41 protein-coding genes, 3 tRNA genes, 3 rRNA genes and 1 riboswitch (2 of these 48 running past the window's edge) are annotated in these 57,671 nt (G+C 56.9%); of the genes, 39 read left to right on the top strand and 8 right to left on the bottom strand.

Annotated features, from left to right (window positions below; translation table 11 throughout):
• The 3 genes from JC200_RS13815 to guaA form a co-directional block, all read left to right on the top strand.
• Positions 1 to 700, top strand: the 3' end of a protein-coding gene (locus JC200_RS13815; RefSeq protein ID WP_274432276.1) for a DUF4129 domain-containing transglutaminase family protein. Its footprint begins 1,517 nt before the window's first position; only the last 700 of its 2,217 coding nucleotides appear in the window; its start codon lies off the left edge, out of view; it ends in the stop codon at positions 698 to 700.
• Between the two features lie 258 nt (positions 701 to 958).
• Positions 959 to 2,767 carry a M3 family metallopeptidase gene (locus JC200_RS13820; protein WP_274436550.1) on the top strand — a complete coding sequence of 603 codons (1,809 nt, stop codon included), beginning with the start codon at positions 959 to 961 and terminating at the stop codon, positions 2,765 to 2,767.
• A 112-nt stretch (positions 2,768 to 2,879) separates the two neighbouring features.
• Positions 2,880 to 2,979, top strand: a riboswitch (purine riboswitch).
• 112 nt (positions 2,980 to 3,091) lie between these two features.
• Positions 3,092 to 4,699, top strand: coding sequence for a glutamine-hydrolyzing GMP synthase (guaA, locus tag JC200_RS13825; protein ID WP_274432277.1), 1,608 nt, complete (start codon positions 3,092 to 3,094; stop codon positions 4,697 to 4,699).
• Between the two features lie 84 nt (positions 4,700 to 4,783).
• Here the strand turns inward: guaA and JC200_RS13830 are convergent, their stop codons facing one another.
• Positions 4,784 to 5,854: a hypothetical protein gene (locus tag JC200_RS13830; protein ID WP_274432278.1), complete on the bottom strand. Its 1,071-nt coding sequence runs from the start codon at positions 5,852 to 5,854 to the stop codon at positions 4,784 to 4,786.
• Between the two features lie 510 nt (positions 5,855 to 6,364).
• On the opposite strand from JC200_RS13830, the gene purE reads away from it, so the two are divergent.
• The 18 genes from purE to JC200_RS13920 all read left to right on the top strand — a co-directional run bounded on the left by purE (position 6,365) and on the right by JC200_RS13920 (position 27,970).
• On the top strand, positions 6,365 to 6,826 hold the full coding sequence (gene purE / locus JC200_RS13835) for a 5-(carboxyamino)imidazole ribonucleotide mutase (protein WP_274436551.1): 462 nt from the start codon (positions 6,365 to 6,367) through the stop codon (positions 6,824 to 6,826).
• Position 6,827: 1 nt separating this feature from the next.
• Positions 6,828 to 8,036 carry a 5-(carboxyamino)imidazole ribonucleotide synthase gene (purK, locus tag JC200_RS13840; RefSeq protein ID WP_274436552.1) on the top strand — a complete coding sequence of 403 codons (1,209 nt, stop codon included), beginning with the start codon at positions 6,828 to 6,830 and terminating at the stop codon, positions 8,034 to 8,036.
• A gap of 83 nt (positions 8,037 to 8,119) precedes the next feature.
• On the top strand, positions 8,120 to 9,412 hold the full coding sequence (purB, locus tag JC200_RS13845; protein WP_274432279.1) for an adenylosuccinate lyase: 1,293 nt from the start codon (positions 8,120 to 8,122) through the stop codon (positions 9,410 to 9,412).
• A gap of 74 nt (positions 9,413 to 9,486) precedes the next feature.
• A complete protein-coding gene (gene purC, locus JC200_RS13850) occupies positions 9,487 to 10,197 on the top strand; it encodes a phosphoribosylaminoimidazolesuccinocarboxamide synthase (RefSeq protein WP_274436553.1) in 711 nt (236 codons plus the stop codon).
• A 5-nt stretch (positions 10,198 to 10,202) separates the two neighbouring features.
• A complete protein-coding gene (gene purS / locus JC200_RS13855) occupies positions 10,203 to 10,517 on the top strand; it encodes a phosphoribosylformylglycinamidine synthase subunit PurS (RefSeq protein WP_274432280.1) in 315 nt (104 codons plus the stop codon).
• Positions 10,514 to 11,254, top strand: coding sequence for a phosphoribosylformylglycinamidine synthase subunit PurQ (purQ, locus tag JC200_RS13860; protein WP_274432281.1), 741 nt, complete (start codon positions 10,514 to 10,516; stop codon positions 11,252 to 11,254). Before purS ends, purQ begins: the two co-directional genes overlap by 4 nt.
• Positions 11,235 to 13,511 (top strand): phosphoribosylformylglycinamidine synthase subunit PurL, encoded by a 2,277-nt coding sequence (gene purL, locus JC200_RS13865; protein ID WP_443111912.1) that lies wholly within the window; start codon positions 11,235 to 11,237, stop codon positions 13,509 to 13,511. The genes purQ and purL overlap by 20 nt, the downstream gene beginning before the upstream one ends.
• A gap of 161 nt (positions 13,512 to 13,672) precedes the next feature.
• Positions 13,673 to 15,124, top strand: a complete 1,452-nt coding sequence (purF, locus tag JC200_RS13870; protein ID WP_274436554.1) for an amidophosphoribosyltransferase — start codon at positions 13,673 to 13,675, stop codon at positions 15,122 to 15,124.
• 4 nt (positions 15,125 to 15,128) lie between these two features.
• Entirely contained in the window at positions 15,129 to 16,187 is a 1,059-nt protein-coding gene (purM, locus tag JC200_RS13875; RefSeq protein WP_274432283.1) for a phosphoribosylformylglycinamidine cyclo-ligase, read from the top strand.
• A gap of 83 nt (positions 16,188 to 16,270) precedes the next feature.
• Entirely contained in the window at positions 16,271 to 16,834 is a 564-nt protein-coding gene (gene purN, locus JC200_RS13880; RefSeq protein WP_274436555.1) for a phosphoribosylglycinamide formyltransferase, read from the top strand.
• A 1,156-nt stretch (positions 16,835 to 17,990) separates the two neighbouring features.
• Entirely contained in the window at positions 17,991 to 19,658 is a 1,668-nt protein-coding gene (purH, locus tag JC200_RS13885) for a bifunctional phosphoribosylaminoimidazolecarboxamide formyltransferase/IMP cyclohydrolase (protein WP_274432284.1), read from the top strand.
• A gap of 14 nt (positions 19,659 to 19,672) precedes the next feature.
• Complete coding sequence (purD, locus tag JC200_RS13890) at positions 19,673 to 20,977, top strand: phosphoribosylamine--glycine ligase (protein WP_274432285.1); 1,305 nt, start codon at positions 19,673 to 19,675, stop codon at positions 20,975 to 20,977.
• A gap of 422 nt (positions 20,978 to 21,399) precedes the next feature.
• A 16S ribosomal RNA gene (locus JC200_RS13895) occupies positions 21,400 to 22,933 on the top strand.
• Positions 22,934 to 23,188: 255 nt separating this feature from the next.
• Positions 23,189 to 26,141 (top strand): 23S ribosomal RNA (locus JC200_RS13900).
• A gap of 100 nt (positions 26,142 to 26,241) precedes the next feature.
• Positions 26,242 to 26,358: ribosomal RNA gene (gene rrf / locus JC200_RS13905) — 5S ribosomal RNA — on the top strand.
• The 16S, 23S and 5S rRNA genes sit together here, the layout of an rRNA operon.
• A 1,336-nt stretch (positions 26,359 to 27,694) precedes the next feature.
• Positions 27,695 to 27,769 (top strand) — tRNA-Gly (locus JC200_RS13910).
• A 38-nt stretch (positions 27,770 to 27,807) separates the two neighbouring features.
• Positions 27,808 to 27,884, top strand: a tRNA-Ile gene (locus JC200_RS13915).
• A gap of 12 nt (positions 27,885 to 27,896) precedes the next feature.
• Positions 27,897 to 27,970 (top strand) — tRNA-Gly (locus tag JC200_RS13920).
• Between the two features lie 413 nt (positions 27,971 to 28,383).
• On the opposite strand, the gene JC200_RS13925 is transcribed toward JC200_RS13920, so the two are convergent.
• The gene (locus tag JC200_RS13925) at positions 28,384 to 29,934 is read right to left on the bottom strand and encodes a serine hydrolase (RefSeq protein WP_274432286.1); all 1,551 of its coding nucleotides are present in this window, start codon (positions 29,932 to 29,934) and stop codon (positions 28,384 to 28,386) included.
• Between the two features lie 193 nt (positions 29,935 to 30,127).
• On the opposite strand from JC200_RS13925, the gene JC200_RS13930 reads away from it, so the two are divergent.
• Positions 30,128 to 31,258 (top strand): LCP family protein, encoded by a 1,131-nt coding sequence (locus JC200_RS13930; RefSeq protein ID WP_274432287.1) that lies wholly within the window; start codon positions 30,128 to 30,130, stop codon positions 31,256 to 31,258.
• A 68-nt stretch (positions 31,259 to 31,326) separates the two neighbouring features.
• Here the strand turns inward: JC200_RS13930 and JC200_RS13935 are convergent, their stop codons facing one another.
• Positions 31,327 to 31,977, bottom strand: a complete 651-nt coding sequence (locus JC200_RS13935; protein ID WP_274432288.1) for a polysaccharide deacetylase family protein — start codon at positions 31,975 to 31,977, stop codon at positions 31,327 to 31,329.
• 203 nt (positions 31,978 to 32,180) lie between these two features.
• Here JC200_RS13935 and JC200_RS13940 point away from each other — a divergent pair, with 203 nt between their 5' ends.
• The 5 genes from JC200_RS13940 (at position 32,181) to JC200_RS13960 (ending at position 39,878) form a co-directional block, all read left to right on the top strand.
• Positions 32,181 to 34,364, top strand: a complete 2,184-nt coding sequence (locus tag JC200_RS13940) for a peptidoglycan D,D-transpeptidase FtsI family protein (protein WP_274432289.1) — start codon at positions 32,181 to 32,183, stop codon at positions 34,362 to 34,364.
• A 206-nt stretch (positions 34,365 to 34,570) separates the two neighbouring features.
• Complete coding sequence (locus tag JC200_RS13945; RefSeq protein WP_274432290.1) at positions 34,571 to 35,611, top strand: L,D-transpeptidase; 1,041 nt, start codon at positions 34,571 to 34,573, stop codon at positions 35,609 to 35,611.
• A gap of 278 nt (positions 35,612 to 35,889) precedes the next feature.
• A complete protein-coding gene (locus tag JC200_RS13950; protein WP_274432291.1) occupies positions 35,890 to 37,026 on the top strand; it encodes a C40 family peptidase in 1,137 nt (378 codons plus the stop codon).
• A 36-nt stretch (positions 37,027 to 37,062) separates the two neighbouring features.
• Complete coding sequence (locus tag JC200_RS13955) at positions 37,063 to 38,463, top strand: glutamate decarboxylase (RefSeq protein WP_274432292.1); 1,401 nt, start codon at positions 37,063 to 37,065, stop codon at positions 38,461 to 38,463.
• Positions 38,464 to 38,684: 221 nt separating this feature from the next.
• Entirely contained in the window at positions 38,685 to 39,878 is a 1,194-nt protein-coding gene (locus JC200_RS13960) for an MFS transporter (protein ID WP_274432293.1), read from the top strand.
• Between the two features lie 111 nt (positions 39,879 to 39,989).
• Here JC200_RS13960 and JC200_RS13965 read toward each other — a convergent pair whose 3' ends face one another.
• Positions 39,990 to 41,996, bottom strand: a complete 2,007-nt coding sequence (locus tag JC200_RS13965) for an acyltransferase family protein (protein ID WP_274432294.1) — start codon at positions 41,994 to 41,996, stop codon at positions 39,990 to 39,992.
• A 443-nt stretch (positions 41,997 to 42,439) separates the two neighbouring features.
• Positions 42,440 to 43,579 carry an outer membrane protein assembly factor BamB family protein gene (locus JC200_RS13970; RefSeq protein ID WP_274432295.1) on the bottom strand — a complete coding sequence of 380 codons (1,140 nt, stop codon included), beginning with the start codon at positions 43,577 to 43,579 and terminating at the stop codon, positions 42,440 to 42,442.
• Between the two features lie 336 nt (positions 43,580 to 43,915).
• On the opposite strand from JC200_RS13970, the gene JC200_RS13975 reads away from it, so the two are divergent.
• From JC200_RS13975 to JC200_RS13990, 4 genes are all read left to right on the top strand, one after another.
• Entirely contained in the window at positions 43,916 to 44,377 is a 462-nt protein-coding gene (locus JC200_RS13975; RefSeq protein ID WP_274432296.1) for a DUF2231 domain-containing protein, read from the top strand.
• 27 nt (positions 44,378 to 44,404) lie between these two features.
• On the top strand, positions 44,405 to 45,397 hold the full coding sequence (locus JC200_RS13980) for a COX15/CtaA family protein (RefSeq protein ID WP_274432297.1): 993 nt from the start codon (positions 44,405 to 44,407) through the stop codon (positions 45,395 to 45,397).
• A 402-nt stretch (positions 45,398 to 45,799) separates the two neighbouring features.
• Positions 45,800 to 46,564: an enoyl-CoA hydratase/isomerase family protein gene (locus JC200_RS13985; protein WP_274432298.1), complete on the top strand. Its 765-nt coding sequence runs from the start codon at positions 45,800 to 45,802 to the stop codon at positions 46,562 to 46,564.
• A gap of 31 nt (positions 46,565 to 46,595) precedes the next feature.
• Positions 46,596 to 47,414, top strand: coding sequence for a hypothetical protein (locus JC200_RS13990; protein ID WP_274432299.1), 819 nt, complete (start codon positions 46,596 to 46,598; stop codon positions 47,412 to 47,414).
• 12 nt (positions 47,415 to 47,426) lie between these two features.
• Here the strand turns inward: JC200_RS13990 and JC200_RS13995 are convergent, their stop codons facing one another.
• Positions 47,427 to 47,963 carry an NADPH-dependent FMN reductase gene (locus JC200_RS13995; RefSeq protein WP_274432300.1) on the bottom strand — a complete coding sequence of 179 codons (537 nt, stop codon included), beginning with the start codon at positions 47,961 to 47,963 and terminating at the stop codon, positions 47,427 to 47,429.
• Between the two features lie 156 nt (positions 47,964 to 48,119).
• On the opposite strand from JC200_RS13995, the gene JC200_RS14000 reads away from it, so the two are divergent.
• From JC200_RS14000 to JC200_RS14020, 5 genes are all read left to right on the top strand, one after another.
• Entirely contained in the window at positions 48,120 to 49,061 is a 942-nt protein-coding gene (locus JC200_RS14000; RefSeq protein WP_274432301.1) for a fumarylacetoacetate hydrolase family protein, read from the top strand.
• A 39-nt stretch (positions 49,062 to 49,100) separates the two neighbouring features.
• Positions 49,101 to 49,976 carry a VOC family protein gene (locus JC200_RS14005; RefSeq protein WP_274432302.1) on the top strand — a complete coding sequence of 292 codons (876 nt, stop codon included), beginning with the start codon at positions 49,101 to 49,103 and terminating at the stop codon, positions 49,974 to 49,976.
• Between the two features lie 31 nt (positions 49,977 to 50,007).
• Entirely contained in the window at positions 50,008 to 51,378 is a 1,371-nt protein-coding gene (locus JC200_RS14010; RefSeq protein ID WP_274432303.1) for an amidohydrolase family protein, read from the top strand.
• A 64-nt stretch (positions 51,379 to 51,442) separates the two neighbouring features.
• The gene (locus JC200_RS14015) at positions 51,443 to 52,171 is read left to right on the top strand and encodes a FadR/GntR family transcriptional regulator (protein ID WP_274432304.1); all 729 of its coding nucleotides are present in this window, start codon (positions 51,443 to 51,445) and stop codon (positions 52,169 to 52,171) included.
• Between the two features lie 45 nt (positions 52,172 to 52,216).
• Positions 52,217 to 52,912 (top strand): alpha/beta fold hydrolase, encoded by a 696-nt coding sequence (locus JC200_RS14020; protein WP_274432305.1) that lies wholly within the window; start codon positions 52,217 to 52,219, stop codon positions 52,910 to 52,912.
• A 15-nt stretch (positions 52,913 to 52,927) separates the two neighbouring features.
• Here JC200_RS14020 and JC200_RS14025 read toward each other — a convergent pair whose 3' ends face one another.
• Complete coding sequence (locus JC200_RS14025) at positions 52,928 to 53,221, bottom strand: hypothetical protein (RefSeq protein ID WP_274432306.1); 294 nt, start codon at positions 53,219 to 53,221, stop codon at positions 52,928 to 52,930.
• 304 nt (positions 53,222 to 53,525) lie between these two features.
• Between JC200_RS14025 and JC200_RS14030 the strand changes: the two genes are divergently transcribed.
• Positions 53,526 to 54,767 (top strand): MFS transporter, encoded by a 1,242-nt coding sequence (locus JC200_RS14030; RefSeq protein WP_274432307.1) that lies wholly within the window; start codon positions 53,526 to 53,528, stop codon positions 54,765 to 54,767.
• Between the two features lie 121 nt (positions 54,768 to 54,888).
• Here JC200_RS14030 and JC200_RS14035 read toward each other — a convergent pair whose 3' ends face one another.
• Positions 54,889 to 56,220: a hypothetical protein gene (locus JC200_RS14035; RefSeq protein WP_274432308.1), complete on the bottom strand. Its 1,332-nt coding sequence runs from the start codon at positions 56,218 to 56,220 to the stop codon at positions 54,889 to 54,891.
• A 168-nt stretch (positions 56,221 to 56,388) separates the two neighbouring features.
• Between JC200_RS14035 and JC200_RS14040 the strand changes: the two genes are divergently transcribed.
• Together JC200_RS14040 and JC200_RS14045 are read left to right on the top strand one after the other, a co-directional pair.
• Positions 56,389 to 56,622 (top strand): hypothetical protein, encoded by a 234-nt coding sequence (locus tag JC200_RS14040; protein ID WP_274432309.1) that lies wholly within the window; start codon positions 56,389 to 56,391, stop codon positions 56,620 to 56,622.
• A 70-nt stretch (positions 56,623 to 56,692) separates the two neighbouring features.
• Positions 56,693 to 57,671 carry the beginning of an RHS repeat-associated core domain-containing protein gene (locus JC200_RS14045; RefSeq protein WP_443111822.1) on the top strand. Its footprint extends 1,274 nt past the window's final position, so only the first 979 of its 2,253 coding nucleotides appear in the window; its start codon is at positions 56,693 to 56,695; its stop codon lies off the right edge, out of view.

The following is a 57,671-nucleotide window of genomic DNA, read 5'->3' on the forward strand; positions in this document are numbered from 1 at the left end:
TTTTTCCACAGGCACGCTTGACACTTCCTACAAGGGTCCTGGGAAGCGATACATCATCACCAACGCCGATGCACATTCGTGGGTTCAGGTGTACTTTCCGGGGGCCGGCTGGATTCCGTTTGACCCGACTCCGAATTACTACATGGCCTACTCGCCGTCTAAAGCGGTGTCCATCACACCACCGGCGAGTTCTGGAACCACGACAACCGCGCCGAAGGTGAAGCCTCGTAAACTGCCTGTTCCGCTGCCAAACTCGGGTGGTTCTGCTCCGTCTAGTGGCACGGGCTCCGGCTCCGGCACCGGCACCGGCATCGGTTGGGTCAAGCCCCTGTTGGAAGGTCTTGGCTGGTTTGCGGGGGTAGTGCTCGTGCTGGCTTTGTTGTTTCGCCGTCGTCTGTCGCTGTTCCGCCACCGCGCGAGTTGGCGCGGTGAGGGGACAACGGCGATGACGCGCGCAATCCGCCACTTGCTACACCTTCTGCGCGTGCGCGGCCTTGCGCCAAAAACGGGCGGTGTGACGCTGCGTGACCTCGGAGCGGTTGCGAAAAAGTGCGAGATTCCGGACGAAGACTACCGCGGTTTCGTGACTACGGTTGAACGAGTCTGGTACGGTGGCGGTGAAGCGGAACAAAGGGATATGGAGCAAGCAAAATCAGTCTGGCAGCGCTGGCTGACGCAGCTTTTGCAAATTTGGCGATAGGAAACAGCAGCGGGGGTGGACAGCTGCGGCACTGTGGACAGCTGATGGTAGACCACTGATGGTGGACTGTTCACGAAAAATCTCCACCGAGTCTAGACAGTCCTATCCCAGGCGCAGCGTGTTTTACTAGTAAGCGCCCCTCACTCGACCGTGAGGGGCGCTTACTAGTGTGATAGACTACAAGCAAGCATGCAGACGGGCCACCGCGTACCACGCGCACAAGGGACCTGTTTTGAGGAGGCGCACGCTTTGGCAGCGATGAAGAGAAGTGAAATTCCACAAGAGCAAGTGTGGAGCGTGGAGTCGATTTTTGCCGACGAGGCGGCATTTGACGCCGCCATTGAGCAACTGAACAGCGACATCACAGCGTTGCATCAACACAAGGACACACTCACGCAAGGTGAAGACCAGCTTGCTTCGTTCCTCAAGGCGCGCGATGGGGTGCTCGCCGCGACGGAACGCATTTTTGGCTACGCCTTTTTGAAGTTCAGTGAAGACGGAACCGACGCAGCCAACCAAGCACTGCTTGGTCGGGCGATGCGCGTTGCGCAGACCGTCGAAGAGGAACTGACCGACCTGCGCGACGCCTTGATGACTGTGCCGGCAGAGCGCCTTGAACAGTACGCGAATGCAGATGGGCCGGTCGCGACCTATCGCCTTTACCTGACGGAACTTGCGGCAAACCGCCCACACCTACTCGATCCGAAGGCCGAGGCAGCTTTGGCTGCAATGGGCGAAGCGCTTGGCGCGCCAAGCAACTGGTACCGCACGGTGACGGGCGCAGACATGCGCTATCAGCCAGTCGCGGACGAGGAAGGCAAGGAGTTTTCCGTCAGCACCTTCGGGTTCATGTTCCGTGTCGAAACCTCGACTGATTTAGAATTCCGCCGCCGCGCCTACGAGTCACTGACGAACGGTTACCGCCCGTACCACAACACGCTCGGGGTCTCACTGGCGACCGAGATCAAACGCAACGTTGCGATGGCAAAACTGCGCGGTTACGATTCCACCGCACAGATGCTCCTGAACGCTGGGGACGCTACCGGCACTCCCTCAGACAGTGTGCCAGTGTCGTTTTTCGAACGGGTGCCGGGCGTCATTCTCAAAGAGTTGGCGCCGCACATGCAGCGCTACGCACGATTGCGCAGCCGGGTGTGGGGAATCGACAAACTGTCCTTTGCCGACACCAAGGCCCCTGTGCTAAAAGACGCCAATCGCCGCGTCACATGGGACGAAGTACAGCACCTCATCTCGTCCTCCGTCGAAGTCATGGGCAGCGAGTACAAGGGGATTGTCGAGCGCGCTTTCCGTGAGCGCTGGATTTACCGCGGCGAGAACATCGGCAACCTGCAAGGCGCGTACTGCAACTGGGTCCCAGACGTCCACGCCTACGTGTTCGCTCCGTTCCACGGGATTGCGTATGACATGTTCATGACGACGCACGAACTCGGCCACGCCGCACATGGCACCTACGCGTATGCAAATCAGGTGCAGCAGAACCGTTCGTCGAGCCGGTTGTTCGTCGAGGCGCCGTCCACGTTCAACGAGCATTTGCTCGCGCACTACCTGCGCCAGACGGGCGGCGAAGAGACGCGCCTGCACACGAACTGCCTGCAGTTGTTCACGTTCCATCACAACTTTGTCACACACTTGATTGAAGGTGAACTGCTGCGCCGCCTGTACTTGCTGGCGGACGCAGGCGAACCTGTCACGGCGTCGGTCCTCGACCGCGTGCAACTTGAGGTCCTCGGCGAGTTCTGGGGTGACACGGTGGAACTCGACGAAGGTGCGGCCATGACGTGGATGCGTCAGGCGCACTACTACAGTGGCCTGTACCCGTACACCTACTCGGTCGGTCTCACCGCTTCTACAGTTCTGGCTCAGCGTCTCGCCGCGGGCGAGGACGTTGCTGACACGTGGATCAACGTCCTGAAACAGGGCGGTCGAGTGCACGCACTCGACCTGTTCCGCCAGGCTGGTATTGAGATGGACTCCGAGCAGCCGTACAAAGAGGCAGTGGCGTACGTGGGTCGACTCGTCGACGAACTCGAAGCCGGCCTCTCGTAAGTTGGCGCGACGGCCCATCGTCGTGGCCTCGCCGTGTGCATCCATGTGCCGACAATTGAGGCCCACGCGAGGCCGATGCGAGGCGTTGCGATGGCAGAACGAGGTTTGAAGCAGAACAGCACGCGCTGTAACTCGTATAACGCCGGGAATTGGCCCGGCAGTCTCTACCGGGCGACCGGAATCGCCTGACTACGAGAGGATGACCCGCACCCCTCGTATGTGTACATTCATGTGTGCACACCTTATGCGGATGAGGAGGTGCGGGCTTTTTTCGCTAGACAGGGTGAGAACGAAGCAAGTCGTTGTAGAAAAGGGAGGACCTTGATGAACGTGTCGAACCCGCACCTTGCCGGTGCCCCAGACAACCGTACCGCTGACAGCGCGCTGCACTTAGCGAAAGCCCACGAGGAAGTCGTCGTGATTGACTTCGGCGGTCAGTACAATCAGTTAATCGCGCGGCGCATCCGTGAGCTGCAGGTGTTTAGCGAACTGTTGCCGCCAACCGTGACGGCCGCAGAGCTTGCAACGCGCAACTTAAAAGGCATCGTGTTCAGCGGTGGACCGAACAGCGTGTTCGCACCGGGAGCGCCGGACATTGACCCGGCCGTGTACGAGCTCGGCGTGCCAATCCTCGGCATTTGCTACGGCATGCAACTGCTCGGCAAGCGGTTTGCGGCGCAGGTCGCACGCGATCACGTCCGTGAATACGGCCGTGCAACGCTGCAGGTCGACCCGGCTGCGAGTGCGCTGTTTCGCGACCTGCCGCAGACACAGTCGGTGTGGATGAGCCACAGCGACGTGGTCACGGGCGTGCCGGACGGATTTCACTGCGATGCAACGACGACTTCTGGCACCATAGCGGCGATGAGTGATGTCGCTCGCAGCCTCTACGCTGTGCAGTTTCACCCGGAAGTGCGGCACAGCGAACACGGGCAGGCGATTCTCTCCAACTTCCTGTTCGAGGTGTGCGGCTGCCGCGGCGAGTGGACGATGGCCAACCTGGTCGACGAAGCCATCGAGAGCATCCGCCAGGCGGTTGGCTCTGCCAACGTCCTCTGCGCGCTGTCCGGTGGTGTCGACTCTTCCGTCGCAGCAGCGCTCGTCCACCGGGCCATTGGCAGTCAGTTGACAGCAGTGTTTGTCGATCACGGTCTCCTTCGCAAAGGCGAATCCGACGCGGTAATGGGGACGCTCGGCGGCCAACTCGGCATCGATGTCGTGCGCGTTGACGCGTCCGAGCGGTTCCTCGGCAAGTTGGATGGTGTTCGTGATCCGGAGCGCAAGCGCAAAATCATCGGCGAGGAGTTCATCCGCGTCTTTGAAGCTGAGTCAGAACGTCTCGGCCCGTTCGACTACCTCGTGCAAGGGACGCTGTACACCGACGTGATCGAAAGTGGAACTGCGACAGCCGCCACCATCAAGTCGCACCATAACGTCGGCGGGCTGCCGGAGGACATCAAGTTTTCCGTGATTGAGCCGCTGCGCGAACTGTTTAAGGACGAGGTGCGCGCGCTCGGAGAGACGCTCGGGCTGCCTTCTGCCCTCGTCTGGCGGCAGCCATTCCCAGGGCCTGGACTCGCCATCCGCATTATGGGCGAAGTGACTGCGGACAAGCTGGTCACCGTGCGAGACTCGGACGCCATCCTGCGTGATGAGATCGCGAAAGCCGGACTCGAGCGCGAAGTCTGGCAGTACTTCACGGTTCTGACTGGCGTGCAGAGTGTAGGCGTGATGGGGGATGAGCGAACGTACGCGCACACCATCGCGATCCGCGCCGTCGTGTCGCAGGAGGGCATGACCGCGGACTGGGCACGCCTGCCTTACGACGTGCTCGAGCGGATTTCAACCCGCATCGTCAACGAAGTCAAGGACATCAACCGTGTGGTCTACGACATCACGTCCAAGCCGCCTGCGACAATCGAGTGGGAGTAAAGTGACGTTACCGCCGTTGCCAGTCTGCAGCGCGTGTACCGCAGGCGACGGGCTTCGGTGTAGGTGAGTGTCGAGCGCTAGGCGTCAGGTCTGCGACCTGCGCCCGCGCGACACCCACAGGTGCTGCATCGAACTGATGACGGTGCCCCACACAAGCCCGCTCGTCACTGCGGTGCCAAAGTGGAAATACAGAGGCAATCGGTTGCCAAACAGTGTGACATTGTTGAGGAAGGGCCCACTCGTCAATGGCGTGTTTCCGCCGTGGAGGAACGGTAGCGCAGACACCACGGCGTGTAATACGACACCGACAAAGCGCGCGGCCAGTCCGAGGACGACGTACCACAGGTAGAATGGGCCAGAGATGAGCGGTGCAAGTGGTGCGATGAAGACGATCAGCGCATCCGTCGCAAGGACAAGCACAGGCCAGTACCAGCGCACACGAACGACGCGCGACAACAAGGCGTACAGAGCGTCCATGAGGAAGACGGCCAGCGTCGGTAACGTGAAGAAGATGAAAAACCTGCGAAAGGCGCGACTGCGCCAGCGCACTGCAAAGGGCCGAACAACGCGGTCTTGCACACTGGCTTTCGCGTCGGTCGCGAGCGTCGACAGCGGCGGGACATCACTGTTCGCGGCTGGTTCAGCGCGGACGTCGCGCCGACCTTGGCTGGTTTCGTCGTCGTACGCCTCGTCGTACTCGTCATCAAACTCACCGTGCACTTGTTCATCGTCGGGGAAAAGCCACGCCTCCCAGCGGGCTTTTAGTCCGTCCAGCGCGCCCTGAACACCGGTCCGCTGCGGTTTCCGAGGCGGGACAGAAGTTGGCCATCCTTCCAGGGAGACGGCACGTTCGTCCACCTGACTGTCAACGGTTTGCAGGTCGTCGTCTCCAAATTCGTTCGTTTGCAGGTTGTAGTCAGCGAGACCTGCAAACTGGGGGGCGGCGGTAGCGGCCGAGGCTGGTTGATCAAATGCAGGGGGTTTGGAATGGCTGCGGCGCACTACCGTGCAGAAGGCGAGCGCCGACTCAAATTCGTCGCGGCTGTAGCGTCGCTGGTAGAGCTGCGGATCCCTCGTATCAAAACCGTCGAGGTCAACGATGTAGAGACCGTATTCCTGCTCCCACTCAGAAATCGTCTTTGGTGTTTCTGTCATGGTCAGGCCTCCGTTCGTAACCAGGTTGGGCTAGGCACAGTGGGCGACAAATCAGTTTGTGTTGTAGGGTGCAAAGCGCCGTACCCCGAAACAGACAGGGATGCCGGCGCAACCTACACCGTTCATACCACAAATCCGAGTGCGCGACAACGCCAAAAGACGTGTAGGAAGAGCTGGGACGAGGGCGAGGGCGAGGGGGTGGATAGGGGTGGATAAGGACACTGGTGTCGCTAACGGCCTGAACAGGGTGCCGGAGCGAGCGTCGTAGTGTCGAAAATGTAGCTTAGCGGTCGCACCGTGCGCAGATTCATGCCTCAAGCGCCCCGCGCGAGCGGCCCACCGAGCCGCGCAGCCGTCCGCCATCGCACCTCCATCACAAACACGAACGATTTTGTGTGTTTTATGTTAAACGTTCGTATTTTCCATTGACACACGCCTTTTTGGCTCGCTAGACTGAAACAGACAAGAGGCGAGGAGGGGAAGCTTGTGCAACCGTTGGTTGGTGTCATCATGGGTAGTCGGTCCGATTGGGACACCATGGCCCATACCTGTCAGGTCCTCGAAGAGCTTGCCATTCCGTACGAAAAACGTGTCGTATCGGCTCACCGTACGCCGGACTTGATGTTCTCTTACGCAGAAGGTGCCGAGGCGCGGGGCTTGGAGGTTATCGTCGCCGGAGCTGGCGGCGCTGCACACCTGCCCGGCATGGTGGCTGCGAAGACTCTCATCCCGGTCATCGGTGTACCCGTTTTGACGTCCACGCTCCACGGCGTGGACTCTTTGTATTCCATTGTGCAGATGCCAGGTGGCGTTCCCGTCGCAACCGTTGCGATTGGTCGGGCCGGTGCAGTCAACGCGGGGCTGTTGGCCGCCGAAATCCTCGGTATCAAGTACCCCGATGTGCGTGCGCGCCTAGCTGAGCGGCGCGCACGGACGCTGCAGGAAGTGGTGGAAAACAGTGACCTCGACTGAGATGGGGCGAGTTATCCTGCCAGGGTCGACCATCGGGATTCTTGGGGGTGGTCAACTCGGCCGCATGATCGCGCTCGAAGGCCGCCGCATGGGTTACCGTTTCGTCACACTCGACCCGACGCCTGACTGCCCGTGCGCGCAGGTTTCCGACCGGCAGATTGTCGCAGCCTACGACGACGTTGCTGCGGCAGAAGAACTGGCCCGGTCGTGTGACGTCATCACATACGAGTTCGAGAACGTGAGTCACGAAGTTGCAGCGACGCTCGCCCAACAAGCCTACGTCCCGCAGGGGAGCCGCCTGCTTTGGACAACCCAGCACCGCGTGCGCGAGAAGTCGACGCTGGCTGCTGCGGGCGTTGACGTGACACCGTTTCACCCTGTCGAATCGTTGGCGGACCTCGAAGCGGCTGCGGCTACACTTGGGCTGCCGCTGGTGCTCAAAACGAGCACAGGTGGCTACGACGGAAAAGGCCAGTGGCGCATCGACAGCCGCGATGACTTGACTCGCGTTTGGCGGGAGGCTAGTGGCGTCGTGCAAGCGACCTCTGGCGCCGAGTTGGAGTTTGCCCAGTCGTCGTCGTCCGAGTTAGCCGGACAGCCGGAGTGGGATGTGCCTTTCATCGCAGAAGCTTGGGTCAATCTCGAGTGTGAGCTCTCCGCCGTGGTCGCCCGCAGTCCGCAGGGCGAAGTGCGGGTCTTTCCAGTCGCGGAGAATGAGCACAAAAACCACATTCTCCACTTGTCCATCGTCCCTGCCCGCGTGTCAGAAGAGCTGCGGGTGAAGGCCGAGTCGGTGGCGCTGCGCGTCGCCGAAGCGCTGGATGTCATCGGACTCGTCGCGGTCGAGATGTTTGTGACGAAGGACGGCCAGCTCTACGTCAACGAATTGGCGCCGCGCCCGCATAACTCCGGGCATTATACCTACGACGCCTGCGCGACGTCACAGTTTGAACAGCACGTTCGGGCAATCTGCAATCTGCCGCTTGGCGATGTGACCCTGTGGTCACCCGTGGTGATGGTGAACGTGCTTGGACAGCACCTGGAAGCGGCCGTCGAAGCGGCCGGTTATTTACCGCCAAACGCAAAGCTACATCTATATGGCAAGGCGAAGGCTGCGGTCAATCGCAAGATGGGTCATCTCACTGTGCTCGGTTCGTCTGTAGACGCGGCGCTGCAACAAATCGAGGCGCTCGGCATCTGGAGCGAGTGAGAGAGCTTGGTCGGCTTGACAGGCCTTCAAGGCCCGGGCCGAGTTCGGACTTCGCACCTGGAGTGAAGGATGGAGGAGATAACGTGATCGACCGCTATACTCGCCCGGAAATGGGCCAACTGTGGACTTTAGACCAGAGATTTCACTGGTGGTTGCAAGTGGAGATTCTGGCGACGGAAGCGTGGGCAGAGCTCGGTGTGGTGCCGCGCGAAGACGCGCAGGCCATTCGCGAGAAAGCGAGCTACGACGTCGACCGCATTCTCAAAGTCGAGCAACAGACACGCCATGATGTCGTCGCCTTTACGCGGGTTGTGTCCGAGTCCCTTGGTCCGGAGAAGAAGTGGGTGCACTACGGCCTGACCTCCACGGATGTAGTGGACACGGCACTCTCGGCGCAGATTCAGCAGGCAGTGAAGCTGATCCGCAACGACCTGACCACGCTGATTGAGACGGTTCGCGTGCTCGCAGGCAAACACAGGCACACGGTGATGATGGGTCGCACGCACGGTGTCCACGCGGAACCCACGACGTTTGGCCTGAAGGTGGGACTGTGGTATGCGGAGCTGGTACGTGACCTCGAACGCTTTGATGCCGCTTCCGAACGGATGCGCTACGGGAAAATTTCGGGCGCCGTCGGCACCTACGCCAATGTCGATCCCGCTGTCGAACAGTACGTCTGCGACCACCTCGGCCTGAAGCCGGCGCTCATCAGCACGCAGACGCTGCAGCGCGATCGCCATGCGGAGTTCATCTTTACGATTGGGCTCATCGGGACGACGTTGGACAAGATCGCGACCGAGATTCGCGCCTTGCAGAAGTCCGAAGTCCGCGAATTGGAGGAGCCGTTCTACCAGGGCCAGAAGGGCTCGTCGGCGATGCCGCACAAGCGCAACCCGGTGTCGTGCGAGCAGGTGAGCGGTCTCGCCCGCATTTTGCGCGGTTACGTCGTGCCGGGCCTCGAAGACGTGGTGCTGTGGCACGAGCGCGACATCAGCCACTCCTCGGTCGAGCGCGTGGTCCTGCCGGACGCGACAATTCTCATCGACTACATGCTCAACCGCATGAACCGCATCCTGACCGACCTGCGCGTCTACCCGGAGAACATGAAGCGCAACATGGACCGCACCTACGGCCTGACCTTCTCGCAACGCGTGCTGACTCGCCTCATCGAGAAAGGTGTAGCCCGCGAAGAGGCGTATGACACGGTTCAGCCCTGCGCGATGCAGGCGTGGGAAGAGGGGCGCCCATTCTACGACATCGTCCGCGAGGCGCCGCTTGTCCGAGAGAAGTTGACCGAGGCTGAGCTGTTGGACTGCTTCGACCCGAGTTGGCACCTCAAGCACGTCGATACGATTCTCGCCCGCCTTGGGATTTGAGTTGCGCATAGTGCGCGCAACTCGCAGTAATCAATCGGATGTTGAAGGGAGTGGCCCGGATGCCAAGTGTGCAGGTGACCAAGGGACAGCAGCAATACGAGGGCAAGGCGAAGCGAGTGTACGCGACGGACTCGCCCGATTACTACATTGTTGAGTACAAAGATGACGCGACGGCGTTTAACGGCGAAAAGCGGGGAACCATTTTGGGTAAGGGCGTGATCAACAACCAGATGAGCAATCGGTTGTTCGCGCTGCTCGCGGCGCACGGCGTGGCGAACCACTTCGTGGAGGAACTGTCGGAGCGCGAGACGTTGGTGCGGGCTGTGACGATTGTGCCGATTGAAGTCGTGGTCCGCAACCTCGTTGCCGGCAGTATGGCAAAACGCCTGGGCCTCGAAGAGGGACTTGAGCTCAAGCGGCCGTTGGTTGAGTTCTACTACAAAGAGGATAGTCTCGGCGACCCCCTCATCACGGCGGAGACTGCGGAAGTGCTTGGCTGGGCGACCGCGGACGAGTTGCAAAAAATACAGGAACTGGCGCTGCAGGTGGATGCGGTGCTGCGCGAGTTTCTGAAAGAGCGCGGCGTGATTTTGGTCGACTTCAAACTCGAATTCGGGCGGACGCGGGACGGCGAGCTTATTCTTGCGGACGAAATTTCACCTGATACCTGCCGGTTCTGGGATGCGGCGACGCGTGAAAAGCTCGACAAGGACCGCTTCCGGCGCGACTTGGGCGGGGTCGAAGAGGCGTACCACGAGATGATGACAAGAATCAGCGAGGTGTGATGCAGATGACACAGTGGCAGGTAGATCTCGAAGTGTGGCTGAAGCCGAGCGTGTTTGACCCGCAAGGGCACGCGGTTTTGCAGGCGCTCCAGAGCTTGGGGCACGGCGGTGTAGCGCAGGTGCGCGTGGGCAAATCGATGGCCATCGCGATGACGGGTGACACCCGCCAAGCTGTCGAGGCTGAAGTTCGGAAGATGTGCGACACCGTGCTCTGTAACGGTGTGATGGAGACCTATGAAATTGTGCGCATCGAGCCAGCCGACGCAGGCGCAGGTGCAGCCGGCTCCGTTGGATCCGTTGGCGCGGAGGGCTCGCGATGAAGTGGGCGGTGGTGGTGTTTCCGGGATCGAACTGTGACGAAGACGCCGCATACGGCATCCGCCAGGCGACGGGAGACGACGTCGACCTCGTGTGGCACCAGGAGGCGAGTCTCGACGGCTACGACGCCGTCGTGCTGCCGGGTGGTTTCTCGTACGGCGACTACCTGCGGCCGGGCGCCATTGCACGCTTCTCGCCCATCATGGCTGCCGTCCAGGATGCTGCCAAAGCGGGCAAGTTGGTGCTCGGCATTTGCAACGGCTTCCAAGTCCTGACCGAAGTCGGTCTCTTGCCAGGGGCGCTCCTCAGCAATACGCACCGACAGTTTCGCTGCGAGGTCGTGGAGCTCACCGTGATCAACACGACTTCTCCATTTACGAGCGCGTACACCTTCGGCCAGAAGCTGCGCGTCCCGATTTCGCACGGGGACGGCCGTTTCTACGCCGACAGTGCAGTCTTGAATGACCTACAAGAGCAAGACCGCGTCGCTTTCACCTACGTCGATAACCCGAACGGTTCGCTCGCGAACATCGCCGGCATCCTGAACCAGGAAGGCAACGTGCTTGGCTTGATGCCGCACCCGGAGCGCGCGGTCGCCGAGTGGATGACGTCGACAGACGGAGTCGGTGTGTTCCAGTCCATGCATCAGTTTGTGACCAAGCAAGCGCCACAGCCCACGGTACCAGGGGCAGCAGCCAATGAGGCATCACAAGGAGGGTATGTCCGTGCAGGCCAGTGACCTGAAAACAGCCCCGCAAGCACCAGCGCCGGAGTCGATTCGCGACCGACAGCTGTACCGCGACCTCGGACTCACCGACGGCGAGTACCAGCGCGCCGCCAAGCGCCTCGGCCGGTTGCCGAACTACCTCGAGTGCGGGCTGTTCGGTGTGCTCTGGTCGGAGCACTGTAGCTACAAGAGTTCGAAGGTGCACCTGCGCAAGTTTCCGACAGACGGCCCGCAAGTGCTGCAGGGGCCAGGAGAAAATGCCGGTGTCGTCGACATCGGGGACGGCATCGGCATCGCGTTCAAGATGGAGAGCCACAACCACCCCTCAGCCGTGGAACCCTACCAAGGCGCGGCGACAGGTGTCGGAGGGATTCTGCGCGATGTGTTCACGATGGGGGCAAGGCCAATCGCCTTCCTCAACAGCCTGCGCTTTGGCAACCTCGACGACGAGCACACGCGCTACCTGTTCGCGAACGTCGTCGCGGGCATCGGCGGCTACGGGAACTGTGTCGGCATTCCGGACGTCGGCGGCGAAGCCGTGTTCGACCCGATTTACCAGCACAACCCGCTCGTGAACGCGATGTGCGTCGGCGTGCTGCCGGCGGACCGCATTGTCAAAGGCGCAGCGACAGGCGTCGGGAACCCAGTCTTCATTGTCGGATCCCGGACTGGCCGCGACGGTATTCACGGCGCCACGTTCGCTTCCGCTGAGGACCCGCACGCGAAAGAGCGTTCAGCCGTCCAGGTCGGCGACCCGTTCCTCGGCAAGCTGTTGATGGAAGCGTGCCTCGAGTTGATGCAGACGGGCGCTGTCGTCGGCATTCAGGACATGGGAGCGGCGGGACTGACGTCTTCGTCGGCGGAGATGGCGAGCCGGGCAGGCGGCGGGATTGAACTGTGGCTCGACGACGTGCCGGTGCGCGAGACACAGATGACGCCGTACGAGATGATGCTCTCGGAGTCGCAGGAACGGATGCTGGTCGTCATGGAGAAGGGCAAGGAGGCGTTGGCGTTCGAGATCCTCAAGAAGTGGGGCCTCGAAGTCGCCGAGATTGGCCGGGTCACGGACGACGGGCAGCTGCGGCTGTTGTTCGGCGGCGAAGTGGTGGCCGACGTGCCAGTGACTGCGCTCGTCGACGAGGCGCCTGTGTATGAGCGCCCGACGCGAAAGCCTGCTGTTTTGCCTGGGCACGATGCGCCCCCGCTCACCAATGACGACGCGGCGGACCTGGCGAAGTGGCTGAAGACGCTGCTTGCGCACCCGACAATTGCGGACAAGCGCTGGATTTACCGACAGTACGACACGACGGTGCGCGTCGCGACACAGGTCGGACCGGGCGGCGACGCTGCAGTCGTGCGGGTACCGGGCACGGAGCGCGCGGTTGCGCTCACGACCGACGGCAACGGCCGCTACGTGTACCTGAACCCGGAACGCGGCGGAGCGATTGCGGTGGCAGAGGCGGCGCGCAACATCGTCTGCACGGGCGGCAAACCGCTCGCCATCACCGACTGCCTGAACTTCGGCAACCCGGAAAAGCCGGACATCATGTACCAGTTTGCGGCGGCAGTGGAAGGCATGAGCGCCGCGTGTCGCGCACTCGACACACCTGTCGTGAGCGGCAACGTCAGCCTCTACAACGAGACAAGCGGTGTGGACATTTTCCCGACGCCAGTCGTGGGGGCAGTCGGCGTGATCGAAGACACGGCGCACGTGATGCCAAACCACTTCACGGAGAAAGGGTCGAACGTGGTGTTGTTGGGTGATCCGGACACAGCGCTCGATGGTTCGCTGTTGTGGCAGCTCATCGCGGGGCGGCCCGCTGGCGACGCGCCGCGGCTCGACCTCGACGCGGAAGTCGCGCTGCAACAGCTGCTGCAAGGTTTGATTCGCTCGGGACGCCTGCGTTCGGCGCACGACGTGAGCGAAGGCGGCCTCGCTGTGACGGTTGCGGAGATGTGCTTCGGCTGCAAAATTGGCGTTACAGTCACGTTGCCGAACACAGTCGCGTCCGCCGTCGAACGCGCGGGGTGGCTGTTCTCGGAAGCGCAGAGCCGGGTCGTCGTCGAAGTGTCTGATGCTAACTTAGGCGCAGTCCAGTCCGCTGCAGAAGCGAGAGGCGTGGCGTGCACAGTGCTCGGTCGCACGGACGGCGACGCCCTCACCATCAAGGACGACGAGCGCGTGTGGCTGAGCGCACCGGTCGCAGAACTAGACGCGCTGCACAAGCACGCAATTCCACGCGCTATGCAGGAGGAGGCACGGTCATGACGGATGCCTTCCAAGTCACCCGACCGGCAGTCGGTGCCACACACGCAGGGGCATCCGAGCGTGACACGCACGAAACACCGCTCGCTGTCCAGGGACTCGCCGACGACGACACGTCACTCACTGTCCACGGATTCGCGGACGAAACACCGCTCGCTGTCAGGATGCTCGCGGACGACAAACCGCACGACGAGTGCGGGGTGTTCGGGATGTTCGGGCACAAGGACGCCGCGCTTCTCACCTATTACTCGCTGTTCGCGTTGCAGCACCGCGGTCAGGAGGCTGCTGGCATCGCGTCAGTCGAGGACGGCCAGATGTACAGCCACCGCGGGCTCGGGTTGCTTGGCGATGTGTTTGCTGGCGGGGAACTCGACGGCATGCTTGGAACTGCGGCGATTGGGCACGTCCGCTACTCGACCGCAGGCAGCAATACTGTTCAGAACGCCCAGCCAATCACGGTGCGCACGCACCAAGGCAACCTGGCGATGGCGCACAACGGCAACCTCGTGAACGCACACGTTCTGCGCAAGCGTCTCGAAGAGTCGGGCAGCCTGTTTCAGTCGACGAGTGATACGGAAGTCGTGTTGCACCTCATCGCACGTGGCCGCGAGGCTACGCTCGTGGACAACATCCGGGGCGCGCTGCAGCAGATTCGCGGCGGTTACTCGCTGGTCTTTCTCTCGGACCGCCAGCTGATTGCCGTTCGCGACTTGCACGGTCTGCGGCCGCTGTGCCTCGGGCAGCTGGACGAAGGCTACGTATTTGCGTCCGAGTCATGCGCGTTCGAGACCATCGGCGCAACCTTTCTCCGCGATGTCGATCCCGGTGAAATGATTGTCATCGACCAAGACGGCGTACGTTCTGAGCCAATCTGGCCGCGCGTCGGTGTGGCAGATGCACAGACGTCGCCGCGTCGCGCAATGTGCACGTTCGAGCACATCTACTTCGCGCGGCCGGACAGCGACATTGATGGCTGGAATGTGCACGCGGTGCGCAAGCAACTCGGACGGGTGCTCGCAGAGCGGCACGGGGTGCCGGCAGACATCGTGATCGGCGTGCCAGACTCGAGCATTTCCGCCGCTTCCGGCTACGCGGAGGCGAGTGGGGTGCCGTTTGAGATGGGGCTTGTGAAGAACAAGTACATCGCGCGCACGTTTATTCAACCGTCACAGGTGCAGCGCGACCTCGGTGTCCGTCTCAAACTGAACCCTGTTCAATCGGTAGTGCAAGGCAAGCGCGTCGTGCTCGTGGACGACTCGATTGTGCGCGGCACGACCATTCGGCGCATTGTTGCGATGCTGCGGGAGGCGGGGGCAAGTGAGATCCACGTGCGCATCTCCAGCCCACCGTATCGCCACGCCTGCCACTACGGCATCGACACCTCGACGTCCGGCCAGTTGGCCGCGGCAGTGCAGACAGTCGACGAGATTCGCCGTGACACGGGTGCGGACTCGCTAGAGTTTCTCACGGTCGACGAGTTAATGAGCGCTTTTGGATTGCAACCGGGTAATGGCGCGTACCCGTTTTGCAACGCTTGCTTTACAGGTGCCTACCCGACCGAGGTCTACGCGGTCGAGAAGTTGCAGAATGAGGCGCCGCTCACAGCGGGGAGGTAATCGGATGACGGAAAACAAGGGAGAGCGCGATTTGTACCGGGAAGCCGGCGTCAACGTCGATCTCGGCAATGAAGCTGCGCGCCGTTACGCGGACGTCGCGAAGCGGACAAACCGCCCGGGTGTGCTCGGTGGCGTCGGCGGCTTCGCGGGCGGTTTCGTGCTCGACGTCGCGAAGTACCCGCAGCCGGTGCTGGTCTCTGGTACGGACGGAGTTGGGACGAAACTGGCTGTCGCGGCGGCAACAGGCCGGCACAGCACAATCGGGATCGACTGCGTCGCCATGTGCGTCAACGACATCCTGTGCATGGGCGCTGAGCCCCTGTACTTTCTCGACTACTTGGCGACGGGGGCGCTTGACGTCGATCAGGCGGAGGCGGTCGTCGCCGGTGTTGCAGAAGGTTGCCGCGAGGCGGGATGCGCGCTCGTCGGCGGCGAGACGGCGGAGATGCCGGGGATGTACCAGCCGGGCGAGTACGACATCGCGGGCTTTGCAGTTGGCGTCGTGAACGCGGACAAGGTAATCGACGGCAGCAGTGTTCGGCCCGGCGACATCGTCCTCGGCCTAGCCAGCAACGGCCTCCATTCGAACGGTTTTTCGCTGGTGCGCAAGTTGGTTGAACAAGCCGGCGTCGGTTGGGACGAGCACTTGCCAGGCTGGCGCGGCAGCGTCGCGGACGAGTTGCTTCGCCCGACGCGCATTTACGTGCAGGCGGTGTTGGCGGCGCTTTCTGCCGGCCTTCCGATTCGCGCGATGGCGCACATCACGGGTGGCGGCCTCGTCGACAACCTGCCGCGGGTGCTCCCGGATGGCCTGGGCGCCAGACTGTCGTTCGACACTTGGGAGCGACCGGGTGTTTTCGACTGGCTCGTCCGTCAGTCGGGGATGACACTCCCAGAAGCAGCACGGGTCTGGAACCTCGGCATCGGCTTCACAATCGTCGTGCCGGTCGAAGCGGTAAACGAAGTGTCAGACTTCCTCACCGATGAGGGTGAGTTGGTCATGCCGATCGGCCGCATCGAGGCGTGCGACGGCGACCGCATCGTCTGGGAGGGATTGGAGTGAGCGGGGCGAGCGGGGGAGAGGCTGCGTCGGGTACCACGTCGGGTACCACTCGCGCAGGCTTGTCTTCGACGCCACGCGCGGCTGTGGCCGTGTTCGCGTCCGGTTCGGGCACCAACTTCCAGGCGCTCATCGACGCAGCGGCAGAGCCGGACTACCCGGCCAGCATCGTTTGCCTCGTCACGGACGTGCCTGGTTGCGGCGCAGTCGCTCGTGCGGCGCAGGCGGGGATTCCCGCATTTGTCGCCCGCCCACGCGACTTCGCGGACAAAGCTGCGTTCGAAGCAAAAGTGCTCGAGGTGCTGAGCACTTACCAAGTCGAGTGGATCGCGCTTGCTGGATACATGCGCCTGATTGGCCCGACGCTCTTATCTGCTTACGACGGCCACATTCTCAACATTCACCCGTCGCTTTTGCCAGCGTTCCCAGGCCGCCACGCGATTGCGGACGCGATTGCTGCGGGGGTCCCGGAAACCGGGGTCACAGTGCACCGGGTTGACGCCGGGATCGACACGGGACCTGTCATCGCGCAAGAGCGTGTGCCAGTCGATCCCGGTATGTCCGCCGCTGACTTGCTCGCCCGCGTCCACGAGGTGGAACACCAGCTATACCCGGCCGTGCTCCGACGCGTCGTCCGCGGCGAGGCGTAGAAGTGCGATGAGGTTGTGGGTGCGCCGGGGGGCGGCTGTGGCGGCCGGCCTCGCAGGGGGTGACGACACCAACGGTCGGGCCGGCCGGCGGGCCAGCGCGTGGGTCAGCGCGCGGGTAAGTGTCAAAATGACACCTACAGCCGGGCCGGCGCGCGGGTAAGTGTCAAAATGACACCTACAGGCGGGCCGGTGATCCGGTAAGTGTCAAAATGACACCTACAGCCGCGTCCGCGCGCGGGTAAGTGTCAAAATGACACCTACAGCCGCGTCCGCGCGCGGGTAAGTGTCAAAATGACACCTAGAGCCGCGTCGGCGCACGGGTAAGAGTCAAAATGACACCTGCAGCCGGGCCGGCGCGCGGGTAAGTGTCAAAATGACACCTACAGCCGGGCCGGCGCGCGGGTAAGAGTCAAAATGACACCTACAGCCGGGCACGCGCACCGGTAAGAGTCAAAATGACACCTAGAGCCGCGTCGGCGTGCGGGTAAGAGTCAAAATGACACCTACAGCCGGGTCAGCGTGCGGGTAAGAGTCAAAATGACACCTACAGCGGCACCCGCGCGCGGGTAAGTGTCAAAATGACACCTACAGCCGCGTCCGCGCGAGGGTAAGAGTCAAAATGACACCTACAGCCGGGCCGGCGCGCGGGTAAGAGTCAAAATGACACCTAGAGCCGCGTCGGCGCACGGGTAAGAGTCAAAATGACACCTACAGCCGGGCACGCGCACGGGTAAGAGTCAAAATGACACCTACAGCCGGGCCTGCGCACGGGTAAGTGTCAAAATGACACCTACAGCCGTGTCAGCGCACGGGTAAGTGTCAAAATGACACCTACAGCCGTGTCGGCGCGCGGGTAAGTGTCAAAATGACACCTATAGCCGGGCCAGCGCGTGGGTAAGTGTCAAAATGACACCTACAGCCGGCCACGCGCGTGGGTAAGCGTCAAAATGACACCTACAGCCGCGTCCGCGCGTGGGTAAGAGTCAAAATGACACCAACAGCCGGGCCGGCGCCCCGGTAAGAGTCAAAATGACACCTACAGCCGGGCCGGCGCGCGGGTAAGAGTCAAAATGACACCAACAGCCGCGCCAGCGCACCGGTAGGCGCCGCGACCGGGATCACTTGATGAAATGACTACTTTACGGAGGTGCCAACTTTGGCCAAGAAATGGGCGTTGGTCAGCGTATTCGATAAGACGGGAGTTTTGGAGTTTTGCCAGGCGCTGACGGCGGCTGGATACGGGATTTTGTCGACAGGCGGCACGGCGAGGCATCTGACGGAGAACGGCGTCGCGGTGACACCTGTGGAAGACTACACCGGATTTCCGGAAATGCTCGATGGTCGCGTCAAAACCCTGCACCCGAAAATTCACGGCGGGCTGCTCGGCATTCGCGACAACGCCGAACACCGGAAGAGTATGCAGGCGCACAACATCGACGAGATCGACGTTGTGGTTGTCAACCTCTACCCGTTCGAACAGACAGTTGCGCGCGAAGGTGTGACGTTTGAAGAAGCTGTCGAGATGATCGACATCGGCGGCCCGTCAATGCTCCGCGCCGCTGCGAAGAATCATCGCTTCTGTGCACCAGTGGTCGATCCCGCCGATTATACGTGGGTCTCCGCCGCGCTGACAGAACGTGGTCGCGGTCTCACCGATGTCGACCGCCGCAAACTGGCCGCCAAGGTGTTCTCCGTCACCTCGCGGTACGACGCGCTCATCACTGATTACTTGGCGAAACAGGCCGAGCCAGAGGCGCCCGCCAGCTCGGCCGCGGTAGCCGCCACCTCCGGCACCACGCCCGCCAGTTCCAGCATCGCAGTCGGCACAGCCACGCTCACTACCGCCGCCAGTGCGGCAGAGGCCTGGCCGGAAGTCTATCAGCTGTCGTTCGTCCATAAGCAGGCGCTGCGATACGGCGAAAACCCGCACCAAGCCGCGCATTTTTACGCCGATCCCGATGCCTCCCCGGCCTCCATCGCCCGCGCGGCGCAGTTGCAGGGTAAAGAACTCTCCTTCAACAACATCCAGGACGCAGACGCTGCGCTCAACATGCTGCGTGCCTTCGATGACCTGAACCAGGCGACAGTCGTTGCCGTCAAGCACATGAACCCGTGCGGCATTGGTCTTGGGGTGACGATCGACGAAGCGTTCGACCGCGCCTACGAGTCCGACCCTGTTTCCATCTTCGGCGGCATCATCGCCTGCAATCGCGCAGTCGACGGACAGCTCGCAGAGCGGCTGGCAGGGATGTTTTTAGAAGTCGTGATCGCGCCGGGATTTACAAGTGAAGCCCGTGAGCAGTTCAGCCGCAAGAAGAACGTCCGCCTGCTCACAGTCGATGTGACCGAACCGCAGTGGCGTGAGTCGGACCAAGTGATGCGCCGCGTGTCCGGCGGGCTCCTTGTGCAGAACGTCGACCGCCAGCTCGCGGTGACTGAGAGCTGGCAAGTTGTGACGAAACGGCAGCCGACTGACAGCGAACAGCGGGCGCTTGCGTTCGCGTGGCGAACGGTGAAATTTGTGAAGTCGAACGCGATTGTGCTTGCGACCGAGTTCGGCACGACGGGCATCGGCGCAGGTCAGATGAACCGAGTCGGGTCGGCGCACATCGCGATCGAACAAGCTGGAGCGCGTGCCGCTGCGAGCGTGCTCGCTTCCGATGCCTTTTTCCCGATGCGCGACACGGTCGACACAGCTGCGGCCGCGGGGCTCAAAGCGATAATTCAGCCCGGCGGGTCGATTAAGGACGCAGACAGCATCGCCGCTGCGGACGAACACGGAATTGCCATGGTGTTCACCGGCGAGCGCCACTTCCTGCATTGAAAGGGGACTACCAGATGTCTCATCATTCACCAATCCCGCTCGCTCCCCGCATACTGATTGTCGGCGGTGGAGCACGTGAGCACGCCATCGCGTGGAAACTCGCGCAGAGCGACCGGAATTTGCAGTTGTACGCTGCGCCCGGGAACCCTGGGATGGCGCAGCTTTGCACGTGCGTGCCAATTTCCGCATCGGCCATAGAGGAACTTGTTCGCTTTGCAGTGGCGGAGCGCATGGACCTCGTCGTGATTGGGCCGGAGCAACCACTCGCTCTCGGCCTCGCAGACGCGCTGAGGGAGCAGGGGATGGCGGTCGTCGGCCCCTCCCAAGCCGCTGCAAGGCTCGAGACTTCGAAGTCATTCGCCAAAGAGGTGATGAAGCGGGCGGGAGTGCCGACCGCACAGGCTGAGTCGTTCACCGACGCCGCCAGCGCGCGGGCCTATGTGGAAGCACACGGCGCGCCGCTGGTTGTCAAAGCGGACGGCCTCGCAGCGGGAAAAGGGGTGACGGTCGCGCGGACGCTCGCCGAAGCGCTCGCTGCGGTTGATGAAGCGATGGTCGGGGAGAAGTTCGGCACGGCCGGCCAGCGCGTGTTAATCGAAGACTTGCTCGTCGGGCCGGAAGTATCGCTGATGTGCTTTGTCGACGGGGAGACGGTCGTTCCGATGTTGCCTGCGCGCGACCACAAACCGGTTGGTGACGGCGACACGGGACCGAACACGGGCGGCATGGGGGCCTTTGCGCCAGTCTACGACTTCATTGCAGACGGCCTGGACGACGAAGTCGTAGAGAACATTGTTCGGCCGACACTCGCAACTCTTCGCGCGGATGGCATCGACTATCAAGGGGTTTTGTATGTCGGGCTGATGATCACGGCAACTGGACCGGCCGTAATCGAGTTCAACGCTCGCTTTGGCGATCCCGAAACTGAAGTGGTTCTGCCCCTCCTTCGCTCGGACTTGCTGGATGTGCTGTGGGCGCTCGCAAACGGGCACCTTGCAGACACTGAGGTAGCGTGGGCAGACAACGAAGCTGCAGTATGCGTGGTACTGGCGGCGGATGGTTATCCGGAGCACCCACGTACGGGCGATCTAATCACGCTCCCGCCGACCACCGAAGCAGGTGTCGCGTTTTACGCCGGCACTTCGCGGCAGGACGGGTTACTGGTCACATCGGGCGGGCGTGTACTGACGTTGCTTGGTGTCGGCAAGTCCTTTACTGCCGCGCGCGAACAGGTCTATCGTTTTGCGCGTACTGTTCACTTCCCAGGACAGCATATGCGCACGGACATTGCAGCAACAGCGGTAGAGCGAACGATTTAAATGGCTAGCGAAAAATTTTATATAACATTCCAGTTGATCTCGGCCTGGACGCGTGGTATATTAGTCGATGTCGCCGCGAGGCGGTGCCGCTGAGAAAGACCCCACAAACCGCGTCACATCAAGGTTTCTCGGGTTTTTCAGTTGGCTGTCAGACGAGGTTTCCGCTCGGTTTCAGGGTTCGTCTTGAACCGACGCAGAAACTCTTGCGAGATAGTGAGCGACCAGAAACATCCAGTGGAAATGGTCAGCGAGGCGTGGTAAGATACTCGTTGCCGCTTCAAACAGGTGCTTCGGTCAAGCGGTGAATACAAGCACTACAATGGTTCCTTGAAAACTAAACACGCAAGAGAGCGACAGTGTATCGCAAGCAGAATTGGCTTTGGCTTCGGCTGGAGTTAAGGAAGCATAAATGAGCAGCAAACTTATTTGAGAGTTTGATCCTGGCTCAGGACGAACGCTGGCGGCGTGCCTAATACATGCAAGTCGAGCGGACCCTTCGGGGTCAGCGGCGGACGGGTGAGTAACACGTGGGTAATCTGCCCAACTGATCGGAATAACGCCTGGAAACGGGTGCTAATGCCGGATAGGCAACGAGGAGGCATCTCCTTGTTGGGAAAGGTGCAACTGCACCGCAGATGGAGGAGCCCGCGGCGCATTAGCTAGTTGGTGGGGTAACGGCCTACCAAGGCGACGATGCGTAGCCGACCTGAGAGGGTGGACGGCCACACTGGGACTGAGACACGGCCCAGACTCCTACGGGAGGCAGCAGTAGGGAATCTTCCGCAATGGGCGCAAGCCTGACGGAGCAACGCCGCGTGAGCGAAGAAGGCCTTCGGGTTGTAAAGCTCAGTCACTCGGGAAGAGCGGACGAAGGAGTGGAAAGCCTTCGTCGAGACGGTACCGAGAGAGGAAGCCCCGGCTAACTACGTGCCAGCAGCCGCGGTAATACGTAGGGGGCAAGCGTTGTCCGGAATCACTGGGCGTAAAGCGTGCGTAGGCGGTCGCGTGTGTCTGGGGTGAAAGTCCAGGGCTCAACTCTGGGATTGCCTTGGAAACTGCGTGACTTGAGTACTGGAGAGGCAAGGGGAATTCCGCGTGTAGCGGTGGAATGCGTAGATATGCGGAGGAATACCAGTGGCGAAGGCGCCTTGCTGGACAGTGACTGACGCTGAGGCACGAAAGCGTGGGGAGCAAACAGGATTAGATACCCTGGTAGTCCACGCCGTAAACGATGAGTGCTAGGTGTTGGGGGGTACCACCCTCAGTGCCGAAGGAAACCCAATAAGCACTCCGCCTGGGGAGTACGGTCGCAAGACTGAAACTCAAAGGAATTGACGGGGGCCCGCACAAGCAGTGGAGCATGTGGTTTAATTCGAAGCAACGCGAAGAACCTTACCAGGGCTTGACATCCCCCTGACCGTCACAGAGATGTGGCTTCCCTTCGGGGCAGGGGAGACAGGTGGTGCATGGTTGTCGTCAGCTCGTGTCGTGAGATGTTGGGTTAAGTCCCGCAACGAGCGCAACCCTTGAGCTGTGTTACCAGCGCGTAAAGGCGGGGACTCACAGGTGACTGCCGGCGTAAGTCGGAGGAAGGCGGGGATGACGTCAAATCATCATGCCCTTTATGTCCTGGGCTACACACGTGCTACAATGGGCGGAACAACGGGAAGCGAGACCGCGAGGTGGAGCAAAACCCTGAAAACCGTTCGTAGTTCGGATTGCAGGCTGCAACCCGCCTGCATGAAGCCGGAATTGCTAGTAATCGCGGATCAGCATGCCGCGGTGAATCCGTTCCCGGGCCTTGTACACACCGCCCGTCACACCACGAGAGTCGGCAACACCCGAAGTCGGTGGGGTAACCCGTAAGGGGGCCAGCCGCCGAAGGTGGGGTTGATGATTGGGGTGAAGTCGTAACAAGGTAGCCGTATCGGAAGGTGCGGCTGGATCACCTCCTTTCTATGGAGTAAGAGGCACTGTCGCTCGGTGTCGGCAACGACTTGCGTGTTTAGTTTTGAGGGAGCCATAACCCGCCCGGGTTTGTCCTGGTGCGGCGAATTGGTGACTTCAACTCGGTATTCGTGTGCTTGCACACGGTGCTGAACTGTACCTTGGAAACTGGATAACGACTCCTATGTAAGAAACGTCAACCGACATGATCACAGTGGGTAACTGTGTTCGAGTGACGTGGCGGGAAACTGCTGCGTTACAACAGGTGAAGTTAGGAAGGGCGCACGGAGGATGCCTAGGCGCCAGGAGCCGACGAAGGACGGGGCGAACACCGAAATGCCACGGGGAGCTGTAAGCGAGCTTTGATCCGTGGATGTCCGAATGGGGGAACCCAGCAGCCGTCATGGGCTGTTACTGCACACTGAATCCATAGGTGTGTGGAGGCAACCGAGGGAACTGAAACATCTAAGTACCTCGAGGAAGAGAAAACAAGAGTGATTCCGCAAGTAGTGGCGAGCGAACGCGGAAGAGCCTAAACCAGTGCTGTGTAAGGTTGCAGCCGTTGCAGGACTGGGGTAGTGGGGCTAGTGCGGAGGGGACTGCAAACCCCTCGCGAAGTCAAAAACTGCATTTGTAGCCGAACGGCATGGGAAGGCCGGCCAGAGACGGTGAGAGCCCGGTAGGCGAAACGAATGCAACTTCGTGGCACAAGTACCCAAGTACCGCGGGACACGAGAAACCCCGTGGGAATCTGGGAGGACCACCTCCTAAGGCTAAATACTCCCTGGCGACCGATAGCGGATAGTACCGTGAGGGAAAGGTGAAAAGAACCGCGGGAGCGGAGTGAAATAGAACCTGAAACCGTGTGCCTACAAGCAGTCGAAGCATGCATGACATGTGACGGCGTGCCTTTTGTAGAATGAACCGGCGAGTGATGACAGCGAGCGAGGTTAAGGCGGGAAAGCCGGAGCCGCAGCGAAAGCGAGTCTGAAGAGGGCGAGTAGTTCGTTGTCATCGACCCGAAACCGGGTGAGCTACCCCTGGTCAGGGTGAAGTGCGGGTAACACCGCATGGAGGCCCGAACCCACCGGCGTTGAAAAGCCGGGGGATGAACTGGGGGTAGGGGAGAAATTCCAATCGAACTCGGAGATAGCTGGTTCTCCCCGAAATCGCTTTAGGGCGAGCGTCAAGGGATGAGGGACGGAGGTAGAGCACTGATTGGATGCGGGGCCCTACCAGGGTTACCAAGTCCAGTCAAACTCCGAATGCCGTCTTGTTGCACCTTGGCAGTTAGACTACGAGTGCTAAGATCCGTGGTCAAAAGGGAAACAGCCCAGACCAACAGCTAAGGTCCCAAAGCCTGGTTAAGTGGAAAACGATGTGGCGGTGCACAGACAACCAGGATGTTGGCTTAGAAGCAGCCACCATTCAAAGAGTGCGTAATAGCTCACTGGTCGAGTGCTGCTGCGCGGAAAATGTAACGGGGCTAAACCAGGCACCGAAGCTTTGGATGTACCGAATGGTACGTGGTAGGGGAGCGTTCCATGGGCGGAGAAGCTGGACTGGAAGGTCTGGTGGAGCGCATGGAAGTGAGAATGCCGGTATGAGTAGCGAAAAGACAAGTGAGAATCTTGTCCGCCGAAAGCCCAAGGGTTCCTGGGGAAGGATCGTCCGCCCAGGGTAAGTCGGGACCTAAGGCGAGGCCGAGAGGCGTAGTCGAAGGACAACGGGTGGAAATTCCCGTACCACCGAAACACGTTTGAGCGACGGGGTGACGCAGGAGGAGCAGGGAAGCGCCCGGATGGAAGAGGGCGTCCAAGCAGCGAGCGTAGAGGATAGGCAAATCCGTCCTCTGAGAAGCGTGAGCTGTGATGGGGAGGGAAGTACAGTACCGAAGTCCCGCACTTCACACTGCCAAGAAAAGCCTCTAGCGAGTGCTAGGTGCCCGTACCGGAAACCGACACAGGTGGGCGCGTGGAGAACACGGAGGCGCGCGGGAGAACTCTCGTTAAGGAACTCGGCAAAATGGCCCCGTAACTTCGGGAGAAGGGGCGCTCGAAAGAGCCGCAGTGAAAAGGCCCAAGCGACTGTTTAGCAAAAACACAGGTCTCTGCAAAGCCGAAAGGCGAAGTATAGGGGCTGACGCCTGCCCGGTGCTGGAAGGTTAAGAGGAGGGGTTAGGGGCAACCCGAAGCTCTGAATTGAAGCCCCAGTAAACGGCGGCCGTAACTATAACGGTCCTAAGGTAGCGAAATTCCTTGTCAGGTAAGTTCTGACCCGCACGAATGGCGTAACGACTTGGGCGCTGTCTCAACGAGAGACCCGGTGAAATTGTAATACCTGTGAAGATGCAGGTTACCCGCGGCTAGACGGAAAGACCCCGTGGAGCTTGACTGTAGCTTGATATGGGAGATGGGTATGTCATGTACAGGATAGGTGGGAGACTGAGAAGCATGGGCGCCAGCCTGTGTGGAGTCGACGTTGGGATACCACCCTTGACATGCCTGTCTTCTAACCTGGCCCCATGAAACTGGGGTAGGGACAGTGTCAGGTGGGCAGTTTGACTGGGGCGGTCGCCTCCTAAAGAGTAACGGAGGCGCCCAAAGGTTCCCTCAGCGCGGATGGAAATCGCGCGGTGCGTGTAAAGGCAAAAGGGAGCTTGACTGCGAGACGGACAGGTCGAGCAGGGACGAAAGTCGGGCTTAGTGACCCGGCGGTGCCGAGTGGAAGGGCCGTCGCTCAACGGATAAAAGCTACCCCGGGGATAACAGGCTGATCTCCCCCAAGAGTTCACATCGACGGGGAGGTTTGGCACCTCGATGTCGGCTCATCGCATCCTGGGGCTGAAGTCGGTCCCAAGGGTTGGGCTGTTCGCCCATTAAAGCGGTACGCGAGCTGGGTTCAGAACGTCGTGAGACAGTTCGGTCCCTATCTGCCGCGGGCGCAGGATACGTGAGAGGAATTGTCCTTAGTACGAGAGGACCGGGATGAACCGACCGCTGGTGTCCCAGTTGTGCCGCCAGGCGCAGCGCTGGGTAGCTACGTCGGGAATGGATAAGCGCTGAAAGCATCTAAGCGCGAAGCCAGCCTCAAGATAACGTATCCCATCCGGTTAACGGAGTAAGACCCCTCATAGATGATGAGGTAGATCGGTCCGGAGTGGAAGCACAGTGATGTGTGGAGCGGACGGATACGAATCGGTCGAGGGCTTCACCAGATTCGTTGGTTGACGAGTACGAGCATAGGGCAGAGTCGTTATCTGGTTTCTGGGGTACAGGGAACGGTATGGCACAGCCGACCGTTTGATGTACCTGATGTCTGGTGGTAATGGCGGAGGGGACACACGCGTACCCATCCCGAACACGACCGTTAAGACCTCCAGCGCCGATGATACTTGGGGTGCAGACCCCTGGGAAAGTAGGACGCCGCCAGGCGAGAGAAGAGGAAGGCTCAGCACACTGTGTGCTGGGCCTTTTCGTATGCGCGGGTTAGGGGAAGTCGGAAGCACAGGGTTCGAGCGAATGGGGAAAGGCAAGGGACAGGAAGAGATAAAGGCAAGGGACCGGCAGAGATAAAGGCAAAGGGACAGGGCAAGTTAAAATGGTATGCCGCAGCGCGGCATACTCCAATGGAGTCCTAGACTTCGGTGGGCGAGAGGGTCGGCTGCGTAAGCGGAGACCGGTTGCGTAAGTGTAGATAACGTCGACATAGCGGATACCCCTATGGGGGTATATGCGCCCGGACGTCGCCGATTCCGTGGCTCGGGTGCGTACAGATGGAGAGTTCCATAGCATAGCGGAGAGCGGAAGGCGACGTGTCGCGGGGTCCAGAGTGTGATAGCGTTCATTTTGCTCCTTACACCGGGGGAAGCGACGGATTGAAACGTCGATTTCAGCCACATAGCACTGTGGATACCCCGGTAGGGGTATCCACTGAGGCGTTGCGTGATCAAAAAGTTCGCTATACGGGAAAATCGGCCCTCAGACGGTCATATAGCGAACAAAAAATGCGCTACGGAGGCAAAATCGGCTAAGAACGAGGGTTTGGCGAAGGCGAGCGAACAATTTGACCATTCGAAGGTCTAGTTATGTAAACAACGAGCGGATAACGAACAAAAAGTGCGTTCGACTCTCGGTATGACGGGCCAGTGAGTCATCCGCAGCGAGCAGAGCCATAGAGACTCCATAGGACCGAAGAATAACACGTCGCGGCAGTGTTATCTCACAACCCTAACGTGGCGCCAGAGCGTGAGTGCCAGGTAGCGACCGAAATAGAGGGACAAGTTCAAATGGTATGCCGCGGGGCGGCATACTCCAATGGAGTACTTGTCGTCCACCTAGCATTTCGGATACCCGGAAGGGATATATGGCTGGGCGGGATGAGACCAATAAGACCTTCCGATAGCGTTATCGCCAAAAACTAACGCGCCGTCAGGACGTTATTCGCTTGCGCAATGGCCATTTCGAGCCGATAACGTCCCAGAAACGCGTTATCGGCACCAGTGGGGGCGGGAAACCGAGATCTAACAGAGGATAACGCGTTGTGAGGACGTTAGCCGCCTGATTATGTAAACAAATCACATGATAACGAGCCCACAGAGCGTTAAGCAACGCCAGAGGAAGGGATATCGTATCTCCTAGAGTCTCGGGAGTGAGCGGACACGATGCGGTCTGGTAATGGCGGCGGTCGGTACAGTCGACGCGGTCACACTCAATTTATGTTTGTATTCCACGCACAAGCGTGATACAATACGAAATGCACTTGCGAGATGCGGAAGTGGCTCAGGGGTAGAGCATCGCCTTGCCAAGGCGAGGGTCGCGGGTTCGAATCCCGTCTTCCGCTCCATATTTTAACGCACAATGAGGTTCCTTAATCTTCTTATCGGGCCCATAGCTCAGTTGGTTAGAGCGGCCGGCTCATAACCGGTTGGTCCTAGGTTCGAGTCCTAGTGGGCCCACCAATCGACTACTGTGCGGGTGTAGTTCAATGGTAGAACTCCAGCCTTCCAAGCTGGTCGCGTGGGTTCGATTCCCATCACCCGCTCCATAAAGCTTTCAAGCAACAAAGGCCACTGCCTTGGGAAACCAGGACAGTGGCCTCCTTGGTGTGGTGGACCGCTACGGTGGCGTCCACAGTTCTACTATTGTTTGCTGTAGCGTGAAAATACGCCGATCAGAAGGACACTGGCGCTGCACCATCTTGAACGCGACTTCATATAAGTTACGCTGATTAACACGCAGAATCTCGGCGACCTCGTCAATCGACGGACACCGCATGGAAAAATACCCTAAGTATAGGTGGATTTGTTCGATGTCTGTGACCTACGCCGTGTGTGTTGTGTGATCACGGTCACAAAGAACGTGAGATGCGTGCTTGGGTTTCTAAGCAGACGCAGGGATTTTAGTGCGGAGTGCCTGTATTTGCTAATGCGGTCGGCCCGCACGCTCGGAGAGAATTGCTCAGCCTTGGCCGAGCGTCGTCCAGACCATTTGTGACACCTTGTCATCCGTGTGAACGCCGTACTGCTCCGACACGTTGCCCGCACTTAACACGGCGATCACGTAGTTTCGTCCGTCGCCGTTCACGTATCCAACACTGTTGACCCACCATTTCTGAGGGTAGGGCAGCCAACCGTTCTTCAGTGCCACGCTGGCGCCAGCTGACAGCGGGCCGCTGGACACGCCCCAGTCTTCCGACGCGATCACGTGCTCCATTAGGTTGAGGCCGTAGTCCCGTTCCGACGTGCTCAACAGGTTGTTGGGGTAGGCGAACAGGCGCATCAGGTCGACCTGGTCCTGCGCGGTGGTTCGCGTCAGCCCCCACTGACCACCGGAACCGGGTGTCGTGTCCGTCATCCCGGCTTTGGTTAGGAACGATTGAATCGCGGTGCTGCCACCCGCGTCATTCCACAGTGTGGAAGCCGCATTGTTGCTGCTGTCTTCAATCATCGGAACCGCTTGCTTTTGCTCCGACGTTGGCAAAGGCTGGCCGGTAGTCCCTGACGTGTGCAGAAGGTCGGCGAGGATTGTCATCTTTACGATGCTCGCTGTGTCGTATCTTTGTCGCCTGTTGTAGAGGTAGGTGTGCCCGTTGTTTGCGTTGTAGACGGCGACGGACACAGTGTCGTTTCTGCTGTTCAGGTACGAAGTGAATGCGCTGTTGAACAGCCACTTGTTTGACGTCACGGGAGGTTGTTCTGCTGCCGCGAGTTTGGCGATGGCGTCCGTGAGCTGTTGGACGAGCTGAGCATGTTCTGAGACTTCCTGGACGAGTGGCAGGTTGAAGTACTGCTTGGCAGCGGCTAAGGCTTCCTCTGCGGTATTCGTCGCCGCGCCATCTCCGGAGGCTTTTTCGACCAGGGCGGAGAGTTGTTGTTCGAGACGAACTACGTCGGCCGGTTGGTTGTTCACGAGTCCGCCACTCATCCGTTTGAGTTGTGCCTGCTCGCGCTGGATCTCTGTGACTTGGGATGACCAGGCCGCGATGAGTCGGTCGAGGGCCGCCGGTGTTTGGGCTGAATTGATCGCGTTTTGTGCTTTTTGCTGATCAGGTTGACCTCCGTTTACTTGCTGCAGTTCATTCCAGGCGGCTTCGGCCTTTTGCCGGCTCGAGGCCATGGTGGACGACCAGACATGCGCTGTCTGTTGGCCAATGTTCTGGAGTTCGGTGTCCGCCCCGTTGACACTGGCCGCCCAGCTAGTGGGAACGATACCTTCGTGAGAGCCGGTGACCGTCGCTAACTCCTTTCTGAGGGCTTGCAGTTGCCCTGACGTGATTCCGTGTTTATGGTCATAGTTCCATTCCGCCTGCAGGTGTTGCGCCTTTGCGTCAAATACCGCTCGGTTGTGCATGGCAAAGCCAGGAAAACCACCTATGACAAGCGCCGTCGGAACGATGGCAGCGATACCGATACTGACAGGTTTGGCGAAACCTTTAGTGGATTTACGGTGAAGCCGTTTACGACGACGAGTTTGATGAGGCTGTGAGTCTGGACCGTTATGAATCGCCAAAGCAACATCACCCCTTCCGTGCATACTTGAGCATTACAGCGTATCACTGAGAAGACGTAAAGGTCTGTGGGAAGGTTACATAAAGGTTTCGGATCGCGACGGTTTCAACATCCGCAAAGTGGGTGACGAGTACGAATCACGAGGTTCGGCAACAGTTAAGGGGGGGCTTTCAAAGCGAGCTGGGGGGAGAAAAATGCGTTACTCACGTCACCGTCGTGTTGGTCTGAAACTTGTTGGGCTTACAACCGTGCTCCTACTCATAATGGGAGTGGGAACGGGATTGCATGAATACCGGCATCTACAGGCCAAGCACCACTTCGCCAATCTACAGACGGTTACACCAGTGCCTGACGTTCCGGTGAAGAAGAACACCGTCGCACCGCGTCCCACAAAACCTAATCTCCCTGGGACGTTCAACGTACTTCTCATGGGTTCCGACGCGCGACCGGACGACACCATCAGCCACTCGGACACGCTCATGATGGTTCACGTGGACCTGAACCATCACCTCTACAGCATACTGAGCCTGCCGCGCGACGCACGAAGCTATAGTCGCCGTTACGGGTATACCAAGCTGAACACGATTCAGTTTATGAACGAGGACAGGTACGGCGCTGCCGAGGGGGTCCGCCGGACTGTCGCGGACATCTCACAACTCACCGGGGTACCTATCCACTTTTACGCAGAAACGAATTTCTATGGTCTCAAGGACATGATCGACGCGGTCGGGGGCATTGAGATGGACCTGCCGTACGACATTCGAATCACTCACCCCCTCCCCTCAGACGGAGGCTACGCGGGGAGAGTTTTTAAGAAGGGCCAACACTTTTTCAACGGGGACGCAGCCATTGAAGTAGTGCGCGAGCGGTACTCTGTTCCTGGAGGCGACTACGCGAGGCAGCAAATGCAGGCGAATGCCGTTATCGCCCTGGTCCACGAGGCTACCAAGCCGCGGAATCTGACTCGTTTGCCACGACTCGCAGCAAGTGTCCGAAAGCTCTTGGTCGCGACGAATCTGAGAACTGACGACCTAGTCAGCCTCGGTCTGGCCGTGAAATCCGATTTCCGTCCGAACGAACAGGTCCACTATTTCCAAATACCCAGTATTGATACTCGGGCCTACGACCAGGTGCTGCACGCATCGAATGACGAGCTGCTGTTGGACGCGCACAAACTGCAATGGGTGGTTCAGACCTACTTTCTGGGTAGCGCCGCTGGTGCTCCACCGACGAACGTCCCAGCAAACGGAGGCGGGGCGCCGGTCACGGACGCCCCGGCCAACCGCGCGCGGGACTTTCGTCCGCTGGGTGGGCCGAGGCGTTGATGCCTGTCATGAAACGCACTTCACGGGAACTCTTGTGAGTATGATGTCGATGCACGAAGTGGACCGCATCAGAGCGTTCGGAACACGTACCCGTGAGCCTTGTAGTATCTGATAATCGTTGGGAGCGCTTTTACGGTATATCTGCTGTCACTGACGCCGTCGTGGAACAGCACAATTGATCCAGGACGGGCCCTGCCCTCGACGTTTCGTACGACAAAGTCGGCAGATGTGGCTTTCCAGTCTAGGGAGTCCACGCTCCAATACATGACGCGGTGGCCAAGCCTGTTCACCATCGGGATTTCGCTTCGGTCAAGAGCACCGTAGGTGGGGCGGTAGTATCGGGGCTTGTGTCCCGTGACTTGCGAAATGGCTGTGTCTGCCATCGTGACCTCGGACAGGACGACTCGCCGCGGTTGGCCGGGCAGGTAGCGATGATCAAAGCCGTGACTTCCGACTTCGTGTCCTTCTCTCTGCATCCTCCGCACAATCGCAGGGAGGTCTCGGCACCGGTACCCAAGCACAAAGAAGGTCGCATGCACATGTTCTCGTCTCAGGACATCTAAAATCTGAGGGGTATAGAGCCCGCTCGGCCCGTCGTCAAACGTGAGGTAAAGAACCTTACTTTGCGAGGCGAAGGCCGTATTCTGAGGTCCAGGCTGCAAAGCCACGGACACCGACGTGATGAAGATTGCTGCAAGGAGAATTGTAACTTTACGCAAAAGGAATCACCGCCTTACCAAGTGTTCATGATTCCCGCCAGGCACACCTTTAAGTCTGGGAAATGGGACCAATTCTCGTCTCTATGAGCGCACACAGAAACCCTTCCTTTCAGTCCGATCGCGACCTTATTTCAAACGGATTTCGAAGTCCGTGCAGTAATCTACTACACGGACTAAGTACTCAAGGCAAAGGGGGGCCGGCAATGAAGTGGCGCCTTCGTCCGCATTCGGGCGGCAAACGGTTGTTCCGGCGCCGATCTGCAGGCGACTTGGGGGCCCGTGCTAGAAAGGAACAATTGAAGAGGCAACGGAAAAACCACCAAGCGGTACGTTCTAGCGCAGTGTTTGCGACAGTGTTCGTCGCCATGTCGGCTTTGGTGTTCCGGTTGGGCTACGTGCAGATCACGAAAGGCGCTGCCTTTCGTGCAAATCAGAACGTCAGCACGGTTCAGCGGATCCCGATTATGCCTGCTCGTGGTCGGATTTACGATTCAACTGGGCAACTGCTAGCGTACGACAAACCAAGCTACAGTCTGTTTTTGACACGGATTCAGAAGGTCAACACCACGAATTCTGAGGTCGCTCGCATGGCTGCGCTGCTTGCACCGCAGTTCCAGCAAAAGACCGCGCAGGTTGTGCAACTACTCGAATCTCAGCAACAGTACTCCACGATTACCTTGTTTAAGAATATTTCTAAGTTGCAGCTGACGTTTGTCGAAGAGCATCAAGCTTCGTTGCCAGGCGTGAGCGTGCAACTCGCTAGTCAGCGAAGTTACCCGAACGGAGACCTGCTTGGGCAAGTTCTCGGCTATGTGGGGCCAATTACACCACAAAACGTCAACTACTACCTCAATCATGGATATATGGAGAATCAACAGGTTGGCGTGGCAGGTCTCGAGTTGCAGTACGAAAATTTGTTGCGCGGCACGACGGGTTACCAGGAAGAGGAGTTCAGCCTGACGAGTTCAGGAGCCACACATGTCGGCACCGTACCACCCGTTGCCGGCAAAAATCTGGAATTAACTATCAACGGAAGAGTGCAGGCATACACCCAGCAGCTTTTGCTGAACACCATTCAGAAATACGACCAGCAGAATCACATTAAGATTCCAGAAGCAGCGGCAGTGATGTTAAACGTCCATACGGGCGGCGTGATCGCAATGGTTAGCTATCCCTATATGGATCCGAATTGGTTTGTGCCGGGCAACAACTTCGCTGCACATGCGCAGTACTTAGCGACGTCCGGTGCAGAGCAAAACAATGTGATTCAAAATCCGCACCGGCCCGGTTCAACGGTGAAGCCGAGCAACCTCATTACAGCGCTCGACTACGGCATCATCACGCCGAACACGGTATTCAACGACAACAGCATCTACCAACAGATTGGGACGTATCAGATGCGGGAGGACGCCAGCTATGGTCTCGTCAACGACATCAAAGCCATCGCGGTGTCTGACGACCGCTTCTTTTATAACGTAGGGCTTGACTTTGGCAAGTGGCTCGGTAGCACCTCGACCAATGGCGGCTACCCGGCAGGGGGTAACCTTCAAAAGTGGCGCAACACAGACTTCATTCGTGGCCTGACAGACATTGCAGCCGGTGAGCTGCGGTTTGGCCTTGGCCGCATCACAGGTATCGACCTGCCAGGTGAAGAAGCAGGCGGTTTCTATATGGAGCACTTGACGCAGAACAGCTCGTATACGCAGCTTCTGACACAGCAGAACGTACAAAACATACGAGCGCAGTTGAAAAAGACGGGCTCCTACACGAACTACGGCAGCCCCTACGACCTAGCTGCTATGGCGTTCGGAATGGGTCAGCAGTTCACGCCAATAGAACTTGCTCAGTACGTGACGACGATTGCCAACGGTGGCAAGCGTCTGACGCCGCACTTGCTGCAGGCTATCTACCCACCGGGGCTGCACCAAACGCTGTCCGGACAGAAGCCACTCAAGGTGATCCCGACGCAGGTACAGGCCAACCTACATCTTAATCCGACGTATCTCCACCTCGCTCAGGAAGGCATGTACCAGGCGGCTCACTACCCGCTTGGTACCGTCTATGGTGGATTTATCGGCGCTCACTATGCGGTGGCTGGTAAAACGGGGACGGCGGGTATCTACCTGCCGGGTATTCAGGGAAAGGTGAACAACTCGGTGTTTATCGGGTTTGCGCCGTTTAACAACCCGCAAATTGCCGTGGCTGTGATGGTGCCGGGGGCCGGCTATGGAGCTCAGACCGCCGTGCCGATTGGCCGTGCGATGATGGACGCCTACTTTAACAGCGTGCACGCGAGTTTCATGCCGAAGAGTGGCTGGACGAATCAAAACATCCCAAAGAACTGGAAACAGATGTCGGCCTACACTGTCCCGGAGCACGCGAAATAGGGAACAATAACAAAGAGGAGACGGGTGCTTGACCACCGGTCTCCTCTTTGTTATTGAATCGACTTTGTCTTCATTGTCGGTCATATCTGAAAAAACGGAGCATGACTTCCTGTGCGACGTTTTGTATTAGAATTCTAGTGAGTGGCTTTATGATACTACAAGAATAGCTAGAAATTTACTACTGTACTCTGTTTGGGTGGTGCATTATGAAACTTAAGGGCTTGTCTATCACTGCGCTGTCTGTGTCGGTCGTTTGTGGACTGGTTATTTACCTAGGTGTGCATGTCCGACATGTACAACTGAAGCAGAACGCTGCTAAGTCCGTCGCAATCACAAGTTCAAAGTGGGAGGCGTTCAAAGGCATTCACCTAACCTTTTCGGAGCCCCTCGAGGCAGTTACATGGACGATGGATGGGCACGCAAAAACGATTCATCTAAAAAAACCGTCTGCCTCTGTGTGGTTGAACTCTGTGCTTCCTCAAGGTCAAAAGTCTTCTGTTGAAGTCCAAAGTGTGGAGACTACATACAATCAAACGGTCACGGAGTCCTGGAAGTTGTCGGACGTCTTAGCTAAGCCGCTTCAAGTCATCACAGACCCAGGTACCTGGCAACTCAATGTTTCCCGCAACGGGCCATATATGGTCCAATTCAGTGCGCCGATTCTTGATCGTAATGGGGCCACAAAAGCGGTTGTTTTCAAACCGTCCATCCCCGGTAAGTGGGTTTGGAAGAACTCTGAGACTGCTGATTTTTATCCGATGGATCCTGTTCCGCCCACGGCCCAAGAAACACTGGTCGTTGGTGATGGCATCAAGGGTCCAGTCAGCGATGCAGGTCAATTCATGGCTTCGCCAGTCACAAGACCGTTCATTACAGCTAGTGACGAAAAAATTGTGGTCCAGGAACAGTTGCCTGAGACGTTGAGCCTCTACAAAAATGGGAAAGTGATTTTTCAGTCTCTATGTAATACGGCGGTACCGGGTGCATATACGCCCACAGGGACCTTTTATATTCGCTCCAAATATTCCTTTGTAGACATGAGGGGAGTCAATCCGAATGGGGTAGCCTATAATGACCCTCACGTCCCTTGGGTGATGGGGTTGATTGGTAACGTTGCGATTCACGGGTACCCGCGTGCAACGTATGGATGGCCTCAGAGCAATGGCTGTGTGGAACTGCCAATCTCGGCTGCGAAGCGTTTGTACAGCATGGTGAAAGTCGGAACTCCTGTCGAAATCATGAGTTAACGAGGAAGCGCGAGAATCGTGGGTTTGCCGGACTCCGTCGGTTGCACTGCTGGTTCCGGCATGCTTGTGATGGGCTAGTTTCAGGCAACCTGGATGGACTACGACTGCACCCCTAGGCGGGGGTGCAGTTCAATATTGCTTGGAAACATAAATACGTGTCATGCGCTAGATTGCTATCATTTTATGTTACCATGTATAAGAATGTCAGATTACGATAGATTATGGCGAGCCTTAGTAATCTAGCAAAGAGGGCTTAGCCGACTGAAGGAGGAGAAGGTTTGCGGAAACGCGGTTTGTCTGTTGTCGCGATGCTATCAACTCTGCCGGTCATCCTGTCACCTGTACTAGCCCACGCGGCGACGAACACCAAGACCTATGAAGTGCGGCCCGGAAACTGTTTGTATGACATTGCTAGTAGTTTCCACATCAGCGTGAGTTCATTGGAGAAGGCCAATCCCAAAGTCCACAATGGCCTTATCTACCCCGGTGAAATACTGTCGATCCCAGGGAACGGGCCTTCCGGTAGTCAAGTAAAGACACCCGTTAATCATTACACAACGGGCTCCGGAACGTACAAAGTAAAGCCTGGAAACTCCATGTATGGGATTGCAAGCAGCTACCACATCAGCTTGAGTTCATTGGAGAAGGCCAACCCCAAGGTACACAATAACCTTATCTACCCCGGTGAAATGCTTTCCATTCCAGGGAAGGTGACGCCCGGTAGTCAGGTGAAGAAGGTGACGCCCGGTAGTCAGGTGAAGAAGGTGACCGCTAGTCGGCCGAGGACGTCCGTTACGCATTACACAACAGATGCCAGGACATATCAAGTGAAGCCTGGGAACTCTTTATACGAGATCGCAAATAGCTTCCACATCAGCCTGAGTTCACTGGAAGAGGCCAATCCTAAGGTACATAATGGCCTGATCTATCCTGGCGAAACCATTGCTATCCCCTCAACTACGACTGCGAGTCGAACGGTGCCTGCTTCGGTAAAAACCTCTCCTGCTTCGTCACAATCCCTAGCACAGGAAGTTTTACAAACTGCTTACCACCTAGAAGGGATTCACTATCATTGGGGTGGCGCGAGTCCAGCGACCGGCTTCGACTGTTCCGGATTCGTCCAATATGTATTCGCTACTCACGGTATTCACCTCCCCCGTACGGCAAGTGAGCAGGCTCAAGTAGGACGGCCAGTTCCGTTAAGTCAACTACAACCGGGTGATTTGTTGTTTTTCGTTAATACGTATTCGTATCCGACGAAACAGGTAACTCATGTAGCGATTTACATTGGAAACGGCAATGTGATTGAGTCGTCATCCGTACGGAATCAAGGTGTCATGGTGATTCACAATATCATGCAGGACCCTTGGTACCGCTCGCGGTATTACGGAGCGCGTAATGTAGTTGGGAGCTAAGGACAGTCAAACAACCCGCGGAAGGAGTATGATACAGTGCCACATCATAACCCACGTCACGCGCAGCAGAAGTTACCCGAAGACCTATCCGTGAATCCAATGTTTAGCCGTGAAGAGCACGGGGTTCCGCGTTTTCGCATGCGTGATGTAGGCATGTTGCCGGACAACGCATACCAAATCATACACGATGAAATTGCCCTGGATGGTAATGCTCGTTTAAACCTCGCAACATTCGTTGGAACGTGGATGGAACCAGCCGCCAATCGCTTGTACGCGGAATCTGTCGACAAAAACATGATTGATAAGGACGAATACCCGCAAACAGCCGCAATTGAGGAACGCTGTATCCGCATTATCGCTGATCTCTGGCACGCCCCGAATTCTAGGACAACGATTGGAGTTTCGACGACAGGATCATCGGAAGCATGCATGCTCGCAGGTTTAGCCTTGAAGCGCCGCTGGCAGGCCGCTCGCAGGAAACAGGGAAAACCCGTTGACCGGCCAAACATTGTTTTCAGTTCCGCTGTCCAGGTCGTTTGGGAGAAATTCGCGAACTACTGGGACGTTGAACCCCGCTATGTGAACATCACTCCAGATAGCCCCTATCTGACGCCAGAGGGCGTCCTCGCTGCGGTAGATGAAAACACAATTGGCGTAGTACCGATTCTCGGGGTCACTTATACGGGTATTTATGAACCGATTGCTGCGATTGCCAAGGCCTTGGACGAGTTACAAGCAACGACTGGTTTGGACATTCCCATGCATGTGGACGCGGCTTCCGGTGGATTTATAGCACCATTCCTGCAACCAGACTTAGTTTGGGACTTCAAACTGGAACGTGTGAAATCCATTAATGTCTCTGGACACAAGTATGGGCTTGTATATCCAGGCATTGGCTGGGTGGTCTGGCGCGAAGCTGAGGACCTTCCTGAAGACCTTGTTTTCCGCGTTTCATACCTAGGTGGAAATATGCCGACCTTTGGTTTGAACTTCTCTCGTCCTGGAGCACAGGTGATCCTTCAATATTACAACTTTCTCCGATTGGGGAAAAATGGGTATTTGTCGGTGCAAAAGGCTTCTCAGTCAGTCGCCCAATTTCTTAGTGCAGAAATCAGCAAGATGGGGCCGTTTGAGCTTTTGAGCGACGGTTCTGATATTCCTGTATTTGCCTGGCAGCTGAAGAGCGGCCATACGCCAAATTGGAACCTTTACGACTTGTCAAGTCAACTGCGGATGTACGGTTGGCAAGTCCCAGCCTACCCGATGCCCCCTGGCATGGAAGAAGTAACGATTATGCGGGTTGTGGTTCGCAACGGATTTTCTATGGACCTAGCTCACCTGTTCTTAATGAATTTCCAGCAAGCCGTGACGTTTCTAGAGTCCCTGGATGGTCCCATACCACATGCAACGAAGAAAGATAACGGATTCCATCATTAAAACGCAGTGGGGAACAATCTGTGACATCTTCAGCCGCGGCGTAGAAGGTGTTACAGATTGTTTCATTCGCTCTTCTTGAGTTCTCTGGAGAGGGGATTCGAATGCAGAAGCAGCGTTTAGTCAAATGGGTCTGACATACGCTCCGGTATGACATCCAAGAAGCATTAGGCTTTGACTTAGTGTAGAGTGCGATGGCGTCCGCATCTGGAAGAGGGATGTATATGACTACGAATTGGAGACGCACGCTGTGGATATTATGGGCGGCAAACTTCAGTGTAACAGCGGGTATGAGTCTAGTGATTCCGTTTTTGCCTTTATACATCGAGAAACTTGGAATTCATAATTTAGCTGCCATGGAACGCTGGTCAGGCTGGGTCTTTTCAGCTCAATTCGTAACCTCTGTGTTCTTTCAACCGATATGGGGAGCTTTCGCAGACAAACATGGGCGAAAAGTTATGCTGCTTCGGGCAGGCATCGGAATGGGGGTTGTGACAGCCTTAATGGGGGCAGTAGGCGCGGTTTGGGAATTGCTGCTGCTGCGTCTGTTCAACGGTATTTTCTCTGGTTTCATATCTATGTCCGTATCCTTGCAAGCATCGATTACGCCCAATGAAGAATCTGGTCGCGCTCTGGGGATGCTCCAAACGGGTGCCATTGTAGGTAACCTCATTGGACCCCTGATTGGTGGGGCACTCGCTGAAGCGATTGGCTTTCGGGGAGTGTTCTTTTGTACGGGCGGTATGTTACTCATAGCCAGCGTGATTGTCATGTTATTTGTTCATGAGCAACACAAGCCGATGGTTCGAAGGAAAGGGGAAACTCGCGGTATCGGCAAGTTGCGGCCATTGTTTCCTGTGTTTATAGCGGCTACGTTCATACAGGTTGGCATGATGAGCATTGAACCAATCGTCACAATCTATGCCAAGACATTGTATACGGGACCCCACTTAGCACTGATCGCGGGCTTGGTGGTTTCGATTACGGGTGTGGCCAATTTGGTCGGTGCCCCGTCGCTGGGGAGACTAGGAGACCGGATTGGACAACGAAAAGTCCTCATGCTTGCCACATGCGCAGCTGCGGCGATGTACGTTCCACAAGCTTTGGCTGGGAACATTGGTGTGTTGTTGGTGGGAAGATTTATGCTAGGCCTGTTTATTGGTGGGATGATACCCTCGCTCAATGTATTGGTGAAGAAGAAGGCTCCTCCGGAACTATTGGCAACGGCCTTTGGGATAAATTCTGCATCTACATTTTTGGGGAATTTGCTTGGCCCACTCATCGGCAGTAGTGTGGCGGCCGCTTATGGAATCAGAAATGTTTTTTACGTCACGATGTTAATTCTAGTGGCGAACGCAGTGATGATTTTCTTCAACCGCCAATTGGACGCAGAGCCAGTGGCGGTTGTTCAGGGTTAGCATCTGGTTGCTTCTGCCAAACGGAACCCCAGGGGCTTTGCGGTGTATCGGAGCCGAGGCTGTTCCGTCTACGGACGGAGTGCTGCGTACAAGATTCCCTCGTAACCGATATTACGAACTTGGAGCGTTCAAAGCGTGCGCAATCAGTGATGCGAAATAGCTCGCGCCAACCGGATTCAAATGAACCCCGTCAGGGTAAAAATATGAGTTTTTGCCCGCGCTGGCAGCGTACCAATTGACGAGCGTCGTATTTGGGTACGTTGACGCTACCTTCGCCAGGACCTGATTCACGTCGGTCTCCCATGGACGTGGTACGCGCGTGTTGACGAGGACCACCTGCTTCACAGGACCGAGCGAATTCAACAGTGATATTAGCTGCTGTTCTGTGAACGGGCCGTTCGTCCCTAGTTCGATGATTACCCGGTTACCTAACTCGCCTTCTGACTTTAAGGTGTTCACGACAGTCTGGGCATGGATCATCTGGCGGCCAATCTTAGCATCGACTACGATGCCAGGGAACAACTGCTTCAGGTACGGAGTCGCGTCTATCATGATTGAGTCGCCGATCGCGGTTATTCCCACACCTGACCGTGATTGTGTCGTTTTGGTCGTTCCTGGTTGTCCACCTGGCTGTGTTTGTCCAGAAGGCTTTTGCTCGCCACCCTGTGGGGGCGTCTTGTTCTCCGTAGCGCTGTGCGAGTTCGACGTATGGTGCGTTGGCTGAGAGGTCTTCACACCGGTTTCGTCTTTCGTTGCGGCGCGGCCAGGCGTCCCCGGTTTTTGCTTGCCGGCGCTATCTGCGCTCCTGTGAGTCCCAGTGGGTGTCTGTCCCTTACGCTTGGGAACGGGCACAACTGCCTTCGAAGGCTGAATGGTGTTGACTGTCGTGGCCGCACTAGATGTTGATCCCGGTGCTAATTCGACCGTCCCGATACATATCGAGACGACAAGAATTCCCGTGAGCGGCACGAACCATGGGCGGCGAGATAGCGCTAGCCGCCCGGTACGAGGCAGTTTGTCTGCCTTGGCCAGTGGTGTGAACCGATGTGTGCGTATGGGAGATTCAATATACCGCCAAGAGAGGGCCGCGAGGCATATGCTGGCGATGACTTGTAAACCGTCGCGTACCACATTTGTACCCGTACTTACAATGGGGCTCGTGAGTACGATGACTGGGTAGTGCCACAAATAGATTCCATACGAGCGAACTCCCAGCCACCTCAAGGGTTTCCATCCCAACAGTTTACCCAGTTGACTTGCTGGGTGCACAATTGCTGCGATGGTGACCGCGGTCGCCAGAGCGGCAAGCACGAGTCCGCCACGGTAGAGAAAGGTGCCATACTCATTTGTCCGCCAAATCATGAGCACGATAAACAGGATGCCAAGGGCCCCGAAGAAGTCGAGCACCAGGACACGGTAGCGGGGGGTGCCGGTTTGGAGGCGCTCGCTCGGCCAAGTGAAGGCGAGTGCAGCACCGATGAGTAGGGCAAAGGCGCGCGTATCCGTCCCATAGTACACCCGACTCGGATCCGAGCCGGGTTGGTAGATCAGCGCCATCGCCAAACTGGACACTAGACTCATAGCGAGTATGATGGAAACCCACCATCCGCGCCGTCGTATAAATCGCAGTCCAAAACTGAGTACCAAGGGCCAAACCAGATAAAATTGTTCCTCAACTGCCAGTGACCACAGGTGCCCGAGAGGGGATGGACGACCAAAACTGGAGAAGTAGGATACCTTATGGAAAATAAACCACCAATTGCTGATGTAGAGGAGAGCGGCAATTACGTCGCCGCGAAGTGCGACTACTTGCACGCGGTCGAACAAACAAACCCACAGAACCACTACAAGCAACATCGTGAGCAATGCGGGCAGTAACCTGCGTGCCCGCCGAATCCAGAAATCGGCAAGCAGTGGGTGCCCATCTGTTTTCCATTGACCGAGAAGGATGTCCGTGATCAGGTAACCTGATAACACAAAGAACACGCCGACACCAATAAGCCCGCCGGGAGCGAACCTAAGGTTCAGATGATATGCGATCACGGCGAAGACTGCGAAGGCTCTCAGTCCGTCTAGTCCCGCTATGTAACGTCGGTGACCATTGGCTGGTTTGGGCATGTGTGTGTCCACTCCGATCTCGGTGAGGGTCAAGCCCACGAGTCATTCTTGCGTGTGAGAAACCCATTGTTCGTACTGAGTAAGAATCACGATCGCTGGGGATGTGGCGCAGCATACGACCTGCTTCAGTGATCACCGACATGCTCCGACGGAATGCGAGGAAAACAGACCACGTCTGATAAATAGACGGAATGAGGGATAGACATGTTTCACGTTTGCATGAGTTGAAAATATTTTCTGTTCTGGAACACTGCCCGCATCTCCAACTCGGCTTTCCACTGCCTCAGCAGGTGTGGGGTTGTCACTGTGAAAAATCCCCGCCTGATCGCATGGCGGGGAATCTGGCTTTAGTGGTTGGCTTGAGTTATGCGCCCTAGTGGTGTTCCTCGTCCTTCGGGGTGCGGCGTGCAACTGACGTCGTTTGCAACGCGGCAGGTCAACTCTTAATAGCCGTTGCCGGGGTAACTCCAGAGGTGGTGGCCAATCGGGTTATTTCCTCCTGGTGTAATTCCTGCCGGTAAGAAGTCGACACCGTCGGGAATGTGCAGGTAGCCTGGCGCTGTGCCTGGTACGCCAGTATGACCGTACTGCCAGACAATCTTGTTCGTCTTTGGATTAATCACAATCACGCGGTCGTGGTAGTCGTCGTTGAGTAGTACCATGCCATTGGGGAGTTCTGTGACGAGAGACGGGTGATTGAGTTCTCCGGGACCGGATGTAGGACTATAGCTCCAGAGCACCTTGCCAGAAGGAGACATTTTCACGATGGCTCCTGGATTGGTGTAAAAAGCGACAATCACATTGCCGTGAGGCGTGAAATTCGCGTCCGAAGGGTAACTGAATTGGCTTGGGAAGTGGACAGTCCACAAGATTTTTCCGTTCTTATTGAGACGAATTGCATCGTTGCCGTTAATCTGTGTGACCAACATTCCCCCGTTTGGTGCTGGAAAATCCCCATTGGGCGCTCCATATGTGATCGGTGGATTGACCCTCTGCACTCCAGTCTGTCCGTATTGCTTGATGATGGATTTGGTTTTCCTGTTAATGAACAAGATCCGCTGATTTCGGATATCGGCCACAGTAATGACGTTCTTACCCCCTTTGTTATAGAGGAAGGCGTCATCAGGCGTGTTCAGGTAGCCGGGAGCTGAGCCCGCGACGCCTGGATGGCCGTATTGCCAAACGATTTTTCGAGATTTGAAGTTGATAATGGCCAGGGCGTTGTTATTTTCTTCGTTCGTAATGATTTCGTCGAATTTTGGCCCAAAAAACACGTCGTCGTCGTCCACGAGTCCTGATTTTTGTCCAGGCGCAGGGTATTGCCAAACGATTTTCTTGCCTGGCGTAACAAGCAATATTCGGTTGTTGCTGGAGTCGGCGATAAGGACGTCGCCAGGCAAGATACTGCTGGCTTTTGTGGCCCCGTACGGCAGTGCTTGTCCAGCCTTTTTGGCAACGGCCGGTTTTGCTGGTGGCGTAGAGTTGCTTTTCGCAGCGTTGCTGGTCGGCCCGGCGAGTGCGCATCCTGTGAGAAGCGGAAACAGAACCGCTCCAACTCCAATCAATTTCGTATAACGCTGCAACATATACATCCCCTTCACTGTTGTAAACCAACTTACTGCGTAAAGCAGTGAGGAATTTTTCCCTCCGCGATACAAGACGACATAATCCAACACAAAGTTCACAAGTACTTGCACAGGTTAACCTTTTGACCCCAGTGACGTCGCCTTGGCACGTCCACGGGTGTGCAGCTGGTTTAAGAGATGCAAGATTGAATGAACTGAGTGAAGGGCGTACGAGTCAGTTAATATGGCAACGCAATCGTCTGTGTTTGAGAGAATGCCGAACGGGTCGCTGTTTGAGGGCAGTCTGTCATCAGAGCAACCTTTGTTTCGAGTGACCGAGGAGGAAGAAGTAAAATGAATCTTAGCTGGCTCTATCACATGTTCCCCCCTACCATTCATCCGATGGTCATTCACTTCACCATATCGATCATCTATTTAGCTGGACTGTTTGGTTTGGTAGGGTTGTTTCGGCGTCGGGAAAAGTTTTGGGTAAAAGCGTTCGTGCTTTTCCTGTTTTTAGGTATTGTAGCGACAATCGCCGCCGGAGTTGCAGGTGTCATCAGTGAATCTTACGACACGATACCTCGCGCTGTGATGCCTATGCTCCAAGCGCATAAGCACGATGGTGAAGTGACCGGCGTGTTTGTTGTCCTTGCTCTGTTCGCTCAGATATTCTTCGGACGCGTACAAAAGGTCTCCTGGATTGGTTGGTTGCTTTCCATGGTTGCAGTGATACTCGTCACGATTACCGGTCACCTCGGCGGTACTATGGTGTATCAGCACGGACTCGGTGTACTGCACGTCACTAGAAAGTAGGACTGAATACCTATGAAGGGGGTAGCAATGATAAAACTGTCATCCACATGGTACAGAGTGACACTCATACTTTCGATCCTGACCTTGATTGGACTATTTGCTGTGAACATTGTTGGGTTTGTAGATACAGAGACGGGTTCAGCTCTGGGGTGCGGGCATGATTGGCCGCTTTGTAACGGTGCCGTTATACCGCACGCGTGGGGTATAAAGACGCTGATCGAATTCACCCACCGGGCATTGGTCGGGGTGGTGACCGTTCTGTTGTTAGGGACGTCGGGACTTGCGTGGCGGCTGTATCGATACTGGCCGGAGGTCAAGGCAACAATCGCGATTGCAGTAGGATTTGTGTTTGTTCAGGCAGGCCTTGGTGCGTTGGGGGTCATCTATGGTGATCCAGCGTGGTTTTTGGCCTTTCATTTCGGCTGCTCATTGTTAGCCTTTGTCGGTGTGTTGCTGCTCGTTGTTGTTCTGCTTCAAATTGGCCGCTCACTTCGTGACAACAACGCCCGTGATGAGGCCGGTGCCATCCGGTTGCGTCAACCGGTCCGCAAGGGTCCATTCACCCGTGCGGTCTGGTTTACCTTAGTCTACATGTATGTCGCAATGTACTACGGCGCATTTGTATCGAGTACGGGTGATGGCTCTGGCTTTCGCGGTTGGCCATTACCCACCGAAGTGCATTCGGGCTCAGTCTTTTTGGTGGACATTGTGCATCGGGCCGTGGCTTTGGGACTCGCGGGTTTGATTGTCTATCTGTGGGTGCAAGCGAGTCGTATGCGAAAGGAGCACCCTGACCTGTATGTAGGGAGCTGGCTCACGTTGGTCTTTGTGATTTTGGTCGCGCTTAGCGGTGCTACCCTAATCTGGACAAATCATACGGCGCTGTGGGCATTCTTGTTGCACGTGAGCATGGTTACAGGTTTGTTTGGTAGCCTTTCGTATCTTGGGTTGCAAATCATCCCATCATCAAGTGTACGCATCCCGCAGTCTCTTAAGCGTCTTGAGGAAATCTCTCTGTGAGAGATTTACGAGGTAGTGTGCTGCTATCGCGTTGTCATCTGCGGCAATTCAAGGGCGTTTCGAGAATCAAGCTCCACTATAAACCCGTACAATTGCGACGACCCTAAACACCCTCACCGGAGTTCAATGACCACACCATTGGAGTGTGGAATGACAGGAACATTGAAAGGATGTGATGACAATGGTGTCCCAGGAACTTTACAACCTCCTCAACCCCATTGGCGCAATTCTTCTGTGCTTATTCGCAGCGATTGGTCTCCTGGTATGGGAGAGCCATTGAATCATATACTGAGTTGTGCGGCGAAACAAACAACACGGAAAATTAAATAATATGATATGATAATCGCAGGAAAAGTCATCGCGATTGGCTGACGATCTGTGAGTCTGCCTAGGAGGTGCAGGATGAAAGTCGTTGTTGAACGATTCAACGAACAAGGGACACTGCGCCTGCAACTGGCTGGCCCCATGTGTGTCATAACGATAGACCGACCTCATCGCAGAAATGCACTGACGCAGAATATGTGGCAGACCATTGGTGACTGGGTGCAAAACCTCCCTGTGAAGACGCGGTTCCTGGTTCTCCGCGGCGCTGGTGCTGAGTTTACAGCTGGCAGCGATATTATCGAGTTTTCGACGCTCAGCGCCGAGGGTGCAAATGCCGCGTTTGAGACGATGGAGAGCGCAATTCGTCGCATTGAAGACTTGTCGCTGCCGACCATTGCCTCCATCAATGGACCAGCGTACGGGGCTGGCTTTGTGCTTGCGCTCGCTTGCGATATTCGCATCGGAACAGAACGAGCCAAGTTCGGGATGCCTGTGGGGAAACTCGGGATTACCTTACAAGAGCCGTTTCTGCGCAGGTTAGTCGGGACGATTGGGCCGAGCCGGACCAAGGACCTCGTATACACAGCGCGCTCTTTCGATGCCGAGCAAGCCCTCCAGTCTGGCTTGCTCAACTACCTGTGCCCGGTTGAGAGCCTAAGTTCGGAGACGATCGCGATCTGTCGGAAGATGGCGTTGCAGTCGCGGGCCTCGTTACTGGCGGTGAAACACAATGTGAAGGCGCTGACATCGGGCAACGCGAGCGAGTCTGGCTCGTGGGTGGACAGCACAGACTTTCGTGAAGGTGTGCAGGCGTTTCGCGAGAAACGCCGGGCACGGTTCTGACAGCGCAATGGGTGGTAACAGCGGTGCCCCAATGAAGGTGTACGGACTGGTTGGCCGCAGCGGCAGCGGGAAGAGTTATCACGCGCTCGACATTGCGCGGGACCTGGATGTGACGTGTATCCTTGACGATGGTCTGTTGATTTTCAACGGGGGGATTGCGGCAGGTTTCTCCGCCAAGTTCGAGCCCAACCGAATCGCGGCAGTGCGCCGTGCTGTTTTTCACGACGCTCTGCACAGGGCACAGGTACAACACGTTTTGCAGCAGATCGATCCCGCTGCTTGTCTGATTCTTGGTACATCGCGCAACATGGTGCTGCAGATTTGCCAAGCTCTCGGGCTTTCTTCCATGCAGGTTTCCTGGTTAGAGTTCGAGGACTTGGTCAGTCTGGAGAGCATCCAATACGCGTCGTCAAAACGCAATCAGGGGATGCACTCTGTCCCTGTGCGTCAGACGCAAATCAAAGGGTCTGGCCCGCTTGTGTCGTACATGGAGCGAATGTTACACAAGCTGCGGGTCCCGGTGTCAGGCACGGTCTCAGAAACAACCCCAATTGTGGTGCGCCCCATCTTTGCAAGTGGCAGTGTCTTCATCAGCAAACGGGCGGTGCGACAGTGCATCGAACTGTTCATGCGGCACGATACACAGAACTTGCGGCTGAAAAGCCTGCACTTGTCGGCGGATGACGCGAAGTTTCAACTGCTCGTGCATGCCAAGTGGCAGCCGGACATACGCGCGGCTGCGCTGCAAGTACATCAGCGACTGGCGACTTACCTGCGTGAATCACTCGGCTTACCATACCCGCACATTGACATCCAGATTGTATCGCTCGACCCCCCGGAATCTCGCTGATACCCGTCGATACTAGATGAAGGCGAGAAACTTTTCAACGACGCTGTCGAGAAAAGCCAGAGTGGCTGGGTCCGTCAGTCGACCCGAAACGTCGAACTTCTGCTCTGCAAACGTGACCAATACTTCGTTTCCCCCGGGTGGCAGCGTTCTGCAGGAGAGTCCAGGCGCGCTGAGAACCTGGCGCAAATGTAACTGCGCACGCAGGGTGCCAATCATTCCGGTCGACGCCCCGACGATGAGGGCGGGCTTGTTGACGAGGACCAGTTCTCCGCGCGACGCCCAGTCCAGTGCGTTCTTGAGGATACCAGGAATGGACCAGTTGAATTCTGGTGTAGCCATCACGATGGCGTCTGCCATGCGTAGGTGACCTTTGAACTGTTGCACAACTTCCGGTGGATTTAGTTCTTGGTCTTGATTGAAGTAGGGTAGTTGCGCCATGCTTAATTGCTTTAGTTGAAATTTATCACGGTAGCGTTCGTCCATCGTGTCGATCAGAGCTTGGTTGTACGATTTGGATCGCAAACTGCCGTTTAACACTGCAAACTCCATCCGCGCACCCTCCAAACTGTTTGGTATTATGGTATGATGATTGCGATGATAGCGCTGTCAGCCGACAACATCAAGTCTTGATTTATAAATCATTTGATATTATTATTTAAATTAGACCAAATTATTTGTCAACTAGAGTGGAGAGGGGCTACAAACTTGGGCATTCAGGTTGTACGTTTTCGGGATTCGCAGGGGATTCGTTGGGGCACTGTGGCGGGCGATGAAATTCACGTCATTCCGGGTGGCTACCCCACGTTGGCGGATATGCTCGCAAGCCGCGGTCAGGTGACGTGGTCTGGAGACGAGACGGTGAAGCGTACCGACGTCACTTGGCTGAGTCCGGTGACTGTACCATCGCGCATTGTCTGTCAGGGTGCGAACTACTCCAGTCACCGAGCTGAAGCCGGATTCGAGCCGCAGCGCCCGGATTTCAACCTGATCTTCATGAAGGCAGACAGTTCGCTCACTGGAGCCGAAAGCGAGATTGTCCGACCCGAAGGTGTGAGGCTTCTCGATTACGAGGTTGAAGTCGGGCTGGTCATTAAGAGCCCACTCACAAAACGCACGGTCGTCACGGCGGAAAATTTCCTTGAGTATGTAGCTGGCATCGTGATCGCGAACGACGTGTCTGCCCGCGATGTGCAGCTTCTCGAAGGTCAATGGCTAAAAGGAAAGAGTTTCCGGACATTTTGTCCGACCGGGCCGTATCTCTACCTGTTTGACGAGGGAGAGGCCGCCGTGGTCCACAACCTCGAGTTGAAACTGTTTGTAAACGGTGAACTCCGTCAATCCGCGCACACTAGTCAGCTTCTGTTTAAACCGGAGGAGACACTGACGGAGCTGTCCGGAGTCATGGACCTTGCGCCTGGCGACTTGATTCTGACTGGCACACCGGGCGGTGTGGCACTCAATCTCAAACCAGATGAACTCTCTGTCCTATCGAATTCGACAGTTGCGTACGCAGAGAAGGAGGGCGTACTGCTGTCTAGTCAGAGCAAGCGGACGCAGTATCTGTCAGCCGGCGACGAGGTGGTGTGTGAGGTCAAGACCCTAGATGGTCGTGTCGACCTCGGTGTGCAGCGCAATCGGGTTGTGTAAGAGGGAGACAGTAGTGACTGCGAATGAGAGGGTGAGAGCATGGTTCAGGTTTTTCGCTTAGGTTATGTGCACTTTGGCACACCGAATTTAGCGCGGATGGTGAAGTACTACTCAGATGTACTGGGCTTTTCGGTTACTCATCAGGATGCTAGCAGCGCTTATGTAAGCACTTCCATTGACCACCACAACGTCGTGCTGACAGCGGACGAGCAGCCTGGTATCAAAGGGTTTGGATTGCAACTGAGGCCCGGCATTTCGGTTGCGGCTGCAGCTGCTGAACTCGAGGGCGCGGGTATTCCTGCGACGGTCCGAACGAATGTTCTGCGTGGCATCACAGAACTCGTTGAGTTTACGGACATCGATGGCTATACCGTTCACTTGTTTCCGGAGATGCAAGTGGTGGAACACGGGTTCAAGGCGCAGGGGGTAGCCCCGAACAAAGTCGGGCACCTGTCTGTGCGCGTGAAAGACGCAGAGCGGTCGGTCGAGTATTACAAGCAGTTTGGCTTTATCAACACGGACTGGATTGAGGACTTTTTCGGCTTTATGACCTGCAACCGAGACCATCACGTATTGAATTTCTGCACGTCCGACCGCAAAGAGATGCACCACCTAGCGCTCGAACTCCGGGACTATAGCCACCTCATCCGGTCCATGGACGAACTAAGCCGCAACGGCATCCCCATTCTCTGGGGACCGTCTCGTCACGGTGCGGGCCACAACATCGCGACCTACCACCGGGATCCGGATGGAAATATGATTGAACTCTTCACCGATGCAGACATCTACGTCCCAGAGCTTGGCATGTTTGAACCGCGGCCCTGGCATGAGAACTTCCCGCAAAAACCACGTGTGTGGGGAACCGACGAGTGCATTACGCGTTGGGGAACAGCCTTTGAGCAGTCGCTGGTGTAGGCACTGACAGTAGGAAAGGGAGAGGATTAGGATGGGGCAGCGGATGCTGATTCAAAACGGGTGCGTCTTGACGATGGACCCGTCGCTCGGGAACTTTGCGAGCGCAGATGTGTTGATCGAAGACGGAATCATCGCGCAGGTTGGTCCAAACATCGAGGTGGGTGCGGAGTGTGCGGTTGTCGATGCCAAAGGCATGATTGTCATCCCGGGATTTGTGGACACGCACAGACACGTCTGGGAAGCGGTCATCCGCAACGCTGGCGCCGACTGGACGTTACCGACGTATCTGAACCACCTGTACTTTGGCGGGCTCGGTGGTACACTTCGGCCACAAGACGTCTACATTGGCAATTTGCTCGGCGCGCTCGAAGCGCTGGACGCAGGCATCACGACACTGCTCGACTGGTCGATGATCAATTCTCCCGAACACGCCGACGAAATGGTCCGAGGTCTTCAAGAGGCTGGTATTCGCGCTGTTTTTGCCTATGGCACACCCCTTCTCAATGCGGGCGACTTCTGGCACCGGGAGAGCACGCTCAAGCAGTCGGATGACTGTGTTCGACTGAAGAAGCAGTACTTCTCCTCAGACGATCAACTACTTACACTGGGTCTCGCCATCCGTGGCCCTGAGTTTTCGTCTTGGGAAGCTACTGTGCACGACATTGAGCTCGCACGCGAACTTGGAGCGGTGTGCTCGATGCATGTCGGCTTCGGGTCATGGGGGTCGGCAGACCGATCGATTGAACGCATGAATAACGCCGGTTTGCTCGGACCGGACCTTAACCTTGTACACGTCAATTCCATCAGCGACGAGGAGTACAAGATGATTGCGGACACTGGAGCCTCGGTGTCAGTGACACCGGAAGTCGAGATGATGATGGGACACGGTTATCCGCTGACCGGTAAACTGACGAAGCACGGGGGCCGGCCAACGCTTGGCATTGATGTCGTCACATCCACAGGTGGCGATATGTTCGCGCAGATGAAGTTTATGATTCAGGCGGAGCGCTCGCGTATCAATGAGACCGTTCTGCGGCGTGGTGAGATGCCGGAACGCCTGCCTCTGAGCGCGCGCGATGTGCTTGAGTTCGCAACCATCGATGGCGCGAAAGCGCTTCAGTTGGGCGGCAAAGTGGGGTCACTTTCGCTAGGAAAGCAGGCGGATGTCGTGCTCATCCGGGCGACAGACATCAACCTCAGTCCGGTCAATGACCCAATTGGCGCGGTGGTTCTGAGCGCGCACACAGGCAATGTAGACTCTGTGTTTGTTGCGGGTAAGGCTGTCAAGCGCAACGGTCGATTGCTTGACATTGACCTCGACCGAATTCGCAGCCTCGCTTCAAGCTCACGCGACTACATCTTTAGTCAGTATGGTGTGCCGGATGGGGCTTGGCCGTTGTAAATTGACAACACTTCACTTGCATATAATATGAGTAATTGTGGATATCTCAACTAAGAGAAGGGCAATGCAGATGCGATCGCAAAACCTGAGCGAACAGCTCATGAACGAGATTGGCCAGCAAATCGTAGGGGGAGAACTAACGTCCGGTGACGCTCTCCCCCCAGTCGAACTCCTCAGCAAGCAAATGGGCGTCAGTCGAACGGTTACGCGCGAGGCGTACAAAGGACTCGAGGCGCGTAAGCTCATCGGCTCGCAGCCGAAAGTTGGCACCACCGTGCGACCAGTTGTGGAGTGGCAGTGGTGGGACATTGATGTCTTGCGCTGGGCACTCGATGGTAAACCCAACCGCAAAGTGCTGCGGGAACTGATGGAGATACGCCGAGCAATCGAACCGGCCGCAGTTCAACTTGCAGCGCACAACGCCACGAGTGAAGACATCAAGGCCATCCAGCAGCGTTTTGCGCAACTCCAGTACGCTGTCGGAAATGTGTCGGAATGGGTGGGGGCAGACTACGAATTCCACAACTGTATACTGCTCGCGTCGCACAACAACCTCATGGTGACCTTGGTGCAGACACTTCGCAGCGCGCTAGAGTATAGCCGCATGGCAACGATGTCTGTGCTGAAAAACAAACCAGGCCGGGCTGACCACCCGCCTCTTCAAGTTGCGCTAGAACGGCACAAGGCGGTTATGGATGCTATCTTGTATCGCGACGGAGAGTTAGCGCGCGACAGAATGCAGGAACTGCTGTCGATGGTTTCGACACTGCTCGACGACGCTGACGAGGTGTAGCAGGACCTCGCAGCAGAACGCGACAGACCAATTTGGGGTGAATACATGCACCATCCGTCGAAATTCCTACTGCTGCACGGCGCTGGTGGGACTCGCAGTAAGTGGAGACGCCTGCTGCAGACAGAAGTGGGCTCCGAGTGCATCGCAGTGGATTTGCCAGGGCACGGCTCGAACCATGGGCTCGTTCCGAAGACCATTTCAGACTACGCGGCCATCATTTCGAGTGACTTGGCGGAGGACGTTGTGGTCGTCGGACACTCGATGGGCGGGCTCATTGGGATTGAGTTGGCAGCAATGAACCCGCACGTCCGTGGTCTGGTCCTTGTCGCTAGCCACGCACGATTGCCGGTCGGAGAGAGCGTCCTGACTGCTCTTCAGCAGGGCGAATTCCCGGACGGGCTATTCTACGCTTCCTATGCGAAGTCTGTCGATCCTGGTTTGCTTGAAGAAGAGCGCGGTGAGTTGGGCCTCGTCTCGAGTGCGACTGCGCATACAGACTTTGCGGCGTGCCACGCGTACGATGGGGAACTTACGTTCTCTCGGCTCGACATTCCGATTTTGGCTGTGTATGGAGCGCAGGACCGGCTTCTGCCGAAGGACGCTAAGACGCGACTGCAGACGTTGAACACTCACGTCATGGCCCGGGACATCCCTCAGTGCGGTCACTACATCATGCTCGAACGGCCAGAGGAGCTTGCAGACGCACTCCAGAGCTTTGGCGGAGCCCGCAGATCGCGATGATCTGCGGGTTATTTTTTAGAATCCGTGTCGTGGATCGTTGACGAAGTCGATCGATCCACACTGCGGGCACACAAATACGTGGACGGCAACATTTCGCTCCATGGCGGTGTTCAGAAATTCCTCATCACGTCCACCGAGCAGCAGGTCGGTGACAAAACCGCTCCCCCGGCTCAACCCGCCGGTACGAATTGCGTGGGCGCCATGATACTGCATTGCGTCTTGGCATCGTGGGCAAACGTGATCGCCACTATACTGTCCGTCCTGGCTCACGCCTTCCGCAGCACGACGCAGGGAATCAAAGAATCCCATGAATAAACCCCCTCAACATTCACGGCTGGTCTTGTTCATTGTGAGAGTGCCGTAGTTGTGTTCATTTTACTCGTTCTTCTCTTACTTGGGGCGTCCAAATTCCCGACAAACTCATCAGCAAAATGACCTGACTAGAGTTTGACGTGAGTGGTACGATGAACGGGTAGAACACCAGCCTTCCAAGTTGGTTGTGTGGGTTCCATCCCATCACCCGCACGAACTGCGCACATTCGAACCGTCTCGATATACGCGAGGCGGTTCGTGTTGTTTGGCAACTAGAAAGAACGAGAGGGGTGTACTGCGGATGAGTCGTACCCCAATGCACCCCATTGCTCGGAGACTCATTTGGATTCGCGGTCTTCGGAGCATTGGGCAGGGAGCGATGGTCGTTGACATCACGCTGTATTTGCGTGCCCTCCACTGGAGTGGCGCTTCGATTGGTGGAGTCACAACAGTCGCTGGTCTGGTTGGAGCAGCACTGATTTTGGCGGTTGGTGTTCTGAGCGATCGAATCGGACGCAAACCTTTCCTGCTTATTTATGAGGCTCTAACGATTATGGCTGCAGTTGCAGCGTGTTTTACGAGCCATGCCATGATTTTAATTCTCGCTATTGTGATCGCGGGATTTGGCAGAGGACAAAGTGGTGCGGCGGGTCCATTCAGTCCCGCCGAGCAAGCATGGTTAGCCCGAGTCGTTGGAAGGTCAGAGCGCGGACGCGTGTTTAGTTTGAACAACGCCGTGGGATTTATCGGAATGGCGTTTGGCTCCCTCTTGGGCGGCATGCCAGACTTGGTCCATGGTCCGACGCCGCTCACTGATTACAGGCCGGTGTTTGTGGTGGTGGCAGTTCTGTCGGTGGCGTGTGCTACCGTGATTGCATTTATGCAAGAAGAGCGAACTGCACCAATAGAGCAACCGCAACGAACCAATTTGAATCCAAAGGTAAGCGACGATGACAGCCAGATTCTCCGCAGAGAGAATCGTTCTATGATGAAACTGGCAGCTGTCAATGCTATCAACGGTCTGGCTATCGGACTAACCGGACCGATGATGGCGTACTGGTTTAGCTTGCGCTATGGAGTCAGTACGAGTGCGATTGGAATTACTCTGTCTATTGGGTTTCTTGCGACGGGATTGTTCTCCATTGTCAACGGCATGATGGCAACCAGGATTGGCATGGTGAAATCCGTGACATGGATGCGAGTCATTGGCTCTCTGATGATGCTGACATTGCCCTGGATGCCGAACTTTGCACTGGCTTCCGCGTTATACATCATGCGCAATGCAGTGAATCGCGGTACACAAGGGAACCGTACAGCACTCAGCGCAAGCCTTACCCGGGACAACCGGCGAGGGTTTGCAACGAGCGTAAATGCCCTCTCAATGCGTCTGCCTTCCGCAGTCGGACCCACGGTCAGTGGCTACTTGTTTGATATGAATGAACTTGCCCTGCCATTAATTTTAACTGCGATGTTACAACTGGCAAACGCAGGGTTGTATCAATGGGTCTTTGGCCAGTACGACAAGCAGGAACGCACAGCTTGACGACTTCGACGACGGCCGTTGGGTTGTTGAAATCGCCCTCAAAGTCAGCCGGTTAGTCCGTCTGCTTTGAGGGCGTTGCAGCGACATTCACGCCAGGAGTTGCTCATGCAGGAGTCAACTCTTACCAGCCTTGATATCCTGACAGGTAGCCCGAGCCACCGCTTGTGTAGCCAGATTCACCGTTGCCGTATCCAGAGCCACTGCTTGCGTATCCCGAGCCATCGCTTGCGTAGCCCGAGCCACCGCTTGCGTAGCCCGAGCCATCGCTTGCGTAGCCCGAGCCACCGCTTGCGTAGCCCGAGCCACCGCTTGCGTAGCCAGATTCACCGTTGCCGTAGCCAGACCCGCTGTATGACGGTGAGTTCCCCGCTACTTCTTGGTACACTCCGGAACTCGTTTGAACGGTCTGTGTAGAAAAAGACCGATTGCCGCTACCGAGATTTGATGGGGCGACCAAGATGTTGCCGTAGCCGCCCACCATCGCGACGGGGGCCACCTGGTTTGCGCTCGCGCCCAGCGCACTACCGTTTACGGTCGCACCTGTGTAATGAACCGTCCCCATGTTCGCGAGCGGGTACAGGTTATTGTTGACTCCAGAGGGGTCCTCGCTGATCCACTCAGCACTGGTTCCAATTCCCTGTGCGTACGCAGAGGAAAGCGATACTGGGACCGTCTTCGTCTTGACCGAACCGGACGGAGTCCTGGCCGTTACAGTCAGTAACCACGTGTTCCCTGTTGACTTCGAGATGTTCGCGTGGACAGTTGATCCCGCAGGGACTGTCAAGATGTTTGTCGCCGCGTTCGGGAGCTTCTCCCAAAACACGTGCGCGACAGCCTGACCGTTCTGGTAGTCCTCAATTGTGCCCATCTGCAAGAGGTCCCTAGTTGTCACGCCGCCAAGGCCAATCCACTGTGCAGCAGCGCTGTTTGCGCTGCCTGAGATGGTCGGTACTGTCCAACTTCCCGAGATGCTTGTGTAGGGGGTGTTGCCAGTCGGTGTGTCGATGTACCCGGCCCAATTCTGTGAAGCTTGAGTATTTGCGGATAGCGGTACGGTTTGGGCGCCGCTCGTGCTGACAGTTGAGGAACCCGAAGCTACTCCGGCTGGCAGTTGCGGGGATTGTGGTACTTGCCCATAGCCGTATCCAGACCCGTAGCCAGAGCCGGAGTCGCCATCACCGTCACTGTATCCTTGAACTCCACCTGTCCCGGCAGATGAACTCGGTACAGTAATCGTGACAGTTGAACCAGGATTCTGTTGCTGAGAAGAAAGGAGTTGCTGGATTTGTTGCCAGATTGCGTTCATCTGACCATTCGACAGCGAGATGTTAGATGCATGGACGGGCTGTGTGCTCGCTAACACACTTGAGTGACCACTGCTCTCTAAGTGCACCACAACGCCGAGCGCAATGGCCGTTGCGGCAAACGCAGATAGTCGGAATTTACGATTCACCTCATCATCTCCTCCACTTGGGAATTCTGATAGGCCTGCAAGTATCATTGCCGTTGTTAACTCTGAACCCAGTATAGGCAACGATGCTTGAAAGACCTTTTAAGACGTCACTTAGGACAAACTTTTTTTGGGTATTCGGATTATCGTACGTACACCATTGGGGGATACGTGAAGGGGCAGGACGCAACGAACAGCTATGTTGAACTCAAATTCCTCAACGCGAATAAGTCCCAAGTTCTCGGTGCAGCCAGTGCACCTGTTCAAAGCGGTACGTTTGGCTGGCAATATCAGACCGCCACATTGAGTGACAAGGCTAGTGTACCATCGGGTACGACGTGGATTATGCCGGAGTTTCTAGCCGCACCTACCACCAGCAACACAAAATCGGACGCCAAGTCTTGATTTGCGGAAATGCGTGTATCCATCGATCCGAACACCAGCACATACGGGTAACGACGCGACGGGGAACTTCATGACTTCGTCAACCGACCCATTGGGCTATCAGACGCAATACGCGTACGATCCGTTCGGAGATCTCACGCAGGTCACTGATCCAAAAGGAAACTCGCTGTCGATGACGTACGATGCCAACCACAACCTGAGCGCGCAAACCTCCACCGCGGATAACTTACAGGTTGGGTACACGTATGACGGAGATGGGAATGTCACTCAGGTGAAAGAAACGTCCAGTAACGGGAGCACGACTTACGCGACCAATACGTCGTCCTACAACAACCTGGACCAACAAGTATCATCTACCGATGCCCTCGGCAAGCAGACGACTTATACGTATGATCCGAACGGAAACCTTTCGAGCATGACGCTTCCCGACGGACATACCGTCTCGACGACGTATGACAACGCCGGTGAGTCGACCGCGGTCAGTGTGGACGGAACCACCGTAAATCAGTTTGACTACAATGCGGCCGGGGACATTACGTCAATCAGTAACAGTAATGGTTCCACGACCTTTGGCCATGACAACAACGGCAACATTACAAGTCAAACGGACAGCACAGGTTCCCAGTCCTTCACGTACAACAAGGACAATGCCCTCACTACGCTAGCGGCGACTGTAGGCAGCACCACGCTTACCACGAATTTCAATTTGGACAGTCAGGATAGTGTGACTTCCATTACAGATGGCAGTGGCAGTCAACTTGCACAGTACAACTACAACGAACAGGGACTAAACGACACGGTCGTCCTTGGAAATGGCCTTAAAGAGGCATTTCGATACGACGGTAATTTGCGCTTGAAATCACTTGTCATCGAGAATAGTGCAAGCGCCGCTGTAGGGGATTACGAATACAGCTACGACGCGGATGGAAACCTGACCAAGGTCGTAAACGGCCAAGATGGCTCGACCATTGCATCCTATGGCTACGATGCGATGAACCGACTAACAACGGAAGTCACGCCGAGCGGAGACACGGTCACGTACACCTACG

This window comes from Alicyclobacillus sp. ALC3, from assembly GCF_028751195.1.
GTDB lineage: Bacteria > Bacillota > Bacilli > Alicyclobacillales > Alicyclobacillaceae > Alicyclobacillus_L.

Bases quoted from the DNA above. Each gene is read 5' to 3' on its own strand.
- JC200_RS13820 (WP_274436550.1), top strand. From the start codon at position 959: ATGAAGAGAAGTGAAATTCCACAAGAGCAAGTGTGGAGCGTGGAGTCG.
- guaA (WP_274432277.1), top strand. From the start codon at position 3,092: ATGAACGTGTCGAACCCGCACCTTGCCGGTGCCCCAGACAACCGTACC.
- JC200_RS13830 (WP_274432278.1), bottom strand. From the start codon at position 5,854: ATGACAGAAACACCAAAGACGATTTCTGAGTGGGAGCAGGAATACGGT.
- purE (WP_274436551.1), top strand. From the start codon at position 6,365: ATGGGTAGTCGGTCCGATTGGGACACCATGGCCCATACCTGTCAGGTC.
- purK (WP_274436552.1), top strand. From the start codon at position 6,828: ATGGGGCGAGTTATCCTGCCAGGGTCGACCATCGGGATTCTTGGGGGT.
- purS (WP_274432280.1), top strand. From the start codon at position 10,203: ATGACACAGTGGCAGGTAGATCTCGAAGTGTGGCTGAAGCCGAGCGTG.
- purQ (WP_274432281.1), top strand. From the start codon at position 10,514: ATGAAGTGGGCGGTGGTGGTGTTTCCGGGATCGAACTGTGACGAAGAC.
- purL (WP_443111912.1), top strand. From the start codon at position 11,235: ATGTCCGTGCAGGCCAGTGACCTGAAAACAGCCCCGCAAGCACCAGCG.
- purF (WP_274436554.1), top strand. From the start codon at position 13,673: ATGCTCGCGGACGACAAACCGCACGACGAGTGCGGGGTGTTCGGGATG.
- purM (WP_274432283.1), top strand. From the start codon at position 15,129: ATGACGGAAAACAAGGGAGAGCGCGATTTGTACCGGGAAGCCGGCGTC.
- purD (WP_274432285.1), top strand. From the start codon at position 19,673: ATGTCTCATCATTCACCAATCCCGCTCGCTCCCCGCATACTGATTGTC.
- JC200_RS13930 (WP_274432287.1), top strand. From the start codon at position 30,128: ATGCGTTACTCACGTCACCGTCGTGTTGGTCTGAAACTTGTTGGGCTT.
- JC200_RS13940 (WP_274432289.1), top strand. From the start codon at position 32,181: ATGAAGTGGCGCCTTCGTCCGCATTCGGGCGGCAAACGGTTGTTCCGG.
- JC200_RS13945 (WP_274432290.1), top strand. From the start codon at position 34,571: ATGAAACTTAAGGGCTTGTCTATCACTGCGCTGTCTGTGTCGGTCGTT.
- JC200_RS13960 (WP_274432293.1), top strand. From the start codon at position 38,685: ATGACTACGAATTGGAGACGCACGCTGTGGATATTATGGGCGGCAAAC.
- JC200_RS13965 (WP_274432294.1), bottom strand. From the start codon at position 41,996: ATGCCCAAACCAGCCAATGGTCACCGACGTTACATAGCGGGACTAGAC.
- JC200_RS13975 (WP_274432296.1), top strand. From the start codon at position 43,916: ATGAATCTTAGCTGGCTCTATCACATGTTCCCCCCTACCATTCATCCG.
- JC200_RS13980 (WP_274432297.1), top strand. From the start codon at position 44,405: ATGATAAAACTGTCATCCACATGGTACAGAGTGACACTCATACTTTCG.
- JC200_RS13985 (WP_274432298.1), top strand. From the start codon at position 45,800: ATGAAAGTCGTTGTTGAACGATTCAACGAACAAGGGACACTGCGCCTG.
- JC200_RS13990 (WP_274432299.1), top strand. From the start codon at position 46,596: ATGAAGGTGTACGGACTGGTTGGCCGCAGCGGCAGCGGGAAGAGTTAT.
- JC200_RS13995 (WP_274432300.1), bottom strand. From the start codon at position 47,963: ATGGAGTTTGCAGTGTTAAACGGCAGTTTGCGATCCAAATCGTACAAC.
- JC200_RS14005 (WP_274432302.1), top strand. From the start codon at position 49,101: ATGGTTCAGGTTTTTCGCTTAGGTTATGTGCACTTTGGCACACCGAAT.
- JC200_RS14010 (WP_274432303.1), top strand. From the start codon at position 50,008: ATGGGGCAGCGGATGCTGATTCAAAACGGGTGCGTCTTGACGATGGAC.
- JC200_RS14015 (WP_274432304.1), top strand. From the start codon at position 51,443: ATGCAGATGCGATCGCAAAACCTGAGCGAACAGCTCATGAACGAGATT.
- JC200_RS14020 (WP_274432305.1), top strand. From the start codon at position 52,217: ATGCACCATCCGTCGAAATTCCTACTGCTGCACGGCGCTGGTGGGACT.
- JC200_RS14025 (WP_274432306.1), bottom strand. From the start codon at position 53,221: ATGGGATTCTTTGATTCCCTGCGTCGTGCTGCGGAAGGCGTGAGCCAG.
- JC200_RS14030 (WP_274432307.1), top strand. From the start codon at position 53,526: ATGAGTCGTACCCCAATGCACCCCATTGCTCGGAGACTCATTTGGATT.